We start from the raw sequence: 57,671 nt of genomic DNA, 5'->3' as shown, positions 1-57,671 counted from the left end.
ATTGATGCTTTGACACCCGTCGCGGAGTTCTACGCGCGCCGGGACTTCACGGTTGCCAGCCACATGCACGCAGCAGGCCTCCAGCTGAGGGCGGATGACGGTCCTTTCGCAGCGGGTTCGGGACCGCTGGTAACCGGGCCGACGGTTGCCCTGGTGATGGCGATGGCCGGACGCCTCCCTTACCTTGAGAACCTCCAGGGTCCCGGCGTGCCGACTCTTCGGTCACGCATCGAAGGCACCGCACCCGAACCGCCCCGGCAACAGGCTGACAATCCGTCCTAGTTGCGCCTGCTATTATTCAGCGCCGGGACAGCCAGGCCGAACTCAGCAACCCGGACGCCGAGCCGCCTGATCGAGCCTGGCGGTGACAATCTGCCTGCGAATCCGGCGTGGGCCGGGGTCCTCTACGCCAGCGTGATTAAGTCCAGATAGTCCTCGTTCCAGAGGTCCTCGACGCCGTCGGGCAGCAGCACGACCCGTTCCGGATTGAGCGCCTCGACGGCACCCTCATCGTGGCTTACCAGGACGACGGCGCCGGTGTAGTTACTCAGGGCGCCGAGAATTTCAGCGCGGCTGGCGGGGTCAAGGTTGTTGGTGGGCTCATCCAGTAGCAGTACGTTCGCGCTCGAGGCCACGATCGTCGCCAGGGCCAGGCGGGTCTTCTCGCCGCCGGACAACACACCGGCCGGCTTGTCGACGTCGTCGCCGGAGAACAGGAACGAGCCCAGGATGTTGCGTACTTCCGCGTCGTTCATGTCCGGGGCGGAGGAGCGCATGTTTTGCAGTACCGTGCGGTCCACGTCGAGGGTTTCGTGCTCCTGGGCGTAGTAGCCGACCTTCAGGCCGTGACCGGGGATGACCTCGCCGGTGTCGGGTTTGTCCACGCCGGCGAGCATCCGCAGCAGTGTGGTCTTGCCGGCGCCGTTGAGACCAAGGATGACCACTTTGGAGCCGCGGTCGATCGCCAGGTCGACGTCGGTGAAGATCTCCAGCGAACCGTAGGACTTGCTGAGGCCGTCGGCGGTGAGCGGGGTCTTGCCGCAGGGCGACGGGTCAGGAAAGCGCAGGGCTGCCACCCGGTCGTTCTCGCGCACCGCTTCGAGGCCGCCGAGCAGTCGCTCGGCACGCTTGGCCATGTTCTGCGCGGCGACGGCCTTGGTGGCCTTGGCGCGCATCTTGTTGGCCTGGTCCATCAGGACCTGGGCCTTCTTTTCGGCATTGGCCCGTTCGCGCTTGCGGGCGCGTTCGTCGGTCTCCCGCTGGGTCTGGTACCGCTTCCAGTCCATGTTGTAAATGTCGATCTGTGCCCGGTTGGCGTCCAGCAGGAACACCTTGTTCACCGTGGCCTGGAGCAGTTCGGTGTCGTGGCTGATCACGATCAGGCCGCCCTGGTGGTTCTTGAGGAATTCGCGGAGCCACGCGATGGAGTCGGCGTCGAGGTGGTTGGTGGGTTCGTCGAGGAGCATGGTTTCGGCGTCGGAGTACAGGATCCGGGCCAGTTCCACACGGCGGCGCTGGCCGCCGGAAAGGGTCTTGAGCGGCTGGTTCAGCAGCCGGTCCGGCAGCGCGAGGTTCGAGCAGATCGCAGCGGCCTCGGCTTCGGCGGCGTAACCGCCGGCCGCCAGGAACTCGGACTCAAGCCGGTCGTAACGGTTCATGGCCTTGCGCTGGATCGTGGCGTCCTCGCTGGCCATCTCTTCATGCGCGAGCCGGAGCTTGCTGACCGCAATGTCGAGGCCGCGGGCGGACAGGATCCGGTCCCGGGCCAGCTGTTCCATGTCTGGGGTGCGCGGGTCTTGCGGCAGGTAGCCGATTTCGCCGCTGCGCGTGACTTTACCGCCGGCAGGCAGGCCCTCACCGGCAAGCACCCGGGTCAGAGTGGTCTTACCTGCACCGTTACGGCCGACCAGGCCGATCTTGTCTCCCTTGTCGATCCGGAAGCTCACCTGGTCCATCAGCAGTCGGGCGCCGGCGCGCAGTTCGAGATCCTGGACGGTAATCAATGCAGCTAAGGCCTTTCACAACAGGGAACGCCGCGGCACAACGGATGAAGTCTGGATGGGGCCGGGGCAGTGTGGCCGAGACGACGGCCGCTACCAGTCTACCGGCAGCTACCCGGCCGGCTGACATCAGGGAACGCTGACGACGACGGCTGCCGTCGGCTGCCGCCGTCCGCCGTCGTCGCCCCCCCCCGTTTGGCGGAGCTGTCCAGCAAGATGACCGCCGCTTAGTGGAGGGCCTACAAAATCGCGGAGTCGACGCGGCCGTATGGTCGGAAGCAAGACCCCGCGCGCCACTGGGTGTGCGGCCCCCTCGGTGACAGGACGACCATGAGCAAGACTGACAACGGCAGCCGCAGCACCGGAATTTCCGGAACCGGGATCACCGGAACTCCCGGCACTCGCTTTGCCGCCACTGGCGGCCAGACGTGGCGCCGCCGTCGCTGGAACGCCACCGACCTCGGCCTCATCGCCGTGTTTGCGGCCCTCGTGGCAGTGTCCGCCGTGGTGCCGGCCATCCCGCTCGGGGCCATCGGCGTCCCGATCACGGTTCAGACCCTTGCCGTCATGCTCACCGGGCTCGCACTCGGACCCGGCCGCGCTTTCGCCGCCGTCGGGCTGTATGTGCTGCTGGGCCTGGCCGGGCTGCCGATCTTCAGCGGCGGCCGTAGCGGTGTGGCTGTGCTGGCCGGCCCGTCCGCCGGCTACATCATCGCCTTCCCGCTGGCGGCCGCCGCGGTGGGGTGGCTGGCCGCCGTCGCACTTCGCCGCGTTACCGGCAAGGTCCGGGCGGTGGCCCTGTTTGCCGCAGCGATGGCCGGCAGCATCGTCTTCGTCCACACGCTTGGCATCCTGGGCCTGATGGTGAACGCGAGGATGGACCTGTCCAAGGCCTTCCTGGCCGACCTGGTGTTCTACCCGGGCGATGTGATCAAGAACGTGCTCGCGGTCAGCATCGCCTTGGCCCTGCACAAGGCCTTCCCCGATCTGCTGGTCCGCCGCGCCCGCCGGGCCGGCGGGCCAATCGACGTCGCGTGAGCATCATCCTTGACCGGGCGGCGGTCCGGGTGGCCGTCGACGGCCACCCCGAGCCCAAGACGCTGCTCGAACCGGTCTCCTTGTCGCTGGCCGAGCGCCGGATCGGCGTGATCGGGGCGAACGGCTCGGGCAAGTCCACGCTGCTGCGGATGTTCAACGGCCTGGTCGCGCCCAGTTCCGGGACGGTGACGGTTTCCGGTGCCGATTCGGTCCGCGACGTCCGTGCGGTCCGCCGCCGGGTTGGTTTTGTCTTCACCGATCCGCTCGCGCAGCTTGTGATGCCGACCGGGCGCGAAGACGTGGAACTGTCGCTGCGGCGTTCGGTGCGGAACCCTCGGGAACGGCGGACCCTGGCCGAGGCAACGCTGAGCCGGTTCGGGATGCTCGCACTGGCAGACCAGAGCGTGTACGAGCTCTCCGGCGGCGAACGGCAGCTCGTGGCCCTCGCCGCCGTGCTGGCCGTCAACCCGGACATCCTGGTCCTGGACGAGCCGTCCACGCTGCTGGACCTGCGCAACCGCGAGCTGCTGCGCCGTACCCTGGCCGGGTTGGACCAGCAGGTCATTCTGTCAACGCACGATCTTGAGTTGGCCCTGGATCTGGACCGGGTTCTGGTGGTCGACGCCGGGAAAATCGTTTACGACGGCGCGGCGGCCGCCGCCGTCGCCCACTACCGGAAGCTGTGCGCGGCCGATCCCGCTCCGCTGCCGCCCGCCGGTGTGGATCCGGTGCGGCCGTGAGAGGCCACGGCTTCCTGTTGGCCAACTATGTGCCGGGAACGTCTCCGGTGCACCGCACACCACTGTGGTTGAAGTTCCTGCTGGTACTGGGATGCGGGATGGCGTCCTTCCTGATCGCCGACTGGGCCGTCGCCGCCGGGGCGCTCATCCTGCTGTGCGGGGTATATCTGTCCAGCGGCGCGGGCCTCCGCCGCCTGGTCCGGGCCGTACGGACGGTCCTGCCCGTGCTCGCAGTGCTCGGCCTGTTCCAATGGTGGCAACTCGGCGGCCCGGCGGCGGCGCGGATCGTGCTGAACATCCTGGTCTGCGTGGTGGCGGCGTCGATCCTGACGGCCACCACGCCGGTCCAGGTGCTCCTGGATGGAGTAGCGTCCCTGGCCAGGCCGTTCCGGCGGCTCGGCGCCGACCCCGAACGGTTTGCGCTGACAATTGCCATCATGCTGCGCAGCATCCCCTTCATCGCGGGCGCCTATGCCGACGTGCGCGATTCCGCCCGGGCCCGCGGCCTGGAGCGGAATCCCCGCGCCCTGGTGCTGCCGGTGTTCATCACCACGGTGGCATTCGCCCGGCAGACCGGCGACGCCCTGGCAGCCCGCGGACTGGGTGACGCCGAGGACCGGGACTAGGACAAGGCCGGGGCCGGGGCCGGGGTTCGCTGAGGAGGCCACTGGGCATGTCCAATGCTGCGGCCCACCCCGGAGCATGCCCTCCCCTGGCCCCGGGCAGCGGACATATCCGCACCATGCCCATCCCCGGCGGCAAAGAATGGGCATGTCCCCCGGGGGCGGCACACTGGGCATGTCCAATGCTGCGGCCCACCCCGGAGCATGCCCTCCCATGGCTCCGGGCAGCGGACATATCCGCACCATGCCCATCCCCGGCGGCAAAGAATGGGCATGTCCCCCGGGGTCGGCACACTGGGCATGTCCAATGCTGCGGCCCACCCCGGAGCATGCCCTCCCATGGCCCCGGGCAGCGGACATATCCGCACCATGCCCATCCCCGGCGGCAAAGAATGGGCATGTCCGCCGGGTCGGCACACTGGGCATGTCCAATGTTGCGGCCCTACTCGAGCGACCGGTACTCGAACAACGCCGCTGTCCCCATCCCGCCGGCGATGCTGATCATGGCTAGCGCCAACGTGCCGTCCGCGGGGTTCGTGCGGGCCTGGGCCAGGAGCCGGGTGACGAGCACCGCGCCGGAGGCCCCGTAGGCATGGCCCAGGGCCAGAGCTCCGCCGTCGAGGTTGGCCCGCAACGGGTCGATGCCCAATTGCCCGAGGCAGGCCAGCGTCTGCGAGGCGAACGCCTCGTTGAACTCGATCAGGCCGAGCTCTCCGGACACGACGCGGGAGTCCCCGAGGAGGCGTTCCGCAGCGGCCGCCGCTCCCATCCCGAGCAGCGATGGGTCCACGCCGGCGGTGTCGGTCCCGAGGACCACGAGTCCGTCGCGTGCTCCGAGTTGCCTCGCCCGGGCCATCGAAGTGATCACGACGGCGGCGGCACCGTCCGCATCAAAGCAGGAGTTCCCGGCCGTTACGGTCCCGCCGGCACGGAACGCGGCGGGGAACCGGGCCAGCACGGCAGGAGTGAGGGACCGGCGCGGCCCGTCGTCGGAGCTCACCGGACCGCCGGCGCCGGGCAGCGCGACGGTCTCCCCGTGGAAGGCGCCGGACTCGGCCGCGGCGATGGCGCGCCGGTGGCTGCGCAACGCGAAATCGTCCTGCCGCCGGCGTGCGATGCCGTAATGATCGGCGACGTTTTCGGCGGCCACGCCCATGTCCGGGTCGCCGTGGCGTTCGGGGGCAAACCGGGAACGGCTAAAGAACTCCGGCACGCCGTCAGGACCAGGCCGGGCCCGGAGCGGCGCGGTGCTGATACTCTCAACGCCGCCGGCGAGGTACACGGCGCCGCCCACGTGCCGGCCGCCGGATGCAACGAGCCGCGACGCCAGCACAATCGCGTCCAGACCGGAACCGCACTGCCGGTCGATGGTCAGCCCGGGAACACTCACCGGCAGCCCGGCCTCGAGGGCGGCAAGCCGGGCAACATTACCGCCGCCACCCACGGCGTTGCCGACCACCACGTCCGCCACCATCTCCGGCGGGACGCCCGCGTCGCCCAACAGGCGGCGCAGGACCGGTGCCAGCAGCTCGTGGGCCTGCAGGGTCTTCAGCGCGCCGTGGGCACGGCAGACCGGAGTCCGCAGGGCTGCAATAATGACGGGCTGGCGGTCCTCCTGCAGCAGGCCGGCGCGGCGCCCGCCAGTGCCACCCCCGACAATGCCACCCCCGCCAGTGCCACCCCCGCCAGCCGCCGGCACGGACACGGCAGCGTGATCCAACGCAAGCGCCGCCGCGGCCTCGGCCTCGGCCGCCCGGTTCTCAGCCAAGGCGCCGGACGCGCGGATCGTGGCGGGCTATCCACTCAAGCAGCAGCGGGCGGCTTAGCTTGCCGCGGTCAGTGAGCGGCAGCTCAGCCAGCAGGTAGTAGTCCAGCGGCCGCTTGTTCCGGGCCAGGCGGCCCTCGATGCCGGTCCTCAGTTGGGTGCCGGTCAGGGCGCCGTGGGAGGGCATCACAGCCGCCACGACGCGCTGGCCACGCAGGTCGTCCGGCTGCCCGGCGGCCACCGCCGCCGCCACGCCGGGCACGGCCGCGAGGGCCAGCTCAACCTCGTGCGGATACACATTGGTTCCGGCGGTGATGATCATGTCCGAACGGCGGCCCAGCAGGTGCAGGACCCCGTCGCGCAGGTAGCCCCGGTCAGCCACGGTGTACCAGCCGTTGAACCCCTGCAGCGCCTCGCCGTCGTCGCCCCACAAATAGCCGTCGCTGACCATGCCGCTGCGGACGCAGACGTTACCGTCCACCCCGTCCGGTACCGGCGCCCCGCCGCCGTCCAGAATCCTGATCTCAACGCCCGGGAACGCCTTGCCGATCCCCGTGCCGATCCCCGCACCTCCTGCGGCCGGGGATTCCCCCGGCCGCAGGCCGGCGCCGGCGACGAAACTGAGCTCCGCGGCACCGTAGTACTCGAAGATCGTGGCGTTGGGGGCCCAACGCCGGGCTGCCGCCAGGGTCCGCGCGTCGAGCTTGGAGCCGGCACAGATGATGCTCCGCAAACCGGAGCCGTCCACGCCGCCGACCAGGCCGCGCTCACTGAGCAGCCGGAGCATGGTGGGTACCAGCACCAGCCTGGTGATGCCGTCGTGGCTGACCGCGGCGTGCGCGTCGCCGACGTCGAACTGCTCGAGGGCGTGGAAGGCGGACCCGGCGTACAGGCACTCGGCGAGGGCATAGAGGTTGAGGCTCGCGGCCAGGGGACCGGGCGCGAGCGTCCGGTCGTCGGGGGTCAGACCGAAGAACTGCACCGACGAATCGAATGACTGCTGCCAGGAGCGCCGTGACCGGCTGAACGCCTTGGGCAGGGCCGTGGTGCCGGAGGTGAGCCCGATCAGGAAGGGTGACTCCGGCACCCCGTCGGCGAGTTCGGTACCGGGTTCAGCACCCGGCTCAGGCGTGAAGCCCGCCCCACCGGCGGAAGCCACCTCCGCGATCCGCGCGGTGAGGCCGTCCAGGAGCTGCTGCGGCCAGGAGGGGTCCAACACGGCGCAACGGCGGCTGCCCGCCACGGCGGCCGCGAACGCGGCCGCAAAGTGGGTGGAGTTGCGTTCGGCCAAGATCGTGACGGCCGGAGCGACCGGCACCAGGACAGCGGCAGCGTCCCGAAGCTCTGCCCAGCCCAGGCGCTTTCCGGCCACGACGACGGCGGTGTCGTCGGGGCGTTCATCGGCCCAGCGCTGGAGTCTGTCGAGAAAAGGCATCGGGCCAACTTTACCGGGGACGGGATACCTTGCGGGCGGCAGGGGATATTGTGACAGCATGAGTTTCAACGACAACGTCGAATTGGACCCGTCGCAGGTGCAGGACCGCCGGGGTTTGGGACGCGGCACGAAGATCGGGGGCGGGATCGGCGGCGGGATCGTCTTGCTGCTGGCGGCCCTGTTCGGCATCAACCCCAGCCTCCTTGAAGGTCTCACTGGGGCCACGCCGGACCAGTCGCAGAGCCAGGGCACAGCGCCGGCGTGCAAGACCGGCGCTGACGCCAACGCGCGCCTCGACTGCCGGATCAACGGCACCGTGAACAGCCTGAACGCGTTCTGGCCGGCGTACCTGGCCAAGTACGGCACGAAGTATCCGCAGCCTGAGACGGTGATCTTCAGCAATTCCACCAACACCGGCTGCGGGGCAGCGACCTCGGAGGTGGGGCCGTTCTACTGCCCCGCGGACCAGACGGCGTATTTCGACCCAGGCTTCTTCCAGGAGCTCGTGGACCGCTTCGGTTCTTCCGGCGGACCGCTGGCGCAGGAGTACGTCGTGGCGCATGAGTTCGGCCACCACATCCAGAAGCTGCTCGGCACAATCGACCGCGCCCGGCAGGATCCCCAGGGTCCCGAGTCCGGCGGGGTGCGGGTGGAACTCCAGGCTGACTGCTACGCGGGCCTCTGGGTGCGCTATGCCACCACCACGAAGGACCCGGGTTCGGGCCAGCCGTTCCTCGCGCCGCTGAAGGACCAGGACCTGCAGGATGCCTTGTCCGCAGCGTCATCGGTGGGCGATGACCGGATCCAGAAGGCCGCCACCGGCCGGGTCTCACCCGAATCCTGGACGCACGGCTCCAGCGCGCAACGGCAGAAGTGGTTCTACCAGGGCTTCAAGACCGGCGACATCAACCAGTGCGACACCTTCAAGGTTGCCACCCCGTAATCCCCTCACCTCATCCGCTGCTCGTTAACTGCCGGTCAGGGGCGCCTAAAGGACCGGTACGGAGCGACCGATGGGAGGACGACGGCGGGCCCGCCTCCGGGAGGTGGGGCCCGCCGTCGTCATTAGGGTTCTTTGGCCGAGCGAAGCGAGGCCAGGGAGGCGGTGGGGACCTAGATGTTGAAGCCGAGGGCGCGCATCTGGTCGCGGCCGTCCTCGGTGATCCGCTCCGGACCCCACGGCGGCATCCACACCCAGTTCAGGCGCCAGTCGTCCACAATGCCGTCCAGGGCGTTGCCGACCTGCTCCTCGATCACGTCGGTGAGCGGGCAGGCGGCCGTGGTGAGCGTCATGTCGATCAGCAGGGCGCCGTCGTCGTCTGAGTACTTGAGTCCGTAGAGCAGGCCCAGGTCAACGATGTTCACCCCCAGTTCCGGGTCGATCACATCCTTGAGTGCCTCTTCGACGTCCTCGAGGCCCGTCCGGGCCGTGTTGATTTCGGTCATGGCGTAGTCCTTACTAGGCCTGTGCTGCGGCGTCGGCGGCAGCGATAGTGGCAGCTCCCGCACCGGTGGCGTAGCGGTCGTAGCCTTCTTCTTCGAGGCGGTCCGCGAGCTCCGGGCCGCCCTCTTCAACAACCTGTCCGTCAACGAACACGTGCACGAATTCCGGCTGGATGTAGCGCAGGATCCGGGTGTAGTGCGTGATGAGCAGGGTGCCCATGTTGCCGTCGGCGTGGGCACGGTTGACGCCCTCGGAGACAACCTTCAGTGCGTCGACGTCCAGGCCGGAGTCGGTCTCGTCGAGGATGGCGAACTTCGGCTTGAAGAGCTCGAGCTGGAGGATCTCCACGCGCTTTTTTTCACCGCCGGAGAAGCCTTCATTGACGTTGCGCTGGGTGAAGTCGGCGTCGATGCGCAGCTGCTGCATGGCGGCCTTGACGTCCTTGGTCCAGGTGCGCAGCTTCGGGGCTTCGCCGTCGATGGCGGTCTTGGCGGTGCGCAGGAAGTTGGTCATGCTCACGCCGGGAACCTCCACCGGGTACTGCATGGCCAGGAACAGGCCGGCGCGGGCGCGCTGGTCAACGGTCATGGCGAGGACATCTTCACCGTCCAGCGTGATGGAGCCGCTCGTGACCTTGTAGCGCGGGTGGCCGGCGATGGTGGAGGCCAGAGTGGACTTCCCGGAACCGTTGGGGCCCATGATGGCGTGGGTCTCGCCGGTCTTGATGGTCAGGCTGACGCCCTTCAGGATTTCCTTGGTGCCCTGCTCGGTGTCAATGCTGACGTGCAGGTCCTTGATCTCAAGAGTAGACATGTGTCTTGTTCTCCTCTGCACCGTGCCTCTCGGCGGCGGTGCGGTTTCTCGACGTTAAGTTTTTGTTGAAGCTGTTGCCGGCCCCGCCGGAGGGAAAACCCTCCAGGGGCTAGCTGAAGTTTGGTGCCTCGGCGCCGTTCAGGATGGTGCTGACGTCAACATAGACGCCGCCGTCCCGGATGGTCACGGCGAAGACTGGTACGGGATCGTAGGCGGGCAGCTGGAGCGGCTGGCCGCTGCGCAGGTCGAATTGGGAGCCGTGGCCCCAGCATTCGATCTTGCAGCCCTCCACCTCGCCCTCGGAGAGCGAGATGTCCGCGTGCGAGCAGGTGTCGCCGATGGCGTGGATCTCGCCCATCGAATCCTTCACGACCGCTACGGGATAGTCGTCGATCAGGATGCGCAGCGCCTGCTTGACCTCGATCTCGCTGGCGCTGCAGACCAGTTCGCCCTTCGGCTGTTCCGTCATATCGTGTCCGTACTGTCTAGTTGTCCGTGGCGGCGAGTTCGCGCTCGACGGCGGCCGTGAGGCGTTCCTCGATGGCGGGCACCTTGATTTGCTGGATGATCTCGTTCAGGAAGCCGCGGACCACCAGACGGCGGGCCACCTTTTCCGGAATGCCGCGGGCCATCAGGTAGAACAGGTGCTCGTCATCGAATCGGCCGGTGGCGCTGGCGTGGCCGGCGCCGGCGATCAGGCCGGTCTCGATTTCGAGGTTGGGTACGGAATCCGCGCGGGCGCCGTCGGTGAGGACCAGGTTGCGGTTGGCCTCGTAAGTGTCGGTGCCTTCTGCTTCCTTACGAATCAGGACGTCACCCACCCAGACGGTGTGCGCGTCGCGGCCCTGCAGGGCACCCTTGTACAGCACGTTGGACTTGCAGTTCGCGACCGCGTGGTCCACGAACAGGCGCTGCTCGAGGTGCTGGCCGGCGTCGGCGAAGTACAGGCCGAACAGTTCCGCTTCGGCACCCGGAGCGGTGAAGCGGGCCGACGGCGTGACGCGCACCAGGTCGCCGCCGAGGCTGACGACGATGTGCTTGAACTTGGCGTCGCGGCCGAGCTTCGCCTGCTGGGAGGAGGCGTGCACGGCGTCGTCGTGCCATTCCTGGAGCGAAATGACGGTGAGCTGTGCGCCGTCCTCGACGAGCATCTCGATATTTTCCGAGACGACGGCCGTGCCCTGGTGGTCGAGCACGATGACGGCCCTGGAGAACTTCTCTGCGACGATCACCAGGTGCTGCGCTGAAGGCCCTGAGCCCTGGCCGGTCAGCACCACGCTGACTTCGCCCTCGGCCTGGACTCCGGCAGGAACCGTGATGACGGTGGCCTCAGTGAAGTTCTCCCAGGCGTTCGCGGAGACCCGGTCCTCGGGAATGGCTGCCGAGCCGATCCGGGCGTCGTCGCGGCCGACGGTTTCGATCCGGACACTGTCCGGGGCGCTGACGGCCACGGACGGCGCGGCACCGCTGAGGACCTCGGCGTGCAGGCCGCGGAGGCGCTTGAGCGGGGTGAACCGCCAGTCCTCCTCCATGCCGGTCAGCGGCTTGAAATCCGCCAGCTTGTAGGAGGTCAGGCGGCCGGCACGCGAGCTGTCCGGGATGCCGACGCCGCCGCCGTGCGAGTGCGCCTTGACGGCGTCGCCGGCCAGCGGGGACTTCGATTCGGCGGAGTTCAGTGGCGAGAGCCTCTCGCCTTCCTCGGTGAAACCGTCGATGAACGGTTGGGATGAGGGCGCGCCGATGCGTGCCTTTTCAGTAGTGATGTCAGTCATTAACCGACCGATCCTTCCATCTGCAGTTCAATCAGTCGGTTCAGCTCAAGGGCGTATTCCATCGGCAGTTCACGGGCGATCGGCTCGATGAAACCGCGGACGATCATCGCCATGGCCTCGTCTTCGCGCATGCCGCGCGACATCAGGTAGAACAGCTGTTCTTCGCTGACACGCGAGACCGTCGCTTCGTGGCCCATGGTCACGTCGTCTTCGCGGATGTCGATGTACGGGTACGTGTCCGAGCGGCTGATGGTGTCCACCAGCAGCGCATCACAGCGGACCGTGTTGGCCGAGTGCTTGGCGCCCTCGCGGACCTGGACCAGGCCGCGGTACGCGGCGCGGCCGCCGCCGCGTGCCACGGACTTGGAGATGATCGAGCTCTTCGTGTTCGGCGCGATGTGGACCATCTTGGAGCCGGTGTCCTGGTGCTGGCCCTCGCCGGCGAACGCGATCGAGAGGGTCTCGCCCTTGGCGCCGTCACCGACGAGGTAGACGGCCGGGTACTTCATGGTGACCTTGGAGCCGATGTTGCCGTCGATCCACTCCATCGTCGCGTTTTCTTCGCAGATGGCCCGCTTGGTGACCAGGTTGTACACGTTGGTGGACCAGTTCTGGATGGTCGTGTAGCGGACCCGGGCGCCCTTCTTCACGATGATCTCCACAACGGCGGAGTGCAGCGAGTCCGAGGTGTAGATCGGCGCGGTGCAGCCTTCGATGTAGTGGACGTAGGAATCCTCGTCCGCAATGATCAGGGTGCGCTCGAACTGGCCCATGTTTTCCGTGTTGATGCGGAAATAGGCCTGCAGCGGGATGTCCACGTGGACACCCTTGGGCACGTACACAAACGAGCCGCCGGACCAGACGGCCGTGTTCAGCGAGGCGAACTTGTTGTCGCCCACCGGGATGATCGTGCCGAAGTACTCCTGGAAGATCTCCGGGTGCTCGCGCAGCGCGGTGTCGGTGTCCAGGAAGATGACGCCCTGCTGTTCCAGGTCCTCGCGGATCTGGTGGTAGACCACCTCGGACTCGTACTGCGCGGCGACGCCGGAGACCAGGCGGCTGCGCTCGGCTTCCGGAATGCCCAGCTTCTCGTACGTGTTCCGGATGTCCTCGGGCAGGTCCTCCCAGGTGGCGGCCTGCTTCTCGGTGGAGCGGACGAAGTACTTGATGTTGTCGAAGTCGATGCCGGAGAGGTCTGCACCCCAGGTGGGCATGGGCTTGCGGTCGAAGTACTTCAGGCCCTTCAGGCGCAGGTCCAGCATCCACTCCGGCTCGTTCTTCTTGGCCGAGATGTCGCGTACAACGTCCTCATTGATACCACGCCGGGCGTTGGCCCCGGCGTCGTTCTTGTCGGCCCAGCCGTACTCATAGGTGCCGATTCCGTGCAGCTCAGGATTCTTTTCCAGAATCTCCGAAATCACAGTGGATTCAGCAACCGTTTTCTCTGATAGTTGGTCCGTCATCACGGCCTTTCTTGCAGATGGTTGGATACTTCGTCCGGGTTGCCCGGGCCTGCGGGGCTGGAAGCCCCGACGGCGGCCGGACGGCCCGTAGGTATGTGGGTGGTGCAGACGTGGCCGCCGCGCGCTAGCGTGGACAGCCTCCGCACGTCGACGCCGACCAGCCGGGAGAACAGCTCGGTCTCCACGTCGCAGAACACCGGGAACTGCGTGGCAAGCTGCTGGATGGGGCAGTGGCCCTGGCAGAGCTGCACGCTGGACAGCGCGGCAGGAAGCGGAGCTTTGGCGTCGATCGACTGTGCCGAGGCGACGAACCCGTCGCGGCTCAGGGCAGCGGAGAGAACTCGGGCGCGCGCGGTGATGTCGGTTCCGGCCAGCTCAATTTCCGGCGCGTAACGGCGTTCCATCTCTGCGAAGCGTTCGACGGCGAACTCCCGAACCGCATCGGCGCCCGCCATTTCGCCGAGCCGCCGGAGGGCGGAACTGGCGATGTCGAGGTAGTCGTTGCCCAGCGTGGATTGCCCCTGTGAGCTGAGGACATAGCGTCTCGCCGGCCGGCCGGCCCCGGCACCGGCACGGGAAGCCCGCTTGACTTCGATCACGCCGTGGCGCGACAGGTGGTCGAGATGGCGGCGGACAGCGGCAGGGGTGAAGCCAAGCATCTCGCCGAGCTCGGCGGCGCTGATGGGCCCGTGTTCCAGCACCGCGCTCAAGACGCGGTCCCGGGTGCGTTCCTCGGCGTCGGCGGCGTTCGCCGAAGGCACGACAACAGGGACTGCCGCGTCCCCGGCAGAATCACCTGACACCGCAGACACGTCAGGCCCGGCGGAAGTAGCTTGGCTTATGGAATACACAACACAATCATGCCGTAATTTACTCCCGCTATCTAGTAAGGCATGGCTTTCCTGGGCCTGGCACCGGAGCGGATCGTCACCTACTACGTCCCGTAGAATGCATTAGTGCGATCTCCCGAATCCCCGGCCCTGACAATCAGCGGGCTCGTCAAGGATGTTGGTCCCGTGCCCAGTCTCGACGGCAGAATGCTGCGTGTGGTCAGCGGCCTGTCCCTCGTTGCCGAACGCGGGCAGGTCACCGCCTTGCTGGGCGCAAACGGTGCCGGCAAAACCACCACAATCGAATGCGCGCAAGGGTTGCAGAAACGCACCTACGGAAGTATCAGCCTGCTGGGGCAGGACCCGGACACTGCCGGGGCGGAGCTGCGGGCCCGCGTCGGCGTGATGCTCCAGGACGGCGGGCTGCCGCCGTCGGCCCGCCCCATCCCTCTGCTCCGGCATATCGCCGGCATGTACCAGGATCCGTGGCCGGTGGACGACCTGGTCCGGCGCCTGGGTATCGACGCGTTCAGCCGCACCAACATCCGGCGCCTGTCCGGGGGCCAGAAGCAGCGGCTTGCCCTCGCCGCGGCACTGGTTGGTCGTCCCGAGGTGCTCTTCCTCGACGAACCGAGCGCCGGCCTGGACCCGCAGTCCCGGCAGCTGGTGTTCGAACTGATCGGCGAATTGCGGGACCGCGGCATGGGCATCATCCTCACGACACACCTGATGGACGACGCCCAGCGGCTCGCCGATTACGTCTACATCATCGATGCGGGCCGGAACGTTGCCGAAGGCACCGTCGCCCAGCTGCTGCGGCACGAGCTGGTGGAAGGCGACGGCGGGCAGCACATCCGGACGCTGCTTTTCGAAGCGGAGCCGGGCCTGGACCTGGCCGGTGTCCTCCCGGACACCGTCGAGGTCCGGGAAACCCGGGCCGGCAGCTACAGCGCCACCGGAGCGCTGACCCCGGCCGATCTCGCCGCCGTCGCCGCCTGGTGGGCGGCCCGCGGCATCATGCCCGCCTCCATGAGCCTGGCGGCACGCAGCCTCGAGGACGTCTTCCTCGACCTCTCCGGAAGGGAGACCCGATGAGCTCCGCCCCCGCCGGCACGCCGCTGGGCAGTGCCCCCGCTCCCCTGCTCAGCCGGATTCTGCTGCAGGGCCGCTATGAAACCACCACCATGCTCCGCAACGGGGAGCAGCTGATCCTCGCGGTCATCCTGCCGTTGCTGGCGCTGGTGGGCCTGACCGTCACGCCGCTGCTGGACGGCCTCGGCCCCAGCCGGGTCAACATCGCGGTACCGGGCATCCTGGCCCTGTCCGCGATGTCCACGGCCTTCACCGGCCAAGGCATCTCCACCGGCTTCGACCGCCGCTACGGGGTGCTGCGCTTCCTCTCCACCACGCCGCTGGGCCGCGCCGGGCTGATCCTGGGCAAGGTGCTCGCCGTCCTCGCGGTGCTGCTGATCCAGGTGCTGGTAGTCACCGCCGTCGCCCTCCCGCTGGGATGGCGGCCCACGCTGGGCGGCCTGCTTCCGGGACTCGTGCTGCTGGTCCTCGGTGCGGCGGCTTTCACCGCCCTCGGCCTGCTTGTGGCCGGGACTGTCCGGCCGGAGGCGACCCTGGCGATCACCAACCTGCTGTGGATCCTGTTCGGCGCTCTCGGCGGCATTGTCATACCGGCCGAGCGGCTCCCGGCCCTCGCCCAGGCGATTGTCCATTTCCTTCCCTCCGGGGCGCTGGGCCAGGCGCTACGGGATGCTTTGCTGTACGGCAGCGTCAATCTTGCCGCCGTGTTTGTCCTGTTGCTCTGGACGGCGATTGCCGGCCTGGCAGCGACCCGTTGGTTTAAGTGGAATTGAGAAAACTGTGAGCACGGTGTCCCGCCCTCCCCGTAACCTGTCCCGGATTGCCGCCCGGCTGCCCGTCACCGTCGACAAGACAATCCGGCGGCTCGCCGTGCTGTCCTTGATCGGCCAGACCGTGCTGGTGGTCACCGGCGGGGCCGTCCGCCTTACCGCCTCCGGCCTGGGCTGCCCCACGTGGCCGCGCTGCACCGACAATTCCCTGGTCAACACGCCGGCAATGGGCATCCACGGCATCATCGAGTTCGGCAACCGGCTTCTGACCTTTGCGCTCGCGGCCGTGGCCGTGATGATGCTGGTGTACCTGTGGAACCTGCGCAAGGAACGCCGCGACCTCTTCCTGCTGGCTGCCGGCCTGCTGGCCAGCATCCCGGCGCAGGCGGTCATTGGCGGTATCACCGTCCTCACCCAGCTGAATCCATGGGTGGTGGGCCTGCACTTCCTGGTCTCGATGGCCCTCGTCGTCCTCGCCACGCTGCTTGTGAACCGGGCCTACGGGCGCGCCGGCACGGCACGGACACGGGAGCTTGCCGCCCTGCCCGGTGCCGCACGACCGGTGATGACCGCCGTCGCCTTCGTAGCCGCCGCGGCCGTCTGCCTGGGCGTCGTAGTGACCGGGGCCGGCCCGCACGCCGGCGACGCGGACGCGCCGCGCAACAACCTGGACTGGGACCTCTTTTCGCACATCCACGCCGTCCCGGCCTACCTTGTCACGGCCGGTGCGCTGTTCGGCGTGTACCTTGTGTTCCGCGGCCGCATCGCGGGCCCGTTCCGCACGGCGGTGTTCATGCTCCTGGGTGTCACCGTGTTGCAGGCCGTCATCGGCTTCACGCAGTACTACAACGGCATCCCCGCGCTCCTCGTGGGTGCGCACATGCTGGGGGCGGCGCTGTTGATGAGCGCGTCCACGAATGCCGCCGACATCGCGCGCAGCAGCCCGCTTAAGTAGCAGGCCGGTCCCGGCGAGGTCCAGGCCCGGCTGTTCGGCTTGGCTGTGTAACCTGACTCTGTAGAGAGGAGAGGCTGCGCCGTGAACGGGTTTGTGGAAAGCATCCTGAACATCAGCCCCGCGCTGGCTTTCACCATTGTGGGCTGCCTGGTGTTCGCCGAAGACGCAGTGTTCATCGGGTTCGTGATCCCGGGCGAGACTGCAGCGGTCCTCGGCGGCGTCGTCTCGAGCCGGGGCGAGGTCCCGCTGTGGGGCATGGTTGCGATCGTTGTCGTGGCCGCGGTGGTCGGCGACACGGTCGGCTACGAGATCGGCAAGCATCTCGGTCCCAGGCTGCTGAATGCCGGGATCATGAAGAAACGCCGCCCGGCTCTGGCGAAGGCTCAGGATTTCCTGCGCCGGCGTGGCGGCTCCGCCGTCTTCCTCGGCCGCTTTGTGGCGTTCTTCCGGGCCGTCATGCCGGCCCTCGCCGGGACTTCCCGGATGCACTATCCGCGCTTCCTGGCGTTCAATGCCGCCGGAGGACTGGTCTGGGGAGTCAGCTTCGTCCTGCTGGGCTACTTTGCCGGAAATTCCTACGAGGCGGTGGCCAAGGTTGCCGGCCGGGACATCACCGCCGTCGTTGTGGTGATCGGCCTGCTGGCCCTGCTCATCTGGCGTATCCGCCATGCCCGGGCCGCCCGCCGGACACCGGCGGCTCCCCAGGACCCCGAGGTCCCCACTGCGCCGTAGGCGGCCTGCGGCTGACGCCCGGCCGCCTGATGCCGGGCCGCCTAGCCGCCCGGCCGCCTAGCGGCCGACGAGGGCGGACCCGACGAACGGGTCGACAGCCAACGCGAGGAAGAGCAGGGTGAGGTAGCTGATCGAGCCGTGGAAAACCTTCATCGCACCCGTGTTGGAGACGTCGCCGCCCTGGGCCCGGTTGTAGAGGGCGTGCGACTCATACAGGAACCAGGCACCCGCACCGACGGCGGTGACGGTGTAGACCCAGCCGGCGCCCCCGACCGGGATCATCAGCAGCGAACAGGCAACCATGGCCCACGCGTACAGCACTACCTGCACCGACACGACCTTGGCGCCCGCGATTGCACCGAGCATCGGCACGTTGGCGTTGCGGTAGTCCTCGCCGTACCGCATGGACAGCGGCCAGTAGTGCGGCGGGGTCCAGAGGAAGATCACCATGAACAGGACGAAGGCGGGCCACTCCACCGTGTTGGTTACGGCCGCCCAGCCGATCAGCACGGGGAAACAACCGGCAGCCCCGCCCCAGACGATGTTTTGCGCCGTGCGGCGCTTGAGGATCATCGTGTAGATCACCACGTAGAAGACAATGGCGCCGAGCCCCAGCCAGGCCGAGAGCGGGTTGGCACCGAACCAGAGGATCACGATCGCGGCGGCGCCGAGGAGCCAGGAGAACACCAGGGCTTCACGCGGCGTGATCTCGCCAGTGACCAGTGGCCGTTTCTCCGTCCGGTGCATGAGCTTGTCGATGTCCCGGTCGAGATAGCAGTTGAACGCGCCGGCACTGCCGGCCGCGAAGGCGCCCCCGACGAGGGTCGCCAGGATCAGGCCGAGGGTCGGGAAGCCGCGCTGGGCGTAGATCATGGTGGGCAGGGTGCTGACCAGCAGGAGTTCGATCACCCGGGGCTTCGTGAGCGCCAGGTAGGCCTTGGCCTTGCGGGCGAATCCGATCCGACCCGGAGCCGGGGAGAAGTTAAGCGGCGTATCTGTAGTGCTCACGGTGGCAGTCACCCTGTTCTGTCTGGCGGTTCTGTCTGGCTGTCCAGTCCGGTCGGTCTTCGCAGTGCGCCCTATGTCCGGGCACGGCATTCGGGGGTCCGTGCGCGGCGCGCAGGCATGTCCCCACTCCCGGTGGTGGCCACCAACCATCCTACCGCGGCGGCGCTGGCGTCTGGGCCCCGCGGACGCCCGCGGAATTCAGCTTGCCAGGACGCTTCCGCCGCGGCTGCGGGCTGCGGTGAATCACCTAAGCCGGAAACCCGTCCAATTCCTGAGATATGCCCCGCCCGGCAGGTGAAATGGGGCTAAGCTGTCTGACAGATCAGCACACGCGCGCGGCCGCCCGATGGCGCTCCCCGCCACGCGCGTGCGCTGAAAGGTAGACCAACGTTTCGATGGTGAATGGCTGGTGCGAGCCGCAGCGGGCATCAAAACGTGTCCCCGGCGGAATGTACTGTGCCATCGGCTGTCAGCACAGAGAGGGGCCCGGTTTTCGTGCCACATTTGGAAGAGCAAGAACTGTCATGGACCACCGCGGACCAGCGCGCCGTAGATACCGTCCGGGTGCTCGCGGCGGATGCCGTGGAGAAGGTCGGTAACGGCCACCCCGGCACTGCGATGAGCCTGGCTCCGGCCGCTTACCTGCTCTTCCAGAAGCTGATGCGGCACGATCCGGCGAACCCGCAGTGGCTGGGACGCGACCGGTTCGTCCTCTCCCCCGGCCATACGTCGCTGACGCTGTACATCCAACTGTTCCTCTCCGGCTACGGCCTGGAGCTAAAGGATCTTGAGGCGTTGCGGACCTGGGGTTCGCTGACTCCGGGCCACCCGGAGTACAAGCACACCGCCGGCGTGGAAATCACCACCGGGCCGCTGGGCCAGGGCCTGGCCTCCGCAGTCGGCTTCGCCTACTCCCAGCGCCGCATGCGCGGACTGTTCGACGCCGACGCTCCGGCCGGCACGAGCCCGTTCGACCACACCGTCTGGGTGATCGCCTCCGACGGCGACCTGCAGGAAGGCGTGACGTCCGAGGCCTCCTCGCTCGCCGGACACCAGGAACTCGGCAATCTCGTGGTGATCTACGACGAGAACCACATCAGCATCGAGGACGACACGAATGTCGCCTTCACCGAGGACGTCCTGGCCCGCTACGCGGCCTACGGCTGGCACACCCACCGGGTCGACTGGACCCGGACCGGTGAATACAAGGAAGACGTCGCCGAACTGCACGCCGCCCTGCTCGCGGCGAAGGCCGAGACGGGCAAGCCCTCCATCATTTCGCTGCGGACCATCATCGGGTGGCCGGCGCCGAAAAAGCAGAACACCGGCAAGATCCACGGCTCGGCCCTGGGCGCCGAGGAAGTCGCGGGCCTGAAGGAAATCCTGGGCTTCGACCCGGAGCGGTCCTTCCAGATCGAGGACGAGGTACTGGCGCACACCCGCCAGGCCCAATCACGCGGCGCGGCGGTACGTGCCGAGTGGCAGGAAGCCTTCGAGGCCTGGCAGTCCGGGAACCCCGAGGCGGCAGCGTTGCTGGAACGCGTCGAGGCCTGCAAGCTCCCGGCCGAGTTCGACGCCGCGCTGCCGGTCTTTGAAGCCGGCAAGGACGTTTCCACCCGCGCCGCGTCCGGCAAGGTCCTGAACGCGATCGGTCCGGCCATGCCCGAACTGTGGGGCGGCTCTGCGGATCTGGCGGAATCGAACAACACCACGATCGAGGGTTCGCCCTCCTTCATCCCGGCCTCCCGGCAGACCGAGGCGTGGAAGGGCAACCCCTACGGCCGGGTGCTGCACTTCGGCATCCGCGAGCACGCCGCTGCGTCGATCGTGAACGGGATCAGCCTGTCCGGGCCCACCCGGGCGTTCTCCGGCACGTTCCTGATTTTCTCCGACTATCAGCGCCCGGCGATCCGTCTCGGTGCGCTGATGGGCGCCCCGTCGCTGTACGTCTGGACGCACGACTCAATCGGCCTCGGTGAAGACGGCCCCACGCACCAGCCGGTCGAGCAGCTCGCCTCGCTCCGCGCCATCCCGGGCCTGGACGTCGTCCGCCCCGGCGACGCGAACGAGGTCGCCGCGGCCTGGAAAACCGTCCTGGAAAACCACCAGAATCCGGCAGGCCTCGTCCTGACCCGGCAGAACATCCCCACTTGGGACCGCGGCGCCGGGGACGCCGACGGCGACACCTTCGGCTCCACCGCCGGCGTCGCGAAGGGCGGCTACGTCCTGGCCGAAGCGTCCGCCGACGGACAGACCGTGGCGGCGCAGGTCATCCTGATCGGCACCGGCTCGGAGGTGCAGCTCGCAGTGGCCGCCCGCGAAACGCTGCAGGCCGAAGGGATCCCCACCCGGGTCGTGTCCATGCCCTGCGTCGAATGGTTCAACAAGCAGGACGCCTCCTACCGCGAGTCCGTTCTCCCCGCCACCGTCAAGGCGCGCGTCTCGGTCGAAGCGGGGCTGGCCCTGGGCTGGAGGGAATTTGTCGGTGATGCCGGGCGCTCCATCAGCCTCGAGCACTTCGGCGCCTCCGCGGACTACAAGCGCCTCTTCCAGGAATTCGGCATTACAGCAGAAGCCGTCGCCGCCGCCGCCAAGGAATCCCTCGCCGGTCTTACGGCCTGATCCCCAACTTCACGCTTTCCGGGCCGCCGCCCCGACCGGCGGCGGCCCCAGACTTCAGGAGGTAACCATGAGCACCACCCCCACCGCCACACCTACGCAGCAACTGTCCGACGCCGGCGTCTCGATCTGGCTCGACGACCTCTCCCGCGGCCGGTTGGATACCGGCACGCTGCGCAAGCTGATCGAAGAGAAAAACGTCGTCGGCGTCACCACCAACCCGAGCATCTTCCACGCGGCCATCACCGGGGGCACCGACTATGACGCCAAGATCAAGGAAAAGGCGGCCGCCGGCGCCAGCGTCGACGAAACGATCTTCGCGATCACCACCACCGACGTCGCCGACGCCTGTGATCTGTTCGCGCCCGTGTACGCCGCCACTAACGGCGTCGACGGCCGCGTCTCGATCGAGGTAGACCCGCGCCTCGCCTGGGACACCGCCGGCACCATCGCCGAAGCCAAGGAACTGTACGGCCAGGTCAACAAGGACAACGTCCTGATCAAGATCCCCGCCACCCTCGAGGGCCTCGAGGCCATCACCGCCACGCTGGCGAGCGGCATCAGCGTCAACGTGACCCTGATCTTCTCGCTGGAACGCTACCGCGCCGTCATCAACGCCTTCCAGAGCGGACTCGAGCAGGCCAAGGAAAACGGCCATGACCTGTCCAGGCTCCACTCCGTGGCGTCCTTCTTCGTCTCCCGCGTGGACACGGAAATCGACAAGCGCCTCGACGCGATCGGTACCGACGAAGCCAGGGCACTCAAGGGCAAGGCAGGCCTCGCCAACGCCCGTCTGGCCTACCAGGTATATGAGGAACTCCTTTCCACCGAGCGCTGGGGCCTGCTCGCCGAGGCCGGCGCGCGCCCGCAGCGCCCGCTCTGGGCCTCCACCGGCGTGAAGGACCCGGCCTACCCGGACACCATGTACGTGACCGGGCTCGTGGCCCGCGGCGTCGTCAACACCATGCCGGAGAAGACCCTGGACGCCACCTCCGACCACGGCGCCGTCACCGGCGACACGGTCACCCGCGGCTACGACGACGCGAACGCGACCCTCAACGCGCTCGACGCCCTCGGCATCTCCTACAACGAAGTCGTCGCCGTGCTCGAGTCCGAAGGCCTCGACAAGTTTGTGGCAAGCTGGAAGGAACTGCTGGCCGACGTCGAGGTCGCCCTCGCCGCTGCACGGAAGGACGCATAGTCCCCCATGACCACTCTCAGCTATGACGCCACGGGCGCTGCCCGCCAGGCCAACGAACAGCACCTGCCCGCCCTGCTGGAGGACCGGGTAGCCACCCGGATCTTCGCCAAGGACCCCACCCTGTGGGGTCCGGACGCCGAAGCCGAGGCCGCGGTCCGGCTCGGCTGGGTGGAGGCGGCAACCGTCTCCCAGCCGCTCGTGGCGGAGATCCTGGCGCTGCGCGACGCGCTGCGTGCCGAGGGCGTCCGCCGGATCGTCCTGTGCGGCATGGGCGGTTCCTCTTTGGCTCCCGAAGTCATCGCCGGAACCGCTGGCGTCGAACTGACAGTGCTGGACAGCACCGACCCTGAACAGGTTGCCGCCGCCCTCGCGGACCGGCTCACCGAAACCGCGGTCGTGGTGTCCTCCAAATCAGGTTCAACCCTGGAAACCGACTCGCAGCGCAGGGCCTTGGAACATGCTTTCACCGAGGCCGGCGTCGAGGCGAAGAGCCGCATCGTCATCGTCACGGACCCGGGCTCCCCGCTGGACAAGTCCGCCCGCGAGGCCGGCTACCGCGCCGTCTTCAACGCCGACCCGAACGTCGGCGGCCGCTACTCCGCGCTCACCGCCTTCGGGCTGGTGCCGTGCGGGCTGGCCGGCGTGGACATCCAAGCCTTCCTGGACGAGGCCGAGGAGACCGCCGAAATCCTCAATGACGACAGCGCGGACAACATCGGCCTCGCCCTCGGGGCGGCGCTGGGGGGCACCAGCCCGTTGCGCAACAAGGTTGTCATCGCCGAGGACGGCTCGGGGATCGCGGGCTTCGCCGACTGGGCCGAGCAGCTCATCGCCGAGTCCACCGGTAAAATCGGCACCGGCGTGCTGCCGGTGGTCGCCGGCCCGGACGCACCGGAGGTCACCGGCGGCGCCGAGGACGTGCTGGTCATCCGGCTCGTGTCCGCCGACGCCGACGTCGAACTAGGCGCCAACGAGGCAGCCATCGCCGGCGGCCTCGCCGCCCAGATGATGACGTGGGAGTTCGCCACCGCCGTCGCAGGCCGGCTGCTGGGGATCAACCCCTTCGACCAGCCCGACGTCGAGGCCGCCAAGACTGCCGCCCGCGGGCTGCTGGACGCACAGCCGGAACCGACGCCGGCCAACTTCACCGACGGAGCCATCGAGGTCCGGGGCGGCGAGTGGCTCGGTGACGCCGGCACGGCGGCCGAGGCCGTCAGTGCGCTGCTCGGCCAGCTCGGCACGGACGGCTACCTGAGCGTCCAGGCGTATTTCGACCGGCTCAGCTACGCACCGCTGGAGAGCATCCGCGACGAACTGGCCGCCGTCAGCGGCCGTCCCGTTACCTTCGGCTGGGGACCCCGGTTCCTGCACTCCACCGGGCAGTTCCACAAGGGTGGCCCGGCCCTCGGCGTCTTTCTGCAGGTCACAGCCGCGTCCGCCACGGACCTGGCCATCCCAGAGCGGCCCTTCACCTTCGGCGAGCTCATTTCGGCCCAGGCCGCGGGCGACGCGCAGGTCCTCGGCGAACACGGCCGGCCGGTACTTCGGCTGCACCTCACGGACCGTGCCGCCGGTGTCCGCCAGTTGCAGCAGCTCGTCTCCTCGCTGGCCGGCATGTCATCTGCTGGCCGCCCCGCGCCCTCCCCCGAAAGCTAAGGCACCAGAGCAACCATGCCACTCTCGCAAAATGGCGGCCGCAAGTCCGCGGGCCGGGGCCACAATCCGCTCCGGGACCCGCGCGACCGGCGGCTGAACCGGATCGCCGGCCCGTCCTCACTGGTGCTTTTCGGCGTCACCGGGGACCTCGCCCGGAAGAAACTCATGCCCGCCGTCTACGACCTCGCCAACCGCGGATTGCTGCCGCCGAGCTTTGCGCTCGTCGGGTTCGCCCGGCGGCAATGGGAAAACGAGGACTTCGCCGCCGAGGTGAAGGAGGCCGTCATGACTTACGCCCGTACCCCCTTTGACGAGACGGTCTGGAAGCAACTGGCCGAGGGCATCCGCTTCGTACAGGGCGAGTTCGACGACGACGAAGCCTTTGAGCGTCTCAGCGAGACAATCGATGAACTCGACGAGCAACGCGGCACCAGAGGCAACCACGCCTTTTACCTGTCGATCCCGCCGAAAGCCTTCGAACTGGTCTGCCGGCAGCTCTCCAAGCATGGGCTCGCGCAGGCTGAGGGTGGCAAGTGGCGGCGCGTCGTCATCGAGAAGCCGTTCGGCCACGACCTCGAGTCCGCCCGGCAGCTCAACGACATCGTGGAATCGGTTTTCCCGCCGGACGCAGTCTTCCGGATCGATCACTACCTCGGCAAGGAAACGGTTCAGAACATCCTGGCCCTGCGCTTCGCCAACCAACTCTTTGAACCCCTCTGGAACGCCAACTACGTGGACCACGTCCAGATCACCATGGCCGAGGACATCGGCACGGGCGGCCGCGCCGGCTACTATGACGGCGTGGGCGCAGCCCGCGACGTCATCCAGAACCACCTGCTGCAGCTACTTGCGCTGACCGCCATGGAAGAGCCGATCTCCTTCAACGCGGACGATCTCCGCGCCGAGAAGGAGAAAGTCCTCGCCGCCGTGCGGCTGCCGGACGACCTGTCTACGCATTCTGCACGCGGACAGTTCACCGGCGGCTGGCAGGGTGGCGAGCAGGTGCTGGGCTACCTGGAGGAAGAGGGCATTCCCGCCGATTCGACCACCGAGACGTTCGCCGCTATCCGGGTGGACATCAACACCCGGCGCTGGAGCGGGGCGCCGTTCTACCTGCGGGCCGGCAAGCGGCTGGGCCGCCGCGTGACAGAAATCGCCGTCGTCTTCAAACGAGCCCCCAACCTGCTCTTCAGCGACCACGGCGAGGATGATTTTGGCCAGAACGCCGTCGTGATCCGGGTGCAGCCGGATGAGGGTGCCACGATCCGTTTTGGCTCCAAAGTCCCCGGCACGCAGATGGAAGTCCGCGACGTCACCATGGACTTCGGCTACGGCCACTCCTTCACCGAGTCGAGCCCGGAAGCCTACGAACGGCTCATCCTGGACGTGCTGCTCGGCGAACCCCCATTGTTCCCGCGGCACCAGGAAGTGGAGCTGTCCTGGAAGATCCTGGACCCCTTCGAGGACTACTGGGCCAGCCTTGACGAGCAGCCCGAGCCGTATGCTCCCGGAAGCTGGGGCCCTGCCTCCGCCGATGAGCTGCTTGCCCGCGACGGACGGACCTGGAGAAGGCCATGATCGTAAACCTCCCCGATACCACAACGTCCAAGGTCTCCAAGAAGATCATGGCCCTCCGCGAACAGGGCGGTGTGATCGCCCTGGGCCGTGTTCTGACCCTGGTGGTGGTGACCAAGTCCGGCCTCGAAGAGGAAGCCATCGATGCCGCCAACGAGGCCAGCCGGGAGCACCCTTGCCGGATCATCGTCCTCGCTGACGCCGGCGCCTCGGCGCCCACCCGGCTGGACGCCCAGATCCGGGTGGGCGGCGACGCCGGCGCCTCCGAGGTCATCCTGCTCCGCGGCTACGGTGAACTCGCCGAGGAAAGCGAGTCCCTTGTGGCCGCGCTGCTCCTCCCGGATGCCCCGATCGTGGCCTGGTGGCCGCACGGCGCGCCGAAGAACGCCTGCCAAACGTCGATCGGCCGGATCGCGCACCGGCGGATCACGGACTCCTCCAATGAGCCGGACCCGCAGGCAGCGTTGGAGAACATCCGCCGGACCTACAAGGCAGGCGACACGGATCTGGCCTGGACGCGGCTGACCCACTGGCGGATCCAGCTGGCGGCGGTCCTGGACCAGGTGGACCCTTCACCGGTCACGGCAGTCGCCGTCGAAGGCGCCTCCGACTCTCCCAGCACGCTGTTGCTCGCGGCCTGGCTTACGCTGGCGCTGGACGCCCCGGTGACCATCGTCGAGGACCCGGCAGGAACCGGGATCCGTCGGGTGCGCCTGACCCGCCCCGGCGGCGACGTTCAGCTGTACCGTCCCGGGCTGACAGTGGCAGAACTAACCCAGCCGGGCCAGCCGGTCCAGCGCATTTCGCTGCCACGCCGCAGCCTCAAGGACTGCCTGGCCGAGGAGCTCCGGCGCCTGGACCCGGACGAAGTGTTCGGCGAAGTGATTACTATTGGACTGCCCCGTACCAACCCAAGGAGTGTCCGTCCCAGTGAGCGCTGAGCCCAGAGTAAGCATCCATCCCGACTCGTCCGTCCTGATGGCCGCAATCGCGGCCCGCCTGATCACGAAGCTCGTGGATCTCCAGGACAAACACGGCGAGGCGACGGTGGTACTCACCGGGGGCACGATGGGGATTGGATCGCTCAAGGCCGTCGCGGAGTCGCCGGCAGCCGCGGCAGTGGACTGGTCCAAGGTGAACTTCTGGTGGGGCGACGAACGCTTTGTCGGCCGGGACGACGCCGACCGCAACGCCCGCCAGGCGCACGCGGCGCTGCTTTCGCAGATCAATGTGGACCCGGCGCGTGTCCACGTGCCCGGCGCGAAGGATGACTTCGACACAGCCGAAGAGGCCGCTGCGGACTATGCCCGTCGGCTCGCCGAGGCGGCCGCGGCCGAACACGCGGCGGATATGTCCGATGACCGGCCGGAGAAGCCCGGCGCCCTGCCGCGGCTGGACATTGTGCTGCTGGGCGTCGGCCCCGATGCGCACGTGGCATCGCTCTTCCCGGAGCAGGCCGGAATCCGGGAGAAGGCTCTGACAGTGGTGGGGGTGCGTAACTCCCCCAAGCCGCCGCCGGAGCGGATTTCCCTCACGCTGCCGACGATCAACACGGCGAACGAGGTGTGGATGGTGGTGGCCGGCGATGACAAGGCCGGCGCCGTGGGCCTGGCCCTCGCCGGAGCCAACCCGGTGCAGGTGCCGGCATCCGGACCGCGCGGGCGTTTGCAGACGCTCTGGCTGATCGATGAGGAAGCGGCCTCACGAGTCCCCGAGCAGCTCGTCCGGAAGAGCCCCACGGGCGCGTAGTCGTTCGAGCGCTCCGGCCAGCACGTCTTCGGCGTCCTGGCTGGAGCGCCGCTCTTTAACGTATTCGAGGTGGCTTTTGAAGCCCTCGGCAGGTTCGTCCTCCAGGGCGAAGCGGGACTCGTCCCGGGTGGCCGTACCACCGCAGCGCCGGCAGTCCCAGGTCCCCGGAATCTGTTCCTCCGGCAGTTTGGCGAACACGAGGGCAGTTTCGTGGCCCTTCGCACACCGAAAGGCGACGCAGATCCGGGGTTGGCCGGCACCGATGCCGTCGAGGGGCTCATGGCGGACCGGGGCTCCGGCGATTGCACCAACCCGGATGCCTCTGAATCCGGAGGCAGAATGCAGCATCGGGAACTCCTTGCGACGTGGCTGGAGGATTTGTTCTTGCCAGCGACAGTGTAGTTCGGAAATTCCCGATGCCGGGAGGGCCTCAAGGCCCCTTATGCAGTTCTACGAATTGACGTATTAGGAGTTGGCACCGGTATTGAACCGCATCAGCAGCCCCAGGGCGATGATCACGACGCCCCAGGTGACACCAAGGACGATCGTGAAACGGTTAAGGTTGCGCTCGGCGACGCCCGAGGAGCTGAGCCCGGAGCTCATGCCGCCGCCGAACATGTCGGACAAACCGCCGCCGCGACCCTTGTGAAGCAGGATGAGGAAGGTCAGCAGGAGGCTGGTAATGCCCAGCAGGACCTGCAGGATGACATGAAGAACGTCCACGACGGCCTTTCAGAAGATGGGGATGGCGGGGGCCAAAGCTGTGTCCGGACTAGTCCGTCAGCAGATGACTCTCGAACCTGACAATGTTAGCAAACTCAGCAGGGTCGAGGCTGGCGCCACCCACCAGCAGTCCGTCCACGTCGCGTTCCCTGAGGATCGAGGCGGCGTTGTTGGCCTTCACCGAACCGCCGTAGAGCAGGCGCGTGTCGGCGGCGACCGAGGCGTCGAAGATCGTGGCCAGCTCGGCGCGGATCGCGGTGCACATTTCCTGGGCATCCTCCGGTCCGGCCACCTCGCCGGTGCCGATGGCCCAGACGGGTTCGTAGGCGACAACGAGCTCGGCAGCCTGCTCGGCGGTAAGGCCTTCGACGCCGGCCCGGAGCTGGGCGAGGGTATGTTCCACATGCGTTCCGGCCTGACGGACCTCTAGGCCTTCGCCGACGCACAGCACGGGGGTAACGCCGTGGCGGAAGGCGGCCTTGGTCTTGGCGTTAAGGACCTCGTCGGACTCGTGGTGGACGGTGCGGCGTTCGCTGTGGCCCACGAGGACGTAGCGGCAGCCGAGCCTGGCGAGGAAATGCCCGGAGATGTCACCCGTGTACGCACCGGAGTCGAACTGTGACAGGTCCTGGCCGCCGTAGACCACGTCCAGCTCGTCACCTTGAACCAGGGTCTGGACGCCGCGGAGATCGGTGAACGGCGGGAACACTGCTACCTCCACCCGGCCGTAGTCGTGCTTGGCGTCCGACAGGGTCCAGGCCAGCTTCTGCAGGAGGGTGATGCCCTGGACGTGGTCCATGTTCATCTTCCAGTTGCCCGCGATGAAGGGCTTGCGGTCGAACTTGCCGTTGGTTGACGTGGTCACGTGATCTCCAAAAAATTCGTAGCAATGAGAGGGCCGGCAGGGTGCGGTCGGACGGAACGGCACCCTGCCGGCGGGGTCATCTAGCGGTCCAGCACACTCAGACCGGGGAGTTCCTTGCCTTCGAGGTATTCCAGGCTGGCGCCGCCGCCGGTGGAAATGTGCCCGAACTGGTCATCGGCGAAGCCCAGGGTCCGCACCGCCGCGGCGGAGTCGCCGCCGCCGACGACCGTGAAAGCGGCCGTCTCGGTGAGGGCCTGGGCGACGGCCCGGGTGCCGGCGGCGAAAGCGGGGAACTCGAAGACGCCCATGGGGCCGTTCCAGAACACCGTTTTGGCGCCCTTGATCCGTTCCGCGAAGGCCGCTGCGGACTTCGGGCCGATGTCCAGGCCAATGCCGGAGCCGCCAAAGCGGCTGGCCTCGATCGCGTCGGCCGCAACCGTCTCGTGCCCGGCGTCCGCGGCGAACTTGCCGGCCACCACCACATCGGTGGGGACAACGAATTCGGTGCCGGCGTCGGTGGCGCGCTTGAGGTAGTCCTGGACCGTCGGGATCTGGTCCTCTTCGAGCAGGCTGCCGCCGACCTTGTGGCCGGCCGCGGCGAGGAAGGTAAACAGCATGCCGCCACCGACCAGGATCGTGTCCGCCTTGCCGATCAGGTTCGCGATCACGGCGAGCTTGTCCGAGACCTTCGAACCGCCCAGGACGACGGCGTAGGGCCGCTGGGTATCGGTGGTCAGCTTGCGCAGCACCTCGACCTCGGTACGGACCAGGTCGCCCTGGTAGGACGGCAGCCGGGTGGCAATGTCGTAGACGCTGGCGTGCCTGCGGTGTACGGCGCCGAAGGCGTCGTCGACGTAGGCGCCGTTGGCGCCGGTCAACGCGACCAGTTCGTCGGCGAGGGCACCGCGTTCGGCATCGTCCTTGGCTGTTTCCCGGGCGTCGAAGCGCACGTTTTCCAGCACCAGGGCTTCGCCATCCTGCAGCGCCGCGGCGGCCGCCTTGGCGGACCCGCCGACGGTGTCTTCGGCCAGGGAGACCTTGAAGGAAGCCAGCTCCGCCAGGCGTGCGACGGCCGGCTTAAGCGAGTACTTCTCCTCCGGGGCACCCTTGGGGCGGCCGAGGTGCGCCGTGACCAGGACGCGGGCGCCGGCGTCCGTGAGCTTCGCCAGTACCGGCAGGGAGGCCTTGATCCGGCCGTCGTCAGTCACTGAAGAGCCGTCGAGCGGCACGTTCAGGTCACTTCTGACCAGAACGTACCGCCCGCGGACACCTTCAGCGATCAGTTCGTCGAGGGTGTGGAATGTCATGGGTCTTACCCTAGCCCAGCTTCGATGCGACGAGTTCCGTGAGGTCGACGAGGCGGTTGGAGTAGCCCCACTCGTTGTCATACCAGGAAACGACCTTGACCTGGTTGCCGATCACCTTGGTCAGGCCGGAGTCGAAGATGGACGACGCCGGGTCCCCGACGATGTCCGAGGAAACGATCGGCTCGTCGGTGTAGGTCAGCAGGCCCTTGAGCGCTTCCGACTCGGACGCGGCCTTGAGTGCGGCGTTGACTTCCTCGACGGTGGTCTCACGCGAGACGGTCACGGTGAGGTCGGTGGCGGAGCCGGTGGGCACCGGGACGCGGATGGCGTAGCCGTCGAGCTTGCCCTTGAGTTCCGGCAGGACCAGGCCGATCGCCTTGGCCGCGCCCGTGGAGGTCGGGATCATGTTGATGGCTGCGGCGCGGGCACGGCGCAGGTCCTTGTGCGGGCCGTCCTGCAGGTTCTGGTCCGCGGTGTAGGCGTGGATGGTGGTCATCAGGCCGCGCTCGATGCCGAAGGCGTCATTGATGACCTTGGCGAGCGGACCGAGGCAGTTGGTGGTGCAGGAAGCGTTGGAGATGATGTGATGCGCGGCGTTGTCGTAAAGGTCGTCGTTGACGCCGATCACGATGGTGATGTCCTCGTCCGAGGCGGGGGCGGAGATCAGCACCTTCTTGGCGCCGGCGTCAATGTGCTTCTGCGCATCGGCGGCCTTGGTGAAGAAGCCGGTGGACTCGATGACGACGTCGACGCCCAGCTCGCCCCAGGGCAGCTTGGCCGGATCGCGCTCTGCGAGGACCTTCACGGTCTTGCCGGCGACGAGGATGTCGCCGTCCCTGACCTCGATGGATTCAGCCAGGCGGCCGTTGACGGAGTCGTACTTGAAAAGGTGGGCGAGGGTTTCCGGGCTGGTCAGGTCGTTGACTGCAACGATCTCAAGGTCAGCGCCCTGGGCGAGGGCGGCGCGGAAGTAGTTGCGGCCAATGCGGCCAAAGCCATTGATACCAATACGTGTCGTCACGTTTTCAGTCTCCTTGGTGCTTTATCAAGCACGACTAGTTGAGCAGGCGTTCAAGCCAACTAACAGATCCCGCACGCCATTGGGCAGAAATGATTACCAGATCGGAGGGCGAGCAGCCACGTTGCTGAAGGCTGACCGCCTTCCGTGATCCATCTTACGTTTAAGTGGACCCGCCCCCGCAAGTGCGGGGGCGGGTCCACACACCGGGCAGGACAGCCCGAACGGTGCGTTTTGCTACAGCGACGTTAAGGCGGCGATCGCCCTTAGAGGGTGATCAGGCCCGTGGCGTTCTTACGGGCGGCATCGAAGCGCTTGGCGACGTCGGCCCAGTTCACGATGTTCCAGAAGGCCTTGACGTAGTCGGCCTTGACGTTGACGTAGTCCAGGTAGAAGGCATGCTCCCACATGTCGAGCATCAGCAGCGGCGTGGTGCCCAGCGCCACGTTGCCCTGCTGGTCGTAGAGCTGCTCGATGACGAGGTTCCCGCCGATCGGCTCGTAGGCCAGGAAGCCCCAGCCGGAGCCCTGCAGGCCCAGCGCGGCAGCGCTGAACTGGGCACGGAAGGCGTCAAAGGACCCGAACGCGTCGTCGATGGCGGCCGCGAGCTCGCCCTCGGGCTTGTCGCCGCCGTCCGGGGAGAGGTTCTTCCAGAACACGGAGTGGTTGATGTGGCCTCCGGTGTGGAACGCAAGGTCCTTGGAAAGCCGGTTGATGTTGGCGAAGTCGCCCTTCTCCCGCGCCTCGGCAAGCTGCTTCAGGGCGTTGTTGGCGCCGGCAACGTAGGCGGCGTGGTGCTTGCTGTGGTGCAGCTCCATGATTCTCGCGGAGATGTGGGGTTCCAGCGCGGCGTAGTCGTAGTCAAGTTCGGGAAGTACGTACTCGGTCACAAAATCCTCCAATATCGTGGACGGTTCGTCCGGTTTGCTAACTCTCGGATGGCGCATCCGGATGCGTGGGCACCCGGAAATCTGTGGATATGGATCCAGGGGGCATAGCCTCCGACCCCGCCCGGGTATTCCCGGCGCTGGATCCGATTCTTGCCCGGAATCCCGGCAGTGGCTACTCGTCCAGCATTTCCGGTGTCACATTAGCCTCAGTCCCGGGGATACCGAGGTCCTCGGCACGCTTGTCGGCCATCGCCAGCAGCCGGCGGATCCGGCCGGCAATGGCGTCCTTGGTCATGACCGGCTCGGCGAGGCGGCCCAGCTCGTCCAGGCTGGCCTGCTTGTGCGCCACCCGCAGCTCACCGGCGTATTTGAGATGGTCCGGAACGTCGTCGCCGAGGATCTCCAACGCCCGGTCGACGCGGGCGCCGGCGGCGACAGCGGCCTGGGCCGAGCGGCGCAGGTTCGCGTCGTCGAAGTTGGCCAGCCGGTTAGCCGTGGCGCGGACCTCCTTGCGCATCCGCCGCTCCTCCCAGACCATCAGCGCGTCGTGCGCGCCCATCCGGGTTAACAGCGCTGCGATGGTGTCACCGTCGCGGATCACGACGCGGTCCACTCCCCTGACCTCACGGGCCTTGGCCTGGATGCCCAGGCGGCGGGCGGCGCCGACGAGGGCAAGGGCGGACTCCGGGCCGGGACAGGTGACCTCCATCGCGGAGGAGCGGCCCGGCTCGGTCAGCGAGCCGTGGGCCAGGAAAGCGCCGCGCCAGACCGCCTCGGCGTCGGCGGCAGAACCGTTCACCACCACCGACGGCAGGCCGCGCACGGGCCGGCCGCGGGCGTCCAGCAGGCCGGTCTGGCGGGCGAGGGCCTCGCCGTCGCGCACCACCCGGACGACGTAGCGGCTGCCGCGGCGCAGCCCGCCGCCGGAGACGACGATAATCTCGCTTTGGTGCCCGTAAACTTCGGCGACGGCGGCACGGAGCCGGCGCGCAGTCGACGCGAGGTCCACCTCGGCCTCGATCACGATCCGGCCGGAAATGATGTGCAGTCCGCCCGCAAATCGGAGGATGGTGGAGACCTCGGCCTTGCGGACCGAGGACTTCCTAATGTCCAGCCGGGAAAGTTCTTCCTTGACCGATGCTGTCAGTGCCATGGCACCTTTCCTACCTGTTCCCGAAAATGTCGTGGTACGCCGTTGCCAGGCGCAGCGGGTCGTGGATCGGCCGGCGGCTCGACGCCCCTACTTTACCCAAGACCACCTCGGCGCCGAGCATCCCGGCAGCCCGCTCGAACTCCGGGAGGTCCGGCACGGACACCGGATCGGCGAGGACGACGTCGACGGTGAAGTCCGGAGCGTACTCCCGGAGTACCCGCAGGTGGTCGGCGGCGGTCATTCCCAGCGTCTCCTTGGTATCCATGGCCAGGTTCATGGTGAGGCAGCGCCGCGCCTCGGTGTTGCATAACGCATTGCGCATTTCCGGCAGCAGCAGGTGCGGCAGAACCGAGGTGTACCACGAGCCGGGGCCCAGGACCACCCAGTCCGCGAGCTCAATCGCGTTCAGCGCCTCGATGCAGGCCGACGCGGATTCGGGCAGCAGCCGGACCGCTTCGAGCGAGCCGGCCACGGCGCATTTGGCTTGTCCGCTGACCGTCTCCAACACCGCGGTGCCGTCGGCGCCGGTCACCCGGGCCTTGCCCTCGATGGTGAGCGGAGTGGTGGACATCGGCAGGACCTGCCCGCGGGCGCCGAGCAGCGCGCCGGCCCACTGCAGCCCGGCCACGGTGTCCCCGAGCAGTTCCCACAGCGTCACGATCAGCAGGTTGCCCATCGCATGCTCATCAAGGGACCCGCCGCGTCCCTTGGCCGGCTTGAAGCGGTGCTGCATGACGTCGCGCCAGGTCCGGCCCCAGTCCGTGTCGTCGCAGAGCGCGGAGAGCGCCATCCGGAGGTCCCCCGGCGGCAGCACTCCGTATTCCTCACGCAGCCGGCCGGATGAGCCACCGTCGTCCGCGACCGTGACGATCGCGGTCAGCTCGGAGGTGAGCAGGCGCAGCGCCGAGAGCGAGGCGGACAGGCCATGCCCGCCGCCTAGGGCCACGACGGAAGGGCCCTTGTCCTGCTGTCCGGCGAACGCCGCGCTGGCGGCCGGCACCAGGGGCAGCGGCCCGGTCAAGAGCGCCATTACTCGCGGCCCAAATCCCGGTGGGTGGTGGTGACCGTAACCCGGGGGTACTGCGCCAGCCGCCGTGACAGTTCAACGGCAACGGCCACCGAACGGTGCTTGCCGCCAGTACAGCCGACGGCGATCGTGGCGTAATGCTTGTTCTCACGCCGGTAGCCGTCCAGCACGGGCTCGAGCGCCAGGACGTAGCGCTCCACGAAGTCGCTGACACCCTCCGCGTCGAGCACGTAGTCGCTGACGTCCTTGTCCAGCCCGGTGTGCGGGCGAAGCTGCGGAACCCAGTGCGGGTTCGGGATGAACCGGGCGTCGGCGACGAAGTTGGCGTCCACCGGCAGCCCGTATTTGAATCCGAAGCTCATAACGTTGAGGCGCAGCGCCACCGGCCCGGTTTCGCTGAACAACTCGGTGATGGCGGTGGCCAGGCCGTGCACATTCAGCGGCGAGGTATCCAGCACGATGTCGGATGATTCGCGCAGCTCATGCAGCAGTTCCCGTTCCGCGGCGATGCCGTCGAGGATGCGTCCGCCGCCCTGCAGCGGGTGCGGGCGCCGCCCCTGTTCGAAGCGGCGCACCAGGACGTCGTCGCTGGCGTCCAGGAACAGCACGCGGAAGGTGACGCCGCTGGCCTCGAGGTTGCGCAGGGCGGTGCGGATGTCGGCGAAGAGGTCCTTGCTGCGGACGTCCATGACGACGGCGAGTTTGGAGATGGAGCCCGGCGCGTGCGAGACGAGTTCCGCGAGGGTGCCCAGCATCTGCGGGGGGAGGTTTTCCACGACATACCAACCATGGTCCTCGAGGGCGTCCGCGGCGGTGCTCCTGCCCGCCCCTGACATCCCGGTCACCACAAGCAGTTCCGCCTCTACCGGTTTGACGGGGGTCAGCCCGTCCGCCGCCATGCCGGATCCCGCCGTTGAGTCTGCCATCAATCGTGCCCCATCTCTGCTGTTTGCTCTGCCGGGAGGCCGCCGCGCGGGGCAGGTGCCTGCCGGCCGCCCGTCGGGCCTCAGCTCCTAACCCTAGCCAAGATTGCCGGCGCTAGCTAAGTTTCAAGGATTTCGCCGGTCGTCATATTGACAGCCGGGGCCACCGGGCCCTCCGCGCCGTCGTCGGCGTTGAAGTGCCGCACGATCGCCCCGGCCAGCGCCGGGCCGATCCCCTTCGCGGCCGTGAGTTCTTCCACGCTGGCGGCCTTGATGCTTTTCACCGAGCCGAACTGGTTGAGCAGGGCCTTGCGTTTGGAGTCGCCGAGGCCGGGGACGCCGTCCAGCGCTGACACTGTCATGGCCTTGCCGCGCTTTTGCCGGTGGAACCCGATGGCGAAGCGGTGGGCCTCGTCCCGGATCCGCTGCAGCAGGTAGAGGCCTGCCGAGGCGCGCGGGAGGATGACCGGGAAGTCGCTGTCCGGCAGCCAGACCTCCTCAAGCCGTTTGGCGAGACCGACGACGTAGACGTCCTCGATCCCGAGTTCCGCGAGGGCCCGCGCCGCGGCGTTGACCTGGGGCCCGCCGCCGTCGACGACGACGAGGTTCGGCGGGTAGGCGAACTTCGCCCGGACTGCCGGCGTCGTGGTATCGGAGACGACCGCCTCCGCGGCGGCGTCGAGGGCGGCTTGATGCGCCGGTTTCGCTGCGGCCGCCGCCAGCGCTGCCTGGTCGTCGAGGTAGTGCCGGAAGCGGCGCGTGAGCACGTCATGCATGGCCGCCGTGTCGTCCCGTGCCGCGGCTCCCGTGACCGAGAATTTCCGGTAGTCGGATTTTCTGGGGAGGCCGTCCTCGACCACCACCATGGAGCCGACCACGTTGGTGCCCTGCACGTGCGAGATGTCGAAGCATTCGATCCGCAGCAGCGCAACGGGCAGGTCCAGGGCTTCCTGCAGTTCCTGGAGCGCCTGGGACCGCATGGTCAGGTCGCCGGCGCGGCGGGACTTGTGTAGCTGGAGCGCGTGTTCCGCGTTGTCACGCACTGTACTGAGCAGGGCGGCCTTGTCGCCGCGTTGCGGCACCCGGATGTCCACCCGGGCTCCGCGCAGGCCGCTGAGCCACTGGGCCAGCTCTGCGGCGTTGCTGGGCTCGGCCGGGACCAGCACCTCCCGCGGCATCCGTCCCTGGATTTCGCCCTCCTCACCGTAGACCTGTTGGAGCAGGTGCTCGACGAGGTCCGGGGTGGTGAAATCCTCCACCTTTTCCACCACCCAGCCGCGCTGTCCGCGGATCCGACCGCCCCGGACGTGGAAGACCTGGACCGCGGCCTCCAGTTCGTCCTCGTGCAGCGCGAACACATCGGCGTCGGTGTCCTCGGCGAGGACCACGGCGTTGCGTTCAAAGACCTTCTTCAGCGCGACGATGTCGTCGCGGACCCGGGCCGCGCGTTCGTAGTCGAGCTCGGCCACGGCGGCGGCCATATCCTTCTCCAGCCGGGAGACGAAGCGCTTGGCCTCGCCGCCCATAAAAGCGCAAAAGTCTTCCGCCAGGGCACGGTGGTCTTCGGCTGAGATGCGGCCCACGCAGGGCGCGGCGCACTTGTCGATGTAGCCGAGCAGGCAGGGCCGTCCGCTGGCTTCGGCGCGTTTCAGCACACCGGCGCTGCAGCTGCGGACCGGAAAGACCCGCAGCAGGGTGTCCATGGTGTCGCGGATGGCGCCGGCGGTGTAGGGGCCGAAATAGCGGGTGCCTTTGCGGCGCTCGCCACGCAGGACCTGCACCCGGGGGTACTTCTCCCCCATCGTGACGGCCAGGTAGGGGTAGCTCTTGTCGTCGCGGAACATGACGTTGAACCGCGGCTTGAATTCCTTGATCCAGGTGTACTCGAGCTGCAGCGATTCCAGTTCGCTGCCGACCACCGTCCATTCCACGCTGCTGGCTGTGTGGACCATCGCGTGGGTCTTCGGCATCAGTCCGGCGGGGTTGGCGAAGTAGGAATTCAGCCGGGAGCGGAGGTTTTTGGCCTTGCCGACGTATATGACCCGGCCGTGCGGGTCGCGGAACCGGTACACGCCCGGGTTGGTAGGGATTTCCCCCGTCCGGGGCCGGTAACTAGCTGGATTTGCCACTAGTCCATTCTACTGAGCCGACGGCGCCGTCCCGACCCGGGCCGTCCCCTGTGGCGCGGTGTGGCAGTCGCGCCTTGGCGCCGCCGGCCTAAGCCGCCAGGGTGAATGAACTAGTCGACGCTCTTGCTCTGGTTGTAGGTGGTGGCCCGCTGCTGCCCGCTCAGCTCCGCGATGGCGTCCATGATGCGGTCCGTGACCTGGCGCCGCGCCGGCAGGGAGTGGTCCGGCCCGGTCTTGTCGAAATAGAGCGGCTCGCCCACCTTCATGATGAAGTGCTGTGGTTTGACCTTGTTTGTGTCAGCCGGCTGCAGGTTTTCGGTACCGATCAGGCCTACCGGGACCACCGGGGCGCCGGTCGTGAGGGCCAGCCAGCCGACACCGGTGCGGCCGCGGTAAAGGATGCCGTCGCGGGAACGGGTGCCTTCCGGGTAGATCCCCACGCCCTTGCCGGCGTCGAGGATGTCCAGCAGGGTCTTGAGCGCCTGCACACTGGCGGCCTGTTCGCCGCGTTCGACCGGGATGGAGCCGACGGCCTCGAAGAACGACTTCATCAGCCGGCCTTTGGCACCGCCTGTGGTGAAGTATTCGGCCTTGGCGAAAAATGCGACCGGGCGCGGCATGAGGGCCTGCACGATCACGCTGTCAAGGAAGGACAGGTGGTTCGGTGCCACGATGAAGGGTCCATCGGCTGGCACGTTCTCCAGGCCTATCACGGTGGGACGGCAGGTCGAGGAGATAAGCCCGCGGGTTGACCAGCGGATCACGTCAAACATTGCCAAGGGCGGGCACCTCATTCAGCTGCGGGGCGACGGCGGTCAGGGCGCGGGCCCGCACGGATCCGCCCTGACTATAGTTTCGTTGCGGTCGGCAGCGGGCCGCTTGGCAGCGGCTCGTGCAACATCCGGGCGTATGGGTCACCGGAGTAGTTTCTCACGGCGGCAGGGAAGCCGGACAATCGCATTCCAGCGAGGGAATATGCCCGGCTTCCCTAGTCGCGCAGGGACCGGGTCAGCCGAGGATCTCGGCGAGGAACGTCGCCGTATGGCTTTCTTTGGACTTGGCCACCTGCTCCGGGGTGCCGGAGGCGACGATCCGGCCACCGCCGGAACCACCGTCGGGGCCCAGATCCACGATCCAGTCCGCACTCTTGATCACGTCGAGGTTGTGCTCGATGGTTATCACGGTGTTGCCCTTTTCGACCAGGCCCTGCAGGACCAGCAGCAGCTTGCGGATGTCCTCAAAGTGCAGCCCGGTGGTGGGTTCGTCGAGGACATAGACGTTGCGGCCGTTAGACCTTTTCTGCAGCTCAGCCGCCAGTTTCACGCGCTGCGCCTCGCCGCCCGAGAGCGTCGTGGCCGGCTGGCCCAGCCGCACGTAGCCCAGGCCGACGTCTACGAGGGTCCTCAGGTGCCGGGCGATCGGCGAGAACGCCGCGAAGAACTCCGCGCCCTCTTCGATGGGCATGTTCAGGACATCCGCAATGGTCTTGCCCTTGTAGTGCACCTCCAGCGTTTCCCGGTTGTAGCGCGCACCGTGGCACACTTCGCAGGGCACGTAGACGTCCGGCAGGAAGTTCATCTCGATCTTCAACGTGCCGTCTCCCGAGCAGGCCTCGCAACGGCCGCCTTTGACGTTGAAGGAGAACCGGCCCGGCTGGTAGCCGCGGACCTTCGCTTCGGTGGTCTCGGCGAAGAGCTTCCGGATGTGGTCGAAGACACCCGTATAGGTGGCCGGGTTGGAGCGCGGGGTGCGGCCGATCGGGCTCTGGTCGACGTGCACCACCTTGTCCAGGTGTTCGAGGCCGTGGACGGCCTTGTGCCGGCCGGCGACCTGTTTGGCGCCGTTGAGCTTGGTGGCGAGCACCTTGTAGAGGATCTCGTTGACCAGGGTTGACTTGCCGGAGCCGCTGACGCCGGTGACAGCGGTGAACAATCCGAGCGGGAAGGCGGCGTCGACATTGACCAGGTTGTTTTCCCTGGCGCCGACGACTTTCAGCTCACGCTTCTTGTCGTACTTGCGGCGCTTCTTCGGCACCTCGATGAACTTCCGGCCGGAGAGGTAGTCGCCGGTCAGGGACTCGGTGTTCTTCAGCAGGTCCTCGTAGGACCCGGAGTGCACCACCGTGCCGCCGTGCTCGCCGGCGCCGGGCCCGACATCCACCACCCAGTCCGCTTCCTGGATGGTGTCTTCGTCGTGCTCCACCACGATCAGGGTGTTGCCGAGGTCCCGGAGCCGGGTGAGGGTTTCGATCAGGCGCCGATTGTCGCGCTGGTGCAGGCCAATGGACGGTTCATCGAGTACGTACAGCACGCCCACGAGGCCGGAACCGATCTGGGTGGCCAGGCGGATGCGCTGGGCCTCGCCGCCGGACAGCGTGCCGGACGGCCGCTCCAGGTTCAGGTACTCGAGGCCGACGTCGAGGAGGAATGTCAGCCGGGCCTGGATTTCAATCAGGACCTGGTGGGCAATTTGCGCCTCGCGGCCGGTCAGGACCAGGGTTTCCAGGAAGTTCGCGCATTCGCGCATCGGCAGCGCGGCGACCTCGGCGATGGACTTTCCGTTGATCAGGACGGACAGCGACGCCGGGTTCAGGCGGGCCCCGTTACAGGCCGGGCACGGAACCTGCCGCATGTACTCCTCATAGCGGTCCCGGGCGGAGTCCGATTCCGTTTCGGTGTGCTTGCGGTGCACGTACTGGACCACGCCCTCGAAGCCGGTGCTGTACTTGCGTTCCCGGCCGAAGCGGTTCCGGTACTGCACGACCACCTTGTGGTCCTTGCCGTGCAGCACCGTCTGCCGCGCCTCCGCGGACAGCTTCTGCCACGGCGTGGTCATCGAGAAGTCCAGCTCCTTGGCCAGGCCGGCGAGGAGCCGGTTCCAGTATTCGGTGGTGGCGGTGCCAAGGGACCACGGCGCGATCGCGCCTTCGGCGAGGGAGAGCTCCGGGTTGGGGATCAGGAGTTCCTCGTCGACCTCGAGCCTGGTGCCGATGCCGCTGCAGGCGGCGCAGGCGCCGAACGGGTTGTTGAAGGAGAACGAGCGGGGCTCAATCTCGTCGATGGCGAGGGGGTGCTCATTGGGGCAGGCGAGGTGTTCGGAGAAGGCCCGGACCCGTTCCGGATCGTCCGCGTCGAGGTCGACGAATTCTGCCAGCACCCGTCCCTCGGCCAGGCCGAGGGCGGTTTCAACCGAGTCGGTGAGGCGCTGACTGATGCCTTCCTTGACGACCAGCCGGTCCACCACCACTTCAATGGTGTGCTTGAACTGTTTGCCGAGCTTGGGCGGATCGTTGAGCTGGATCAGCTTGTCGTCCACCCGGGCCCGGGAGTAGCCCTTCGCCGTGAGCTCCTTGAAGAGTTCGACAAACTCACCCTTGCGGCCGCGGACCACCGGTGCGAGGACCTGGAAGCGGGTGCCTTCCGGCAGTTCCAGCAGCTGGTCGACGATTTGCTGGGGTGTCTGCTTGGTGACCGGCTCGCCGCAGACGGGGCAGTGCGGGCGTCCCACCCGGGCCCAGAGCAGGCGCATGTAGTCGTAGATTTCGGTGATGGTGCCCACCGTGGAGCGCGGGTTCTTGCTCGTGGACTTCTGGTCGATCGACACCGCGGGCGAGAGCCCTTCGATGAAATCGACGTCGGGCTTGTCCACCTGGCCCAGGAACTGGCGGGCGTAGGCGGAGAGCGACTCCACGTAGCGGCGTTGCCCTTCGGCGAAGATGGTGTCGAAGGCGAGCGAAGACTTGCCGGAGCCGGAGAGGCCGGTGAAGACGATCATCGAGTCGCGGGGCAGGTCGAGGTCCACGTTGCGCAGGTTGTGTTCGCGCGCGCCCTTGACGACCAGGCGGGACATGTCGGGACGGACCAGTTCGGCCCCCGACAGTACGCCGCCCGACGGCTTGGGGTTGGCCGCTTTTTCGGACTTTACCGGTATGGCGGCGGCTTTGGCATCGACGGCGGGTTCTTCAGCTACGGCTTTAGGCACGCCTCCAATGCTAATCGAAAACTTCTTCGAATATCTATTCCGCGGTCCTAGTGCCCCAGCGGGTGTGCTAGCGGCGGGAGTGCTAGTGGCGGTCGTACGCTGCGGCCAGCAGTTGAACTGCCTCGGCGAAGCTGGCGCCTCGGGCTTTTGCCGCTGCAGCGAATTCCGCGGCGGCGGCGGTGAGTGAGCCCCAGGCTTCGTCCCGCGCACACACGACGGTGCCGTTCCTGCCCCGGGTCGCGACGACGCCGGCGGCCTCGAGTTCCTTGTAGGCGCGCGCCACGGTGTGCGGCGCCACGCCCAACTCGGCCGCAAGGTTCCGGACGGCGGGAAGCCGGGTCCCCGCCGCCAGCGTTCCGGCGTCGGCCCGCTCGATAATGTTCAGCCGGAGCTGTTCGAACAGGGGCACCGAGCTGGCGGCATTGGGCTTCCAGCTGCCGGGAAAAGTCGCCGCCCCGGTCTCCGCCGGGCTCACAGTTCCGGCTCCAGGGCGGCCTCACCCTGTTCGCGGCCGGCGAACTGGGCCCGGTAGAGCCCGGTGTAAATCCCGTCTCCCGCCATAAGTTCGTGGTGCTTGCCTTGTTCAACAATCCGTCCGTGATCCATGACCAGAATTAGATCAGCGTCCCGCACCGTGGACAAGCGGTGGGCGATCACCAGACTGGTCCTGCCCTGCCGCAGCCTTGCCATGGCCTGCCGGATCTGTATTTCCGTGCGGCTGTCCACCGAGCTGGTGGCCTCGTCGAGGATCAGGACGCTGCGGCCGGCCAGGTGCGCACGGGCGATCGAGATGAGCTGGCGCTGCCCGCGGCTGAGCGAGTCGCCGTCGTTGCCGAGCACGGTGGCGTAGCCCGCCGGGAGCGCGCGGACGAACTGGTCCACGTGGCTTGCCTGCGCCGCCGCTGTGATGTCGGCGTCGCTGGCGCCGGGCCGGCCGTATTCGATGTTGTCCCGGATGCTGCCGGCGAACAGCCACGAGTCCTGGAGCACCGTGCCGAAGCGTGCCCGCAGTTCGTTGCGCGGGAGTTCGGCGATGTCCACGCCGTCCACGGTGATCCGTCCGGAGTCCAGTTCGTAGAAGCGCATCAGGAGGTTCACCACCGTGGTCTTGCCGGCACCGGTGTGACCCACTATCGCCACGGTCTGGCCCGCGTCCACGGAGAAGGAGAGATCCTGCACCACGGGCACATCGGGGCCGTAGCTAAAGGTGGCGCCTTCGAACCTGATACGGCCCGCGGGGGTCCGGTCCAAACGGAGTGCGGGCCGGTCCGGAGCGTCCGCGAGGATTTCCGGTGCGTCCAGGAGCTCGAAAATCCGCTCGGCGGAGGCCACACACGACTGCATCAGGGTGAGCATGCCGCCGATCTGGCCCATCGGCTGACTAAAGAGCCGGCTGAACTGGATGAAGGCCTGGATGCCGCCGATCGTCATGCTGCCGGCGGCGACCTGCAGCGCCCCGATCACGGCGACCGCGATGTAGTTGAGATTGGAGACGAATATCATCAGGGGCTGCACGACGCCGGAGACGTACTGCGCCCTGGCCGCCGCCCGGAAAAGCCGGCCGTTGCTCTCGCCAAAGGTGGCCGTTGCCGCGTGCTGCCGGCCGAACGCCTTGACCACCTCGTGCCCGGTGAAGAATTCCTCCAAGTGCGCCTGAAGTTCGCCGGTGCTGCGCCATTGCTCGCTGAAGTGCGCCTGCGACTTCCCCGCCACCAGGACGGTCACCACGGCGGAGACCGGGACCGAGACCAGCGCGATCAGAGCCAACAGTGGTGACAACCAGACCATCATGGCCAGCGCGCCGGAGAGCATCAGCACCGACATGATCAGCTGGTTGAGCAACTGGTTGAGGGCCTGCGAGACGTTGTCGACGTCGTTCGTGGCGCGGCTCAGAACGTCGCCGCGGTGCTGGTCGTCGAAATGGCCCGAGGGCAGCCGGTGCAGTTTTTCTTCCACGGAGGCGCGGAGGCCGTAGCTGAGCCTTTGCACGGCGGTGGCGGTCAAGGCCGCCTGGATCCAGTTGAACAGCGTGGCACCAAGGTACATCAGCGCCACCGAGAGCAGCAGGCGGCCGAGTTTCTGCTCGTTAAAGGCCCCGCCCACCACGCTGTCCACCACGACGTCGGTGGCGTCGCCGAGGTACTTGGGCGCCGCCACGTTCAGCGCGGCGAAACCGCAGGTCGCGGCGATCACGCCGACCATGCGAAGCCGCAGCGGCCGCATCAGCCCCAGCAGCCGCCCGGCCGCCCGCCATTTGGCCGCCGCGCCCGGGGACGTGAACTTGGCGCTCACGGGGTTTCCGCCAGGAGAAGCTGCGAGGCGGCGATCTCCCGGTAGGTACGCGACGATGACATGAGCTCCTGGTGCGTGCCCTGTGCCGCCACGCGGCCGTCCTGCAGAACGAGAATCAATGCCGCATCCGCAATGGTGGACACGCGTTCGGCAACGACCAGCACGGTCGCCGCCCGCAGCAGCGGCTCCAAAGCCGCACGCAGGCGGTAGTCGGTGCCGTGGTCGAGGCCGGAGGAACTGTCGTCGAAGACGTAAACCGGGGCGGACCGGAGCAGCGCCCGTGCGATGCAAAGGCGCTGGCGCTGGCCGCCGGAAAAGTTGGTGCCGCCCTGGCTGACCGGCGCGTCGAGCCCGCCCGGAAGGCTCCGGACAAAGCCGCCGGCCTGCGCGGCGTCCAGGGCCGCCCACAATTCGGTGTCGCCTGCGGCTGGCCTGCCCAGCCGCAGGTTCTCCGCCACGGTCCCGGAAAAGAGATACGAGTGCTGCGGCACCAGTGCCATCAGCCCGCGAAGTGACGCGAGCGGCAGGGTCCGGATGTCGCGGCCGCCGATGCTGATGCTCCCCTCCGTGGGGTCGAGGAAGCGCGGCAGCAAGTTCAGCAGCGTGGTTTTGCCGCTCCCCGTGGCGCCGATGATCGCCGTCGTCGTCCCCGGTGCGGCGGTGAACGTGACCCCGGCAAGTACGGGCGCCTCGGCACCGGGGTACGCGAAGGCCACGTTGCGGAACTCCACGGTTCCGTCTGCAGGCGCGCCCGGCGCAGGCCCGCCCGGCGCAGACCATCCGGTGGACGGCTCCGTATCGAGGACGGCCCGGATCCGTTCGGCGCAGGCTGCCGCGCGCGGAGCCGTCGTGAAGACGTACATCGCCATCATGATGGCGATCAGGATCTGCAGGATGTACGCAATGAACGCGGTGAGCGCGCCGAGACGCATCTCTCCGGAGTGGATCCGGTGGCCGCCGAACCAGACGACCGCGACGGACGCAAGGTTCACGACCACCATGATCATCGGATTCATGCCGGCCACCAGGAGCGCCGAGTCCAGATTGTTCCTCGTGAGCTCCCGGTTGGCGGCGTCGAAGCGGCGGATCTCGTGGTCCTGCCGGACGAAGCCACGGATGACGTTGGCGCCGATGATCTGCTCCCGGAGCACCCGGCTGATCCGGTCGATCAGTTCCTGGCCCTGCCGGTAGAGCGGAATCAGCCGGCGCACGATCAGCAACATGAGGCCGGCGAGTATGGGAATGACCGCAACCACAATCCCGGACAGCGCCACGTCCTGGTGCACCGCGAGGGCGATGCCGCCGATGAAGCTCGCGGGCGCCGCGACGAGCATGGTAAAAACCAGGACGGTGAGGCTCTGGATCTGCGTGACGTCGTTGGTTGCCCGGGTGACGAGACTGGGCGCCCCGAATACACCGATTTCCTGAGAGGAGAAGGTCTGGACCTTGGCGAACAGTTCCTCGCGGAGGTCCCGGCCCGCGCGCATGGCCACGACGGCGCCGAGGTAGCCGGCGGCGATGGCAGAACCGACCTGAAGGGCGGCGACCCCTGCCATCCAGCCGCCCAGTCGCTCGATCAGGGGCGTGTTCCCGGCAACGATGCCGTCGTCGATGATGGCGGCGTTGAGGGTGGGGAGCAGCAGATTCGCCGTGGTCTGCACGAGCTGCAGGCAGACGATGGCCAGGACGGTCATCCTGTGGGCCGCCAGCAGCCGCCGCATCAGGCTAAATAGCACCGAACCTCCATGACTAAGACAGGGCCCGGATCCGCACCAAAGGGCGGCCGCCCCCGGACCGCCCTGTCAGTGTAAGCCCCATCACACGCCGAGTGCTGTCACGCAGCGTGTCACATTCGTCAACGGCGGCTGCCCCGGCTGGAATCCCGCGCCTTTCCGGAGGTGCCGGCGACGCGGGAGCGCTGCATTCTCAGCCCCGCTTGCGGGCCACGGCGAAGATGCGCCGGAACGGGAAGAGCGTTCCGTGGCGGCCCGGCGGATAAGCCTTGTTGAGCAGCCGCGCGTAGTCAGCCCCGAAGCGGCGGGCCTCCCCGGGAGGGAGCGCGGCCAGCACCGGGCGGAGTCCGGCGCCGCTTGCCCACTCGAGGACCGGGTCGGTTCCCGGCAGGAGCTGGAGATAGGTGGTTTCCCAGGCATCGGCGTCGCAGCCGGAGTCGAGCATCAGCTCCAAATATTTCGCGGGCTCGGCCACCGCATCATCGTGGCGCAGCACACCGGCCAGGCGGCCGGACCATTCGTCCGATTCGGCCAGAGTACGCATGAGCGCGTGGGAGGGCGCATTGAAGTTGCCGGGTACCTGGAGGGCGAACCACGTGCCCGGGCCGAGCGCCTCCAGCCAGCGGGGCAGCAGTTCCACGTGGCCGGGAACCCACTGCAGGGCGGCGTTCGTGACGACCACGTCGGTATCCGGCGCGGGCATCCACGTGGCGATGTCCGCCGGGCCGAAGGAGAGGTTCGCTGCCGCGGCGGCGAGGGAGCCGGCCTTTGCGAGCATGTCCGGGGAGGAGTCCAGCCCCTCCACGGCGGCTTCCGGCCAGCGGGTCGCAAGGGTGGCGGTCAGGTTCCCCGGTCCGCAGCCGAGGTCGATGACACGCCGGGGGCTATCAGCGAGGATGCGGGCGGTCAGGTCGAAGAACGGCCTGTCCCGGTAGTCCCCGAACTCCCGGTACTTCGCTGGATCCCACTTCACGCTGTCCCTCCGCTCACGGCGCGCACTGACAGCGAAAGCCTAACCCTGCGGCGGGAACCGGCGGGGTCGGGCTTCCAGGTGCCCTGAAAGGAGCGGGGTTGGGTCCAGCGGCCCGGATCAGCGCTCTTCGTCGACGGCTGTCGTCTCCGGCCCGGGACGAGCCGGAACGGCGATCCTGTCCGCGATCCAACCGCCACGTGCGGCAATCGGCGCGCGAACGGCGGCGTAGGTTGCGCCGTCGGGCAGGTGTTCGGCAAGACCGATGATCCCGTGTTCGTTGGATCCGCGGCCGTGCAGCAACACCACGGGTGGCGCCGCCCGGTCGGCCGAGCCTGCGATCGCGACCACGGGTGCAGGATGGGAGGCAACCATTTAGTTGGTGACCTTCAGGCCGGTGTCCCAGTTGAAGTCGGCGACCCGGGGTTGGCCTGAAGCGTCATCAGGACGAAGTGGAAGCCCTCGAGCTCCCGCGCGCGCTTGAGCGGTCCAACCACCAAGGGGCGCAGGCCCGCGGCCTTGACGAAGCCGCTGACGGCCGCGTTGGCCTCGGCGTCATCACCTGCGATGAAGACATCCAGCGGCTGGCTGCCGGACTCCCCGGCCACGAGGGTCCCCGAGAACGTTGTATTGAAGGCCTTGACCACGTTGGCGCCGGCGGGGACAAGCCGGGCGATTTCCTCGGCGGCGGAGGTGTCCGGGCCGGCCGGCGGCCAGTGCTGTTCTGCTGGGCTGCGAGTCATTACTTGAAGCTACAACCGCCAGACACCCAACTCGTTGAAGCGTCAACCACCGACTGTTCCTTGGCCCGGACCCCGACACCGGCCGCACCGTGGCCCACTAAGCTGGGAGGCAATGAAACTCGTTGACCAGCTCCCCGCCCCGGCCGCCCGAGTCCCCGGCAGGACCGGCCTCGATCCGGATGAGCTTTACACCCGGTTCGTGGAATGGACGGAGGGCCGCGGCCTGGCCCTCTATGCCGCCCAGGACGAGGCCGTCATGGAGCTCGCCGCAGGCGCCAACGTGATCCTCGCGACCCCCACCGGCTCCGGTAAGTCCCTCGTGGCTATCGCCGCGCACTTCCAGGCGATGGCCCGCGGCCAGCGCAGCTACTACACCGCGCCAATCAAGGCCCTCGTCTCGGAGAAGTTCTTCGCCCTGTGCGAAATCTTCGGGGCGGAGAACGTCGGCATGATCACCGGTGATTCCGGCGTCAACCAGGACGCACCCATCATCTGCTGCACCGCGGAGATCCTGGCGAACATCGCCCTGCGCGAAGGCTCCGCCGCCGAACTCGGTGCGGTGATCATGGACGAGTTCCACTTCTACTCCGACCCGCAGCGCGGCTGGGCGTGGCAGGTGCCGCTGCTGGAGCTGCCGCAGGCCCAGTTCCTGCTGATGTCCGCCACCCTGGGCGACGTGAGCCGCTTCGAGGGGGGCCTCAGTGAACTGACCGGACGCCCGACGACGACCGTCAGCTCCGCCGAACGGCCCATTCCGCTGCACTTCTATTACCAGCAGACCCCGGTGCACGAAACACTCGAGGAGCTGCTCTCCACCAAACAGGTTCCCGTCTACGTGGTGCACTTCAGCCAGCTCGAGGCAATCGACCGGGCCCAGAACCTGATGAGCATCAACGTCTGCACCCGCGAGGAGAAGGACAAAATCGCCGAGCTGATCGCCGGCTTCCGCTTCGCCGCCGGCTTCGGCAAGACCCTGAACCGGCTGGTCCGGCACGGCATCGGCGTGCACCACGCCGGGATGCTGCCCAAGTACCGCCGGCTCGTCGAGCAACTCGCCCAGGCTGGCCTGCTGAAGGTCATCTGCGGTACCGACACCCTGGGGGTGGGCATTAACGTCCCCATCCGCACCGTGCTGCTGACAGCGCTCAGCAAGTACGACGGCGTCCGCACCCGCCTGCTGAACTCGCGCGAGTTCCACCAGATCGCCGGCCGCGCCGGCCGGGCCGGCTACGACACTGCCGGGACGGTGGTGGTCCAGGCACCCGAGCATGTGATCGAGAATGTCAAGGCGATGGCCAAGGCCACGGCGAAGTTCGGCGATGACCAGAAGAAGCTGCGCCAGGTGGTCAGGAAGAAACCGCCGGAGGGCTTCGTGTCCTGGGGCGAGCCCACCTATAAGCGGTTGGTGGAATCCGTGCCGGATCCGCTCGGCTCCAGCTTTACCGTCACGCACGCCATGCTGATGAACCTGATGGAACGCCCGGGCGACCCGTTCAAGGCCGCGCGCCGCCTGCTGACCGAAAACCACGAGACGCGCGCCGCGCAGCTGCGGCTCATGAAGAAGGCCCTCGGGATCTACCGCGAGCTGCTGGCAGCCGGCGTCGTTGAACGGATCCCGACGGCGGAGCAAGGCCCGGACGGACGCACCGTCCGGCTCACCGTCCACCTGCAGGCGAATTTCGCCTTGAATCAGCCGCTCTCCCCCTTCGCCCTGGCCGCGCTGGAGCTGCTCGATCCGGAGTCGCCGTCGTACGCGCTGGACGTCGTTTCGGTGATCGAGTCGACGCTGGAGAAGCCCCGGCAGATCCTGTCGGCGCAGCTGAAGAAGGCGCGCGGCGAGGCGGTTGCCGCGATGAAGGCAGACGGCATCGAGTACGACCAGCGCATGGCCCTGCTCGACGAGGTCAGCTACCCGCAGCCGCTCGCGGAGATCCTCGGCCAGGCGTTCGACGTCTACCGCAAGGCGGCGCCCTGGATCGGCGACTTCGAGCTGGCCCCCAAGTCCGTTATCCGGGATATGTACGAACGCGCCATGAACTTCGGCGAATTCGTCCAGTTCAATGGGCTGGCCCGGTCCGAAGGCATTGTGTTGCGCTACCTTGCCGACGGGTTCAAGGCACTCCGCCAAACCGTGCCGCAGGATGCACTGCGCGAGGACCTGGAGGACTTCATCGCCTGGCTTGGCGAGCTGGTCCGCCAGGTGGACTCCAGCCTGCTGGACGAGTGGGAGGAGCTCACCTCCGGCGCGGCCCCGACCCCGCATGACGCCCCGCCTCCCCCGCCACCGTCGCTGACCTCCAACATCCGTGCATTCCGGGTGATGGTGCGCAACGAAATGTTCCGACGGGTGGAACTGTTCGCAGATGAGGACGCCGCCGTACTTGGCGAGCTCGACGCCGGCTCGGGCTGGGATGCAGAGCGCTGGGAGGATGCGCTGGACGACTACTTCGAGGAGCACGATGACATCGGCACCGGTCCGGACGCCCGCGGGCCGGGGCTGCTGATCATCACCGAGGAGCCCGGGCTCTGGAAAGTTCGGCAGATTTTCGACGACCCTGCAGGCCACCACGACTGGGGTATCTCCGCCGAGGTGGACCTGGCCGCCTCCGACGAGTCCGGCACCGCCGTCGTGCGGGTAACCGACGTTAACCGGCTGTAGCCGCTAGTAAACTCGGATCATGAGTGTAATCCGCCCCGCCACCGCCCGTGACGTCCCCGCCATCCTGCAGATGATCCATGACCTGGCCATCTACGAGAAGGAGCCGGACGCTGTCCGGAACACCCCGCAGATGCTTACGGAAGTGCTGTTCGACGAGAACCCCCGCGTGTTCGCGACCATGGCCGAGAACGAGGCCGGCGACGTCCAGGGCTTCGCCTTGTGGTTCCTGAACTACTCCACCTGGGAAGGCGTGCACGGGATCTACCTCGAGGACCTCTACGTCGTGCCGGAGGCCCGCGGCGCCGGGCACGGCCAGGCGCTGCTGCAGCACCTGGCCGCGACCGCCGTCGAACGCGGCTACGCCCGGGTGGAGTGGAGCGTGCTGGACTGGAACGAACCCTCGATCGCCTTCTACCGGAACCTTGGCGCCGCCCCGATGGACGGATGGTCCACCTTCCGCCTCACCGGCGGGGCCCTTGACGCGTTCGCCGGCGCCCGGACGGCGAACGCCCTTGGCTGAGAGGGCGAACGCGACCCTAAGCGCCGTGCTGCCGGGCCCTCTGGCCTCCGGCAGTGTGCCGCACGTCGTCAAGGCCCGGCACGCCTACCGCGGCATGCGCACCGTGGAGCACTACTTCGAGGTACCGCTGGACCACTCCGATCCCGCCGGCGAAACCATTACCGTCTTCGCCCGCGAATACGTCTCCGCGGACCACAGCGAGGCGGCCGCCACGGAACTGCCGTGGCTGCTCTACCTCCAGGGTGGTCCCGGTGGCCGCGGCAACCGATTCCCGTCCCTGGGCGGCTGGAGCAAGGCCGCGGCGAAGGACTTCCGGATTCTGATGCTGGACCAGCGCGGCACCGGGCTCTCCTCCCCCATCGACCGGAACACCTTGCCGCTGCGCGGCAACGACCGGGACCAGGCCGCGTATCTGGAACACTTCCGCGCCGACTCGATCGTGGCCGACGCGGAGGCCATCCGCGGGACCCTCGGCGCCGGCGCCTGGACCATCTACGGGCAGAGCTACGGCGGCTTCTGCGCGCTGAGCTACCTGTCCCTCGCCCCGGAAGGGCTGCAGGCTGTGCTGATCACCGGCGGCCTCGCGCCGCTGGCCGGCCCCGCGGACCGGGTCTACCAGGCGACCTTCCGGCGGGTCGCGGCACGCAACGCCCAATACTTTGGCTGGTACCCGCAGGACCGGGAACTGGTCACCCGGATCGCCCGGCACCTCCGCAAGACCGAAGAACTCCTGCCCGACGGCAGCCGGCTCACCGTGGAACGGTTCCAGATGGTGGGTTCCTTCCTGGGCGGCAATACCCGCGTGGACGGGCTGCACCACCTGCTGGAGGATGCCTTTATCAGCACGCCCGGCGGCGATCGTCTCTCCGACGGTTTCCTGGAGCAGGTCCGCGGCCTTGTCTCCCGCGCGTCAAACCCGTTGTACGCCCTCATGCACGAGTCCATTTACGGCCAGGGCGAGGCCACCGACTGGGCGGCGCTGCGCGTGCTGCAGGACTTCCCGGAGTTCCGTCCGGACGCCGCGGCCCCGCTGTTGACCGGCGAAATGGTGTACCCCTGGTACTTCGAGCAGGACCCGGCGCTGCGTCCCCTCCGCACGGTGGCGCAGTTGCTCGCGGAGAAGGACGACTGGAAGGCGCTCTACGACCCGGAGCGGCTGGCCCGCAACACGGTTCCGGTCGCGGCCGCGGTGTACTGCGATGACATCTACGTAGACCGGGACCTCTCCTTGGAGACCGCCGCCGCCGTCCGCGGGCTGCAGGTGTGGGAAACGGACGAGTTCCACCACGACGGAATCGCGGACGACGGCGAGGCGATTTTTGGCCGGCTGCTCGGCATGACCCGCGCGGTCAGCGACCAAGGTTATGGGACGCAGGCGCCGACGCGCGCCTAGGCGTGCCCGGCGGCCTGCATCTGGCGCAGCTCTTTCTTGAGCTCGCCGACCTCGTCGCGGATCCGCGCCGCCAGCTCGAACTGCAGCTCCCCGGCGGCGGCGTGCATCTGCTCGGTCATCTGCTCGATCAGACCCACGAGGTCCTCTGCCGGTGCCGCCGCGAGGCCGTCGGCACGGACCTTGGAGCTGCCCTTGTTCTTGCCGCGGGCCTTCCCGGCGCCGGCCAGCAGTTCGCGGGTGTCCGCGTCCTCCTTGGCCAGCTGGTCGGTGATGTCGGCGATCTTCTTCCGCAGCGGCTGCGGGTCGATGCCCCTTTCGGTGTTGTAGGCCACCTGGATCGCCCGGCGGCGGTTCGTCTCGTCGATGGCATGGGCCATCGAATCGGTGATCCGGTCCGCGTACATGTGAACCTCGCCGGAGACGTTGCGGGCGGCACGGCCGATGGTCTGGATCAGCGAGGTCGCCGAGCGCAGGAAGCCTTCTTTGTCCGCGTCCAGGATGCTCACGAGCGAGACTTCCGGCAGGTCCAGACCCTCGCGGAGCAGGTTGATGCCGACCAGGACGTCGAAGACGCCCATCCGGAGTTCGCGCAGCAGTTCCACCCGGCGGAGCGTGTCGACGTCGGAGTGCAGGTACTCGACCTTGATGCCGTGGCCCAGCAGGTAGTCGGTGAGGTCCTCGGCCATCCGCTTGGTGAGCGTGGTGACCAGGACGCGTTCATTCTTCGCTGTCCGGGTCTTGATCTCACCCAGCAGGTCATCGATCTGGCCCTTGGTGGGCTTGACCACCACCTCGGGATCGATCAGTCCGGTGGGCCTAATGATCTGCTGAACGAAGCCGTCGGCCTTGCCAAGTTCGTACTTGCCCGGGGTTGCGGACAAGTAGACGGTCTGGCCGACCCGTTCGAGGAATTCGTCCCACTTGAGCGGCCGGTTATCCATTGCTGACGGCAGGCGGAAGCCGAAGTCCACGAGGTTCCGTTTGCGCGACATATCCCCCTCGTACATGGCGCCGATCTGGGGCACTGTGACGTGGGATTCGTCGATCACCAGCAGGAAGTCGTCCGGGAAGTAGTCGATCAGGCAGTGCGGCGCGGTTCCCCGGGCACGCCCGTCGATGTGCGACGAGTAGTTCTCGATGCCGTTGCAGAAGCCCATCTGCTGCATCATTTCGAGGTCGTAGGTGGTGCGCATCCGCAGCCGCTGGGCTTCGACAAGTTTGTTCTGGCCTTCCAGGACCTGAAGGCGTTCCGCGAGCTCGTCCTCGATCCGCTTGATCGCCCGGGCCATGCGTTCGGGACCGGCGACGTAGTGCGACGCCGGGAAGACGTACATTTCCTCTTCCTCCCGGAGTACTTCACCGGTCAGCGGATGCAGGGTCTGGACGTTCTCAATCTCGTCCCCGAAAAACTCGATCCGGATCGCCAGTTCCTCGTACATCGGAATGATTTCCACCGTGTCGCCGCGGACCCGGAAGGTGCCGCGGTGGAAGTCCATGTCATTGCGGGCGTACTGCATCGAAACGAATTTCCGGAGCAGGTCGTCACGGTTCATCTGCGCCCCCTTGCGGAGCGTCACCATCCCGGAAATGTACTCTTCGGGGGTGCCCAGGCCGTAAATGCAGGACACCGTCGCCACCACAATGACGTCGCGCCGGGTCAGCAGCGCGTTGGTGGCCGAGTGGCGGAGCCGTTCGACTTCCTCATTGATGGAGGAGTCCTTCTCGATGAAGGTGTCCGTCTGCGCCACGTAGGCTTCGGGCTGGTAGTAGTCGTAGTAGGAAACGAAGTACTCGACGGCGTTATTGGGCAGCAGCTCACGGAATTCGTTGGCCAGCTGCGCGGCGAGCGTCTTGTTCTGCACCATCACCAACGTGGGCCGTTGGACCTGCTCGATCAGCCACGCCGTCGTCGCGCTCTTACCGGTGCCGGTCGCGCCGAGCAGCACCACATCCTTCTCGCCGTTCCTGATGCGATCGGTCAGTTCGGCGATCGCGGCCGGCTGGTCCCCGGCCGGCTGGAACTCGCTGATGACCTCAAAGGGCGCCACAACGCGGTTAATTTCCTGGGCAAGGCTCATGTACCTAATCTACCGTCGCCCTCCGACAGCTGCCCCTGATTCAGCTTTGGGCGGTAGCCGCCGGTCCGGGGGCGGCGTACGACGGCGGATGCCAGCCGGTCCGTCCGGCCCATTCCTCCATCCGCGGGGCGGCGTGGTCCGTGAACCAGTCCTCCTTGTCCGCGGCGTAGGCCGCGGTGGACTTGTCCACCCCGTGACGCCGTGCCGCCCGCCGCTTCTCCGCGAGGTAGTCGGCCCGGGCGACGTCGTCGTCGCGGAGCCAGTCGCGGAAGCACAGCGCGTACCGCCAGCCCGGCGACCCCGCGGCCCGAACGTGCAGGTTTACCGGCCGGCCGGGGTCCGCGCTGCCGTGCACGCGCTTGTGCCAGTCGGCGGGATCCGGGTGCGCGGGCTTAGGGTTGTCGGTTCCGATGCCGGGCCAGCGCGGAAAACCCGCCGCGGCCAGCAGCGGCTCGAGCCGGTCCGCCGTCGCGAGGTCCCGGACCGTGAGCTGAAGGTCCAGCACGTCCTTCGCGTCGAGGGCGGGGACCGCCGTGGACCCGATGTGGTCCACGTCGAGGATGTCCTGCGGCGCTGCCGCCAGCAGCCGTCCGATCAGCCGGGAGGCCTGCCCGGGCCAGTCCGGGTTTGCGGGACTGAGCACGGGGCCACCGGTACGCGCGGCCATCCGATTCTTCGCGAGGTTCTCCGCGAACGGCTCCAGCCGGTGCCGCCAGAGCCGGTCCACGGCGTCCCGCAGTTCGTCCTTGGTGCCGGAGTTGTCCAGGACCACGTCGGCCGCCGCCAGCCGGTCCTCCCGAGTGGCCTGCGCAGCCATCCGGGACCTGGCCTCCCCGACCGTCATCTTTCGATGCTCGACCATCCGACGCACCCGGACCTCATCCGGGGCGTCGACCACCACCACGAGGTGGAAGCCGGCGCCCTGGCCGGTCTCTACCAGGAGCGGGATGTCCTGGACCAGGACGGCGCCCTTCTTGGCGGCAGCGGCGAGGGCGGCGGCGCGTTCCCGGACGAGGGGGTGGACGATGCCGTTGAGCACGGCGAGGCGTTCGGGGTTACCAAAGACGAGGGCTCCCAGCCGGGCGCGGTCGAGAGTTCCGTCGGGGCCCAGGATGGAGGCGCTGAAGGCTTCGACGACCCGCGCCAGTCCGGCCGTTCCCGGCTCCACCACTTCGCGGGCCAGCGCATCGGCGTCAACCAGGGCGGCGCCGAGCTCGCGCAGCCGTGACGCGACCACTGACTTCCCTGAGGCGATGCCGCCCGTCAACCCGATCTTCAGCACTCCACCAGACTAAACTGAAGCGGGGTCTTGGTAGTAACGGCGTGAAATTGCGCGCTAAGCCCTTTGGCGTCATTTTGGGGTAGTCCTGCGGGTCACCCCGGACAGAGGAACACCAACCCGTCTCGGACGAGCGTTGGCGGAGTACGGCAGAATAGCCAAAACCGGCACCTGCTGGACTTCATCGACTTTGACGAGGGCTAGTGACGGGCAGACGTCGTGAAAGACGCCCTGGATCCGGCGGCGACACGCCGCGAAATCGATGTCGGAAACCCGTGCCGGGAATCAATGCCGATAAGCCCAACCGTCACGGTATTCTCGACATATGCTGATCGGATACGCGCGGGTCTCCACCGCCGAGCAGAACCCGGACCACCAACTGGACGCCCTCGTCCGCGCCGGTGTCGACCCGGCCAACATTTACCTCGACCACGCCAGCGGTGCCAAGGCCAGCAGACCCGAGCTCGACAAAGCCCTCGCCTCGGCCAACCGGGACGGTGACCAGCTCGTCATCACCCGCCTCGACAGACTCGGACGCTCAGTCCTCCACCTCGTCACCCTCGGCGCAGCCCTCCGGGAACGCGGTGTGGGATTGCGTGTCCTCGAACAGGGCATCGACACCACCACCGCGGAAGGGCGGGCGATGTTCGGGATGCTCTCCGACCTCGCCGAATTCCAACGCGAACTCATCATCGCCAACACCCGCGACGGCCTCTCGGCCGCCCGCGCCCGGGGACGGACCGGAGGACGACGCCCGAAACTCACCCCGGACCAGGCCCAGCACGCCCAACAGCTCTACGACGCCGGGGACCACACCGTCCAGCGCATCGCCGACCTGCTCCAGGTCCCGCGCTCCACGATCTACGGCCACCTCAACAAATCAAGCATCGGACGACGCCCCGCCGCCGGAACCCCCGAACCGGCGTAACAGCGGCGCCGGCCAGAACCCCTGCTGGCCGCACCGGCCTGCTCACATACGGCGTTCTCGTTCCCGCGTGTTCGATCGGCGTGCGTGACTGGTTCTTGGCGGATATTTCGCGAATTCACAAATCCCTGATCGTGAAAATCCTGACCGGTCCTCATCAGACCCCGTTCTCAGCAATAGATGTCTCGGCAACGCCTATGTTCGTAGTGCTACGAGCGCCTTCATTTGAAAGACACCACGCTAATAGAGTCGACAGGTCCCTGAAAGTTGGCGGATCAGAAATTTCCAAGAATGGACCAAGATGCTTTCTCTAGAAAATATCCTGCGAATTGACGAATCGTGAATTATGTTACTACTACCCAACATTGGGTCGCATCAGGGGGGAATCATCATGAAGTCATTAAGGGTATTTCGTCATGCCGCCATGACGGTAATCATTGCTTGTCTGCTTAGCCTCGGATTCGTGGTCAGCCCGGCATCAGCAGCCGAAACCTCACCGGCAAACCAGGCCACCAGCGACGTCGCTGTGCAAGTGCCAATGCAACTGGACTGCGTGAACATGACCGACAAAGCACGAGAATACGCTGACGCCCATCAGCTGTGCCCCAAAGCAGGCAAAGCGGGTGGAGTAAGCCCCAATATCGCGGTTCAGGACAACTGTGGATGGTCATGGGTCTACGTGCAAAGCACAGGCGTCCGCGGCTACGCAAGCATCAACTACGGATTCGACTCTTCCCTCGGGCCGGTTGCCTGGCGGAGTCTCGCGGTCGGCTACGCCGGAAACGAGTACTACGGCGGGTGGAACGATGAAGACTGGACGTGGAATCACTACTATCAGACCGGCCAAGTGAGGTATGTCGGGCTTGGTGGCGCCAGTGCGACCATGGGGGGCAGCGTCACGCTGGCATGGGGCGGCGTTTGCTCCGTTGGTCCCGTCAACGGCTCCGGCTACGTGTAGGCACCGCAATCCTGCAGGCAGGTGGTGGGTTCAGCTAATGGTTGGACCCATTACCTGCCTGCAGCGCCGACGTGAACCAGTCCTTAAACGCTGCTTGGTCACGGACTAGGCTCTTGGAAACGGCAAACAGACTGGGCCCAAGCTGCCAACCGGTCTTCTCTTTGAGGGGAAGAACGGCGAACGCGATATTCGCGTATGCCGCCTGCAGGTGTCGCTTTGGCACTGAACCCGCCAGTTTCAAAGCCAAAGGTGGCAGAAAGTCAGGGGAGTCTGGGCGGCGGAAACTTCCGTCTGCGTCTCGGCTGCTGTCGTGCCACTCCCTGGCTGCCTCCACAATAGGGATGACCAGCGGACGTAAAGCCGGTTTATTTGTTAGAAAAGACAGATAATCAATCGGTGCGCCGACTTCCTTGAATGTCTCGGATGAACGTTCGACAATCTCGGTCCACCAAAGGAGCCATTCATTGTTAAGTTGGTCTAATTCATGATCGGAGATGTCATCGCTGTTAGGTTCATGAATCTCCAAGCGGGGCAGTTGCACCAATTGGGCCAACCCCAATGTGTCACGCACATAGAGAGCGATTGCTAATGGCTCGTACTCTGAAAACGTCACATTCCGTTTGATCGAAGATTGCGCATTCATGGTGAGACTGTACCGCCGATGAGCGTCCCAGAGAACAGCTGCTGCGCTTCCTGGGCAGCGGAGATCGGTAAAGACGCGGGAATATTGGGCTCTTCAGAATTGAGAGTGTAGTTTCGGTCTGAATCCTCCGGATTCCAGGAGGGATCTGGCGATGTAGTTGGTGAGGTTGCGGAAGCCGAGGG

The 57,671-nt window shown here is 67.3% G+C and carries 51 protein-coding genes (1 of these 51 running past the window's edge); 20 read left to right on the top strand and 31 right to left on the bottom strand.

The window, feature by feature from the left end:
• Positions 1-282 carry the end of a maleylpyruvate isomerase family mycothiol-dependent enzyme gene (locus ABIB14_RS10425; RefSeq protein WP_354235805.1) on the top strand. It extends 402 nt beyond the left edge of the window, so only the last 282 of its 684 coding nucleotides appear in the window; the start codon falls outside the window, past its left edge; it ends in the stop codon at positions 280-282.
• A 122-nt stretch (positions 283-404) separates the two neighbouring features.
• On the opposite strand, the gene ABIB14_RS10420 is transcribed toward ABIB14_RS10425, so the two are convergent.
• The gene (locus ABIB14_RS10420) at positions 405-2,003 is read right to left on the bottom strand and encodes an ABC-F family ATP-binding cassette domain-containing protein (RefSeq protein ID WP_354235804.1); all 1,599 of its coding nucleotides are present in this window, start codon (positions 2,001-2,003) and stop codon (positions 405-407) included.
• Positions 2,004-2,330: 327 nt separating this feature from the next.
• Here ABIB14_RS10420 and ABIB14_RS10415 point away from each other — a divergent pair, with 327 nt between their 5' ends.
• Genes ABIB14_RS10415 through ABIB14_RS10405 form a run of 3 tightly spaced genes read left to right on the top strand, consistent with a single transcriptional unit; the run spans position 2,331 to position 4,404 of the window.
• Complete coding sequence (locus tag ABIB14_RS10415; protein WP_354235803.1) at positions 2,331-3,038, top strand: biotin transporter BioY; 708 nt, start codon at positions 2,331-2,333, stop codon at positions 3,036-3,038.
• Complete coding sequence (locus ABIB14_RS10410) at positions 3,035-3,778, top strand: energy-coupling factor ABC transporter ATP-binding protein (RefSeq protein WP_354235802.1); 744 nt, start codon at positions 3,035-3,037, stop codon at positions 3,776-3,778. Before ABIB14_RS10415 ends, ABIB14_RS10410 begins: the two co-directional genes overlap by 4 nt.
• The gene (locus ABIB14_RS10405) at positions 3,775-4,404 is read left to right on the top strand and encodes an energy-coupling factor transporter transmembrane component T family protein (RefSeq protein ID WP_354235801.1); all 630 of its coding nucleotides are present in this window, start codon (positions 3,775-3,777) and stop codon (positions 4,402-4,404) included. Before ABIB14_RS10410 ends, ABIB14_RS10405 begins: the two co-directional genes overlap by 4 nt.
• Positions 4,405-4,843: 439 nt before the next feature.
• Here the strand turns inward: ABIB14_RS10405 and ABIB14_RS10400 are convergent, their stop codons facing one another.
• Together ABIB14_RS10400 and ABIB14_RS10395 are read right to left on the bottom strand one after the other, a co-directional pair.
• Complete coding sequence (locus tag ABIB14_RS10400; protein ID WP_354235867.1) at positions 4,844-6,061, bottom strand: thiolase family protein; 1,218 nt, start codon at positions 6,059-6,061, stop codon at positions 4,844-4,846.
• Between the two features lie 100 nt (positions 6,062-6,161).
• Positions 6,162-7,601: a class I adenylate-forming enzyme family protein gene (locus ABIB14_RS10395; RefSeq protein WP_354235800.1), complete on the bottom strand. Its 1,440-nt coding sequence runs from the start codon at positions 7,599-7,601 to the stop codon at positions 6,162-6,164.
• A 58-nt stretch (positions 7,602-7,659) separates the two neighbouring features.
• Here ABIB14_RS10395 and ypfJ point away from each other — a divergent pair, with 58 nt between their 5' ends.
• Positions 7,660-8,544: a KPN_02809 family neutral zinc metallopeptidase gene (gene ypfJ / locus ABIB14_RS10390; RefSeq protein WP_354235799.1), complete on the top strand. Its 885-nt coding sequence runs from the start codon at positions 7,660-7,662 to the stop codon at positions 8,542-8,544.
• Positions 8,545-8,714: 170 nt separating this feature from the next.
• On the opposite strand, the gene ABIB14_RS10385 is transcribed toward ypfJ, so the two are convergent.
• The 6 genes from ABIB14_RS10385 to ABIB14_RS10360 all read right to left on the bottom strand — a co-directional run bounded on the left by ABIB14_RS10385 (position 8,715) and on the right by ABIB14_RS10360 (position 13,854).
• A complete protein-coding gene (locus ABIB14_RS10385) occupies positions 8,715-9,047 on the bottom strand; it encodes a metal-sulfur cluster assembly factor (protein WP_354235798.1) in 333 nt (110 codons plus the stop codon).
• Positions 9,048-9,060: 13 nt separating this feature from the next.
• On the bottom strand, positions 9,061-9,858 hold the full coding sequence (gene sufC, locus ABIB14_RS10380) for a Fe-S cluster assembly ATPase SufC (protein ID WP_354235797.1): 798 nt from the start codon (positions 9,856-9,858) through the stop codon (positions 9,061-9,063).
• A 109-nt stretch (positions 9,859-9,967) separates the two neighbouring features.
• Entirely contained in the window at positions 9,968-10,327 is a 360-nt protein-coding gene (locus ABIB14_RS10375) for a non-heme iron oxygenase ferredoxin subunit (protein WP_354235796.1), read from the bottom strand.
• A 16-nt stretch (positions 10,328-10,343) separates the two neighbouring features.
• Complete coding sequence (gene sufD / locus ABIB14_RS10370) at positions 10,344-11,630, bottom strand: Fe-S cluster assembly protein SufD (protein WP_354235795.1); 1,287 nt, start codon at positions 11,628-11,630, stop codon at positions 10,344-10,346.
• Positions 11,630-13,093: a Fe-S cluster assembly protein SufB gene (sufB, locus tag ABIB14_RS10365; RefSeq protein ID WP_354235794.1), complete on the bottom strand. Its 1,464-nt coding sequence runs from the start codon at positions 13,091-13,093 to the stop codon at positions 11,630-11,632. Before sufB ends, sufD begins: the two co-directional genes overlap by 1 nt.
• Positions 13,093-13,854, bottom strand: coding sequence for a helix-turn-helix transcriptional regulator (locus ABIB14_RS10360; RefSeq protein WP_354235793.1), 762 nt, complete (start codon positions 13,852-13,854; stop codon positions 13,093-13,095). Before ABIB14_RS10360 ends, sufB begins: the two co-directional genes overlap by 1 nt.
• A 195-nt stretch (positions 13,855-14,049) precedes the next feature.
• Here ABIB14_RS10360 and ABIB14_RS10355 point away from each other — a divergent pair, with 195 nt between their 5' ends.
• The 4 genes from ABIB14_RS10355 (at position 14,050) to ABIB14_RS10340 (ending at position 17,472) form a co-directional block, all read left to right on the top strand.
• On the top strand, positions 14,050-15,018 hold the full coding sequence (locus ABIB14_RS10355) for an ABC transporter ATP-binding protein (protein WP_354235792.1): 969 nt from the start codon (positions 14,050-14,052) through the stop codon (positions 15,016-15,018).
• Positions 15,015-15,788: an ABC transporter permease gene (locus tag ABIB14_RS10350; RefSeq protein ID WP_354235791.1), complete on the top strand. Its 774-nt coding sequence runs from the start codon at positions 15,015-15,017 to the stop codon at positions 15,786-15,788. Before ABIB14_RS10355 ends, ABIB14_RS10350 begins: the two co-directional genes overlap by 4 nt.
• Before the next feature lie 7 nt (positions 15,789-15,795).
• Positions 15,796-16,740 (top strand): COX15/CtaA family protein, encoded by a 945-nt coding sequence (locus ABIB14_RS10345; RefSeq protein WP_354235790.1) that lies wholly within the window; start codon positions 15,796-15,798, stop codon positions 16,738-16,740.
• A gap of 81 nt (positions 16,741-16,821) precedes the next feature.
• Positions 16,822-17,472: a DedA family protein gene (locus tag ABIB14_RS10340; RefSeq protein WP_354235789.1), complete on the top strand. Its 651-nt coding sequence runs from the start codon at positions 16,822-16,824 to the stop codon at positions 17,470-17,472.
• Positions 17,473-17,529: 57 nt separating this feature from the next.
• Here the strand turns inward: ABIB14_RS10340 and ABIB14_RS10335 are convergent, their stop codons facing one another.
• On the bottom strand, positions 17,530-18,492 hold the full coding sequence (locus ABIB14_RS10335; RefSeq protein ID WP_354235788.1) for a heme o synthase: 963 nt from the start codon (positions 18,490-18,492) through the stop codon (positions 17,530-17,532).
• A gap of 492 nt (positions 18,493-18,984) precedes the next feature.
• Between ABIB14_RS10335 and tkt the strand changes: the two genes are divergently transcribed.
• The 6 genes from tkt (at position 18,985) to pgl (ending at position 27,280) form a co-directional block, all read left to right on the top strand.
• A complete protein-coding gene (gene tkt / locus ABIB14_RS10330; RefSeq protein ID WP_354235866.1) occupies positions 18,985-21,102 on the top strand; it encodes a transketolase in 2,118 nt (705 codons plus the stop codon).
• A 67-nt stretch (positions 21,103-21,169) separates the two neighbouring features.
• Positions 21,170-22,300, top strand: coding sequence for a transaldolase (gene tal, locus ABIB14_RS10325; RefSeq protein ID WP_354235787.1), 1,131 nt, complete (start codon positions 21,170-21,172; stop codon positions 22,298-22,300).
• 6 nt (positions 22,301-22,306) lie between these two features.
• Entirely contained in the window at positions 22,307-23,956 is a 1,650-nt protein-coding gene (locus tag ABIB14_RS10320) for a phosphoglucose isomerase-related protein (protein WP_354235786.1), read from the top strand.
• Between the two features lie 15 nt (positions 23,957-23,971).
• A complete protein-coding gene (gene zwf, locus ABIB14_RS10315) occupies positions 23,972-25,534 on the top strand; it encodes a glucose-6-phosphate dehydrogenase (RefSeq protein WP_354235785.1) in 1,563 nt (520 codons plus the stop codon).
• Positions 25,531-26,472 carry a glucose-6-phosphate dehydrogenase assembly protein OpcA gene (locus ABIB14_RS10310; protein WP_354235784.1) on the top strand — a complete coding sequence of 314 codons (942 nt, stop codon included), beginning with the start codon at positions 25,531-25,533 and terminating at the stop codon, positions 26,470-26,472. Before zwf ends, ABIB14_RS10310 begins: the two co-directional genes overlap by 4 nt.
• The gene (pgl, locus tag ABIB14_RS10305; protein ID WP_354235783.1) at positions 26,462-27,280 is read left to right on the top strand and encodes a 6-phosphogluconolactonase; all 819 of its coding nucleotides are present in this window, start codon (positions 26,462-26,464) and stop codon (positions 27,278-27,280) included. The genes ABIB14_RS10310 and pgl overlap by 11 nt, the downstream gene beginning before the upstream one ends.
• On the opposite strand, the gene ABIB14_RS10300 is transcribed toward pgl, so the two are convergent.
• From ABIB14_RS10300 to ABIB14_RS10215, 18 genes are all read right to left on the bottom strand, one after another.
• Positions 27,233-27,628, bottom strand: a complete 396-nt coding sequence (locus ABIB14_RS10300; protein ID WP_354235782.1) for an RNA polymerase-binding protein RbpA — start codon at positions 27,626-27,628, stop codon at positions 27,233-27,235. The two genes, pgl and ABIB14_RS10300, sit on opposite strands and share 48 nt — an antisense overlap.
• 117 nt (positions 27,629-27,745) lie before the next feature.
• A complete protein-coding gene (gene secG / locus ABIB14_RS10295) occupies positions 27,746-28,003 on the bottom strand; it encodes a preprotein translocase subunit SecG (protein WP_354235781.1) in 258 nt (85 codons plus the stop codon).
• A gap of 49 nt (positions 28,004-28,052) precedes the next feature.
• Positions 28,053-28,868: a triose-phosphate isomerase gene (gene tpiA / locus ABIB14_RS10290; protein WP_354235780.1), complete on the bottom strand. Its 816-nt coding sequence runs from the start codon at positions 28,866-28,868 to the stop codon at positions 28,053-28,055.
• An 80-nt stretch (positions 28,869-28,948) separates the two neighbouring features.
• Complete coding sequence (locus tag ABIB14_RS10285; protein WP_354235779.1) at positions 28,949-30,175, bottom strand: phosphoglycerate kinase; 1,227 nt, start codon at positions 30,173-30,175, stop codon at positions 28,949-28,951.
• A gap of 10 nt (positions 30,176-30,185) precedes the next feature.
• Entirely contained in the window at positions 30,186-31,196 is a 1,011-nt protein-coding gene (gene gap, locus ABIB14_RS10280) for a type I glyceraldehyde-3-phosphate dehydrogenase (protein ID WP_354235778.1), read from the bottom strand.
• 263 nt (positions 31,197-31,459) lie between these two features.
• Positions 31,460-32,083 (bottom strand): superoxide dismutase, encoded by a 624-nt coding sequence (locus ABIB14_RS10275; protein ID WP_354235777.1) that lies wholly within the window; start codon positions 32,081-32,083, stop codon positions 31,460-31,462.
• Positions 32,084-32,255: 172 nt separating this feature from the next.
• Positions 32,256-33,236: a DNA-binding protein WhiA gene (whiA, locus tag ABIB14_RS10270; protein ID WP_354235776.1), complete on the bottom strand. Its 981-nt coding sequence runs from the start codon at positions 33,234-33,236 to the stop codon at positions 32,256-32,258.
• 10 nt (positions 33,237-33,246) lie between these two features.
• Positions 33,247-34,266 (bottom strand): gluconeogenesis factor YvcK family protein, encoded by a 1,020-nt coding sequence (locus ABIB14_RS10265; RefSeq protein WP_354235775.1) that lies wholly within the window; start codon positions 34,264-34,266, stop codon positions 33,247-33,249.
• Positions 34,266-35,189 (bottom strand): RNase adapter RapZ, encoded by a 924-nt coding sequence (gene rapZ / locus ABIB14_RS10260; protein ID WP_354235774.1) that lies wholly within the window; start codon positions 35,187-35,189, stop codon positions 34,266-34,268. The genes ABIB14_RS10265 and rapZ overlap by 1 nt, the downstream gene beginning before the upstream one ends.
• Before the next feature lie 116 nt (positions 35,190-35,305).
• Positions 35,306-37,315 carry an excinuclease ABC subunit UvrC gene (gene uvrC / locus ABIB14_RS10255; protein ID WP_354235773.1) on the bottom strand — a complete coding sequence of 670 codons (2,010 nt, stop codon included), beginning with the start codon at positions 37,313-37,315 and terminating at the stop codon, positions 35,306-35,308.
• 110 nt (positions 37,316-37,425) lie between these two features.
• Entirely contained in the window at positions 37,426-38,094 is a 669-nt protein-coding gene (locus ABIB14_RS10250; RefSeq protein ID WP_354235772.1) for a lysophospholipid acyltransferase family protein, read from the bottom strand.
• Between the two features lie 229 nt (positions 38,095-38,323).
• Positions 38,324-41,164, bottom strand: coding sequence for an excinuclease ABC subunit UvrA (gene uvrA, locus ABIB14_RS10245; protein ID WP_354235865.1), 2,841 nt, complete (start codon positions 41,162-41,164; stop codon positions 38,324-38,326).
• 214 nt (positions 41,165-41,378) lie between these two features.
• Positions 41,379-41,771 carry a GntR family transcriptional regulator gene (locus ABIB14_RS10240; protein WP_354235771.1) on the bottom strand — a complete coding sequence of 131 codons (393 nt, stop codon included), beginning with the start codon at positions 41,769-41,771 and terminating at the stop codon, positions 41,379-41,381.
• On the bottom strand, positions 41,768-43,588 hold the full coding sequence (locus ABIB14_RS10235) for an ABC transporter ATP-binding protein (RefSeq protein WP_502909643.1): 1,821 nt from the start codon (positions 43,586-43,588) through the stop codon (positions 41,768-41,770). Before ABIB14_RS10235 ends, ABIB14_RS10240 begins: the two co-directional genes overlap by 4 nt.
• Complete coding sequence (locus ABIB14_RS10230) at positions 43,585-45,309, bottom strand: ABC transporter ATP-binding protein (protein WP_354235863.1); 1,725 nt, start codon at positions 45,307-45,309, stop codon at positions 43,585-43,587. The genes ABIB14_RS10235 and ABIB14_RS10230 overlap by 4 nt, the downstream gene beginning before the upstream one ends.
• Positions 45,310-45,514: 205 nt before the next feature.
• Complete coding sequence (locus ABIB14_RS10225; protein ID WP_354235770.1) at positions 45,515-46,294, bottom strand: trans-aconitate 2-methyltransferase; 780 nt, start codon at positions 46,292-46,294, stop codon at positions 45,515-45,517.
• A 117-nt stretch (positions 46,295-46,411) separates the two neighbouring features.
• Entirely contained in the window at positions 46,412-46,642 is a 231-nt protein-coding gene (locus ABIB14_RS10220) for an alpha/beta hydrolase (RefSeq protein WP_354235769.1), read from the bottom strand.
• Between the two features lie 38 nt (positions 46,643-46,680).
• Positions 46,681-47,034 carry an NADPH-dependent F420 reductase gene (locus ABIB14_RS10215; RefSeq protein ID WP_354235768.1) on the bottom strand — a complete coding sequence of 118 codons (354 nt, stop codon included), beginning with the start codon at positions 47,032-47,034 and terminating at the stop codon, positions 46,681-46,683.
• Between the two features lie 112 nt (positions 47,035-47,146).
• On the opposite strand from ABIB14_RS10215, the gene ABIB14_RS10210 reads away from it, so the two are divergent.
• The 3 genes from ABIB14_RS10210 to ABIB14_RS10200 all read left to right on the top strand — a co-directional run bounded on the left by ABIB14_RS10210 (position 47,147) and on the right by ABIB14_RS10200 (position 51,606).
• Positions 47,147-49,693, top strand: coding sequence for a DEAD/DEAH box helicase (locus ABIB14_RS10210; protein ID WP_354235767.1), 2,547 nt, complete (start codon positions 47,147-47,149; stop codon positions 49,691-49,693).
• A 19-nt stretch (positions 49,694-49,712) separates the two neighbouring features.
• A complete protein-coding gene (locus tag ABIB14_RS10205) occupies positions 49,713-50,213 on the top strand; it encodes a GNAT family N-acetyltransferase (RefSeq protein ID WP_354235766.1) in 501 nt (166 codons plus the stop codon).
• Positions 50,214-50,307: 94 nt separating this feature from the next.
• Positions 50,308-51,606 (top strand): alpha/beta fold hydrolase, encoded by a 1,299-nt coding sequence (locus ABIB14_RS10200; RefSeq protein WP_354235862.1) that lies wholly within the window; start codon positions 50,308-50,310, stop codon positions 51,604-51,606.
• On the opposite strand, the gene uvrB is transcribed toward ABIB14_RS10200, so the two are convergent.
• Entirely contained in the window at positions 51,603-53,684 is a 2,082-nt protein-coding gene (gene uvrB / locus ABIB14_RS10195) for an excinuclease ABC subunit UvrB (protein WP_354235765.1), read from the bottom strand. The two genes, ABIB14_RS10200 and uvrB, sit on opposite strands and share 4 nt — an antisense overlap.
• Before the next feature lie 40 nt (positions 53,685-53,724).
• Positions 53,725-54,966, bottom strand: a complete 1,242-nt coding sequence (gene coaE / locus ABIB14_RS10190) for a dephospho-CoA kinase (protein ID WP_354235764.1) — start codon at positions 54,964-54,966, stop codon at positions 53,725-53,727.
• Between the two features lie 322 nt (positions 54,967-55,288).
• On the opposite strand from coaE, the gene ABIB14_RS10185 reads away from it, so the two are divergent.
• Both ABIB14_RS10185 and ABIB14_RS10180 read left to right on the top strand, forming a co-directional pair.
• A complete protein-coding gene (locus ABIB14_RS10185; RefSeq protein ID WP_354235763.1) occupies positions 55,289-55,891 on the top strand; it encodes a recombinase family protein in 603 nt (200 codons plus the stop codon).
• Positions 55,892-56,312: 421 nt separating this feature from the next.
• Positions 56,313-56,846, top strand: coding sequence for a hypothetical protein (locus ABIB14_RS10180; protein ID WP_354235762.1), 534 nt, complete (start codon positions 56,313-56,315; stop codon positions 56,844-56,846).
• A 34-nt stretch (positions 56,847-56,880) separates the two neighbouring features.
• Here ABIB14_RS10180 and ABIB14_RS10175 read toward each other — a convergent pair whose 3' ends face one another.
• Positions 56,881-57,489: a hypothetical protein gene (locus tag ABIB14_RS10175; RefSeq protein WP_354235761.1), complete on the bottom strand. Its 609-nt coding sequence runs from the start codon at positions 57,487-57,489 to the stop codon at positions 56,881-56,883.
• Positions 57,490-57,671 lie beyond the last annotated feature (182 nt).

The organism is Arthrobacter sp. UYEF3, from assembly GCF_040546245.1.
Taxonomy (GTDB): Bacteria; Actinomycetota; Actinomycetes; order Actinomycetales; family Micrococcaceae; genus Arthrobacter.
Note: the sequence above shows the minus strand (reverse complement) of the source record. Positions and strands in the feature narration are given on the sequence as shown.

What these genes read in the sequence shown, in the direction of transcription:
- ABIB14_RS10415 (WP_354235803.1), top strand. Translation starts at nt 2,331, where the DNA reads ATGAGCAAGACTGACAACGGCAGCCGCAGCACCGGAATTTCCGGAACC.
- ABIB14_RS10395 (WP_354235800.1), bottom strand. Translation starts at nt 7,601, where the DNA reads ATGCCTTTTCTCGACAGACTCCAGCGCTGGGCCGATGAACGCCCCGAC.
- ypfJ (WP_354235799.1), top strand. Translation starts at nt 7,660, where the DNA reads ATGAGTTTCAACGACAACGTCGAATTGGACCCGTCGCAGGTGCAGGAC.
- ABIB14_RS10385 (WP_354235798.1), bottom strand. Translation starts at nt 9,047, where the DNA reads ATGACCGAAATCAACACGGCCCGGACGGGCCTCGAGGACGTCGAAGAG.
- sufC (WP_354235797.1), bottom strand. Translation starts at nt 9,858, where the DNA reads ATGTCTACTCTTGAGATCAAGGACCTGCACGTCAGCATTGACACCGAG.
- ABIB14_RS10375 (WP_354235796.1), bottom strand. Translation starts at nt 10,327, where the DNA reads ATGACGGAACAGCCGAAGGGCGAACTGGTCTGCAGCGCCAGCGAGATC.
- sufD (WP_354235795.1), bottom strand. Translation starts at nt 11,630, where the DNA reads ATGACTGACATCACTACTGAAAAGGCACGCATCGGCGCGCCCTCATCC.
- sufB (WP_354235794.1), bottom strand. Translation starts at nt 13,093, where the DNA reads ATGACGGACCAACTATCAGAGAAAACGGTTGCTGAATCCACTGTGATT.
- ABIB14_RS10350 (WP_354235791.1), top strand. Translation starts at nt 15,015, where the DNA reads ATGAGCTCCGCCCCCGCCGGCACGCCGCTGGGCAGTGCCCCCGCTCCC.
- tal (WP_354235787.1), top strand. Translation starts at nt 21,170, where the DNA reads ATGAGCACCACCCCCACCGCCACACCTACGCAGCAACTGTCCGACGCC.
- ABIB14_RS10320 (WP_354235786.1), top strand. Translation starts at nt 22,307, where the DNA reads ATGACCACTCTCAGCTATGACGCCACGGGCGCTGCCCGCCAGGCCAAC.
- zwf (WP_354235785.1), top strand. Translation starts at nt 23,972, where the DNA reads ATGCCACTCTCGCAAAATGGCGGCCGCAAGTCCGCGGGCCGGGGCCAC.
- ABIB14_RS10310 (WP_354235784.1), top strand. Translation starts at nt 25,531, where the DNA reads ATGATCGTAAACCTCCCCGATACCACAACGTCCAAGGTCTCCAAGAAG.
- ABIB14_RS10300 (WP_354235782.1), bottom strand. Translation starts at nt 27,628, where the DNA reads ATGCTGCATTCTGCCTCCGGATTCAGAGGCATCCGGGTTGGTGCAATC.
- ABIB14_RS10285 (WP_354235779.1), bottom strand. Translation starts at nt 30,175, where the DNA reads ATGACATTCCACACCCTCGACGAACTGATCGCTGAAGGTGTCCGCGGG.
- whiA (WP_354235776.1), bottom strand. Translation starts at nt 33,236, where the DNA reads ATGGCACTGACAGCATCGGTCAAGGAAGAACTTTCCCGGCTGGACATT.
- ABIB14_RS10265 (WP_354235775.1), bottom strand. Translation starts at nt 34,266, where the DNA reads ATGGCGCTCTTGACCGGGCCGCTGCCCCTGGTGCCGGCCGCCAGCGCG.
- rapZ (WP_354235774.1), bottom strand. Translation starts at nt 35,189, where the DNA reads ATGGCAGACTCAACGGCGGGATCCGGCATGGCGGCGGACGGGCTGACC.
- uvrA (WP_354235865.1), bottom strand. Translation starts at nt 41,164, where the DNA reads ATGTCCCGCCTGGTCGTCAAGGGCGCGCGCGAACACAACCTGCGCAAC.
- ABIB14_RS10230 (WP_354235863.1), bottom strand. Translation starts at nt 45,309, where the DNA reads ATGCGGCGGCTGCTGGCGGCCCACAGGATGACCGTCCTGGCCATCGTC.
- ABIB14_RS10215 (WP_354235768.1), bottom strand. Translation starts at nt 47,034, where the DNA reads ATGACTCGCAGCCCAGCAGAACAGCACTGGCCGCCGGCCGGCCCGGAC.
- ABIB14_RS10210 (WP_354235767.1), top strand. Translation starts at nt 47,147, where the DNA reads ATGAAACTCGTTGACCAGCTCCCCGCCCCGGCCGCCCGAGTCCCCGGC.
- ABIB14_RS10205 (WP_354235766.1), top strand. Translation starts at nt 49,713, where the DNA reads ATGAGTGTAATCCGCCCCGCCACCGCCCGTGACGTCCCCGCCATCCTG.
- ABIB14_RS10200 (WP_354235862.1), top strand. Translation starts at nt 50,308, where the DNA reads ATGCGCACCGTGGAGCACTACTTCGAGGTACCGCTGGACCACTCCGAT.
- uvrB (WP_354235765.1), bottom strand. Translation starts at nt 53,684, where the DNA reads ATGAGCCTTGCCCAGGAAATTAACCGCGTTGTGGCGCCCTTTGAGGTC.
- ABIB14_RS10185 (WP_354235763.1), top strand. Translation starts at nt 55,289, where the DNA reads ATGCTGATCGGATACGCGCGGGTCTCCACCGCCGAGCAGAACCCGGAC.
- ABIB14_RS10180 (WP_354235762.1), top strand. Translation starts at nt 56,313, where the DNA reads ATGACGGTAATCATTGCTTGTCTGCTTAGCCTCGGATTCGTGGTCAGC.
- ABIB14_RS10175 (WP_354235761.1), bottom strand. Translation starts at nt 57,489, where the DNA reads ATGAATGCGCAATCTTCGATCAAACGGAATGTGACGTTTTCAGAGTAC.